The sequence below is a fragment of the Leucobacter chromiiresistens genome (assembly GCF_001477055.1).
Taxonomy (GTDB): Bacteria; Actinomycetota; Actinomycetes; order Actinomycetales; family Microbacteriaceae; genus Leucobacter; species Leucobacter chromiiresistens_A.
The window spans coordinates 57672-113998 of record NZ_LDRK01000013.1 but is presented as its reverse complement, the minus strand read 5'-3'; the positions used below and the strand labels follow the sequence as shown (position 1 = coordinate 113998).

Annotated in this window: 53 protein-coding genes (1 of these 53 only partly in view); 40 read left to right on the top strand and 13 right to left on the bottom strand. The window is 70.4% G+C overall.

Annotated elements, in window-relative coordinates:
* The first annotated feature begins 75 nt into the window (after window positions 1-75).
* From NS354_RS02975 to NS354_RS02945, 7 genes are all read left to right on the top strand, one after another.
* Complete coding sequence (locus NS354_RS02975; RefSeq protein ID WP_193750690.1) at window positions 76-1128, top strand: TerC family protein; 1053 nt, start codon at window positions 76-78, stop codon at window positions 1126-1128.
* 261 nt (window positions 1129-1389) lie between these two features.
* On the top strand, window positions 1390-2928 hold the full coding sequence (gene leuC / locus NS354_RS02970) for a 3-isopropylmalate dehydratase large subunit (RefSeq protein ID WP_058593126.1): 1539 nt from the start codon (window positions 1390-1392) through the stop codon (window positions 2926-2928).
* A gap of 3 nt (window positions 2929-2931) precedes the next feature.
* Window positions 2932-3534 carry a 3-isopropylmalate dehydratase small subunit gene (gene leuD, locus NS354_RS02965; RefSeq protein WP_058593125.1) on the top strand — a complete coding sequence of 201 codons (603 nt, stop codon included), beginning with the start codon at window positions 2932-2934 and terminating at the stop codon, window positions 3532-3534.
* Window positions 3531-4988 (top strand): UDP-N-acetylglucosamine 1-carboxyvinyltransferase, encoded by a 1458-nt coding sequence (murA, locus tag NS354_RS02960; RefSeq protein ID WP_241490314.1) that lies wholly within the window; start codon window positions 3531-3533, stop codon window positions 4986-4988. Before leuD ends, murA begins: the two co-directional genes overlap by 4 nt.
* An 80-nt stretch (window positions 4989-5068) precedes the next feature.
* Window positions 5069-5845, top strand: coding sequence for a lysophospholipid acyltransferase family protein (locus tag NS354_RS02955; RefSeq protein ID WP_058593124.1), 777 nt, complete (start codon window positions 5069-5071; stop codon window positions 5843-5845).
* Window positions 5842-6963 (top strand): NAD(P)H-dependent glycerol-3-phosphate dehydrogenase, encoded by a 1122-nt coding sequence (locus NS354_RS02950; RefSeq protein ID WP_058593123.1) that lies wholly within the window; start codon window positions 5842-5844, stop codon window positions 6961-6963. The genes NS354_RS02955 and NS354_RS02950 overlap by 4 nt, the downstream gene beginning before the upstream one ends.
* Complete coding sequence (locus NS354_RS02945; RefSeq protein WP_058593122.1) at window positions 6960-8093, top strand: D-alanine--D-alanine ligase family protein; 1134 nt, start codon at window positions 6960-6962, stop codon at window positions 8091-8093. The genes NS354_RS02950 and NS354_RS02945 overlap by 4 nt, the downstream gene beginning before the upstream one ends.
* Window positions 8094-8180: 87 nt before the next feature.
* Here the strand turns inward: NS354_RS02945 and NS354_RS02940 are convergent, their stop codons facing one another.
* Window positions 8181-8675 (bottom strand): DUF3515 family protein, encoded by a 495-nt coding sequence (locus NS354_RS02940; protein ID WP_058593121.1) that lies wholly within the window; start codon window positions 8673-8675, stop codon window positions 8181-8183.
* 88 nt (window positions 8676-8763) lie between these two features.
* Between NS354_RS02940 and thiL the strand changes: the two genes are divergently transcribed.
* Window positions 8764-9849, top strand: coding sequence for a thiamine-phosphate kinase (thiL, locus tag NS354_RS02935; protein WP_058593120.1), 1086 nt, complete (start codon window positions 8764-8766; stop codon window positions 9847-9849).
* A gap of 45 nt (window positions 9850-9894) precedes the next feature.
* Here thiL and NS354_RS02930 read toward each other — a convergent pair whose 3' ends face one another.
* Together NS354_RS02930 and NS354_RS02925 are read right to left on the bottom strand one after the other, a co-directional pair.
* On the bottom strand, window positions 9895-10398 hold the full coding sequence (locus NS354_RS02930) for a hypothetical protein (protein WP_241490312.1): 504 nt from the start codon (window positions 10396-10398) through the stop codon (window positions 9895-9897).
* Window positions 10399-10516: 118 nt separating this feature from the next.
* Window positions 10517-12073, bottom strand: a complete 1557-nt coding sequence (locus NS354_RS02925; protein ID WP_058593118.1) for a PucR family transcriptional regulator — start codon at window positions 12071-12073, stop codon at window positions 10517-10519.
* A 156-nt stretch (window positions 12074-12229) separates the two neighbouring features.
* On the opposite strand from NS354_RS02925, the gene gabT reads away from it, so the two are divergent.
* A complete protein-coding gene (gene gabT, locus NS354_RS02920; protein ID WP_058593117.1) occupies window positions 12230-13567 on the top strand; it encodes a 4-aminobutyrate--2-oxoglutarate transaminase in 1338 nt (445 codons plus the stop codon).
* Window positions 13568-13609: 42 nt separating this feature from the next.
* A complete protein-coding gene (locus NS354_RS02915; protein WP_058593116.1) occupies window positions 13610-15079 on the top strand; it encodes an NAD-dependent succinate-semialdehyde dehydrogenase in 1470 nt (489 codons plus the stop codon).
* 184 nt (window positions 15080-15263) lie between these two features.
* Here the strand turns inward: NS354_RS02915 and rsmD are convergent, their stop codons facing one another.
* Complete coding sequence (rsmD, locus tag NS354_RS02910) at window positions 15264-15854, bottom strand: 16S rRNA (guanine(966)-N(2))-methyltransferase RsmD (protein WP_058593115.1); 591 nt, start codon at window positions 15852-15854, stop codon at window positions 15264-15266.
* 43 nt (window positions 15855-15897) lie between these two features.
* On the opposite strand from rsmD, the gene NS354_RS02905 reads away from it, so the two are divergent.
* The 11 genes from NS354_RS02905 (at window position 15898) to mutM (ending at window position 26518) form a co-directional block, all read left to right on the top strand.
* Window positions 15898-18117, top strand: a complete 2220-nt coding sequence (locus NS354_RS02905; RefSeq protein WP_058593114.1) for an ATP-dependent DNA helicase RecG — start codon at window positions 15898-15900, stop codon at window positions 18115-18117.
* 156 nt (window positions 18118-18273) lie between these two features.
* A complete protein-coding gene (locus NS354_RS02900) occupies window positions 18274-19185 on the top strand; it encodes an ABC transporter ATP-binding protein (RefSeq protein ID WP_058593113.1) in 912 nt (303 codons plus the stop codon).
* 64 nt (window positions 19186-19249) lie between these two features.
* Window positions 19250-20131, top strand: a complete 882-nt coding sequence (locus NS354_RS02895) for an ABC transporter permease (protein WP_058593112.1) — start codon at window positions 19250-19252, stop codon at window positions 20129-20131.
* Between the two features lie 41 nt (window positions 20132-20172).
* Window positions 20173-21582 carry a sensor histidine kinase gene (locus NS354_RS02890; protein ID WP_058593111.1) on the top strand — a complete coding sequence of 470 codons (1410 nt, stop codon included), beginning with the start codon at window positions 20173-20175 and terminating at the stop codon, window positions 21580-21582.
* Window positions 21569-22258 (top strand): response regulator, encoded by a 690-nt coding sequence (locus tag NS354_RS02885; RefSeq protein WP_058593110.1) that lies wholly within the window; start codon window positions 21569-21571, stop codon window positions 22256-22258. Before NS354_RS02890 ends, NS354_RS02885 begins: the two co-directional genes overlap by 14 nt.
* An 85-nt stretch (window positions 22259-22343) precedes the next feature.
* Window positions 22344-23324 (top strand): siderophore-interacting protein, encoded by a 981-nt coding sequence (locus NS354_RS02880; protein WP_058593109.1) that lies wholly within the window; start codon window positions 22344-22346, stop codon window positions 23322-23324.
* Window positions 23325-23402: 78 nt separating this feature from the next.
* A complete protein-coding gene (gene coaD / locus NS354_RS02875; RefSeq protein WP_058593108.1) occupies window positions 23403-23894 on the top strand; it encodes a pantetheine-phosphate adenylyltransferase in 492 nt (163 codons plus the stop codon).
* Between the two features lie 104 nt (window positions 23895-23998).
* The gene (locus NS354_RS02870) at window positions 23999-24619 is read left to right on the top strand and encodes a YceD family protein (RefSeq protein ID WP_058593107.1); all 621 of its coding nucleotides are present in this window, start codon (window positions 23999-24001) and stop codon (window positions 24617-24619) included.
* Between the two features lie 13 nt (window positions 24620-24632).
* Window positions 24633-24836, top strand: a complete 204-nt coding sequence (gene rpmF / locus NS354_RS02865) for a 50S ribosomal protein L32 (RefSeq protein WP_058593106.1) — start codon at window positions 24633-24635, stop codon at window positions 24834-24836.
* Between the two features lie 73 nt (window positions 24837-24909).
* Window positions 24910-25578 carry a ribonuclease III gene (rnc, locus tag NS354_RS02860; RefSeq protein WP_058593105.1) on the top strand — a complete coding sequence of 223 codons (669 nt, stop codon included), beginning with the start codon at window positions 24910-24912 and terminating at the stop codon, window positions 25576-25578.
* A complete protein-coding gene (mutM, locus tag NS354_RS02855; RefSeq protein WP_058593134.1) occupies window positions 25571-26518 on the top strand; it encodes a bifunctional DNA-formamidopyrimidine glycosylase/DNA-(apurinic or apyrimidinic site) lyase in 948 nt (315 codons plus the stop codon). The genes rnc and mutM overlap by 8 nt, the downstream gene beginning before the upstream one ends.
* A 49-nt stretch (window positions 26519-26567) precedes the next feature.
* On the opposite strand, the gene NS354_RS02850 is transcribed toward mutM, so the two are convergent.
* Window positions 26568-27095: a GNAT family N-acetyltransferase gene (locus tag NS354_RS02850; RefSeq protein WP_058593133.1), complete on the bottom strand. Its 528-nt coding sequence runs from the start codon at window positions 27093-27095 to the stop codon at window positions 26568-26570.
* Between the two features lie 58 nt (window positions 27096-27153).
* On the opposite strand from NS354_RS02850, the gene NS354_RS02845 reads away from it, so the two are divergent.
* The gene (locus NS354_RS02845; RefSeq protein WP_058593104.1) at window positions 27154-27414 is read left to right on the top strand and encodes a hypothetical protein; all 261 of its coding nucleotides are present in this window, start codon (window positions 27154-27156) and stop codon (window positions 27412-27414) included.
* On the opposite strand, the gene NS354_RS13085 is transcribed toward NS354_RS02845, so the two are convergent.
* Window positions 27411-28031, bottom strand: coding sequence for a chorismate mutase (locus NS354_RS13085; protein WP_082677866.1), 621 nt, complete (start codon window positions 28029-28031; stop codon window positions 27411-27413). The genes NS354_RS02845 and NS354_RS13085 overlap by 4 nt on opposite strands.
* 70 nt (window positions 28032-28101) lie before the next feature.
* On the opposite strand from NS354_RS13085, the gene NS354_RS02835 reads away from it, so the two are divergent.
* From NS354_RS02835 to NS354_RS02820, 4 genes are all read left to right on the top strand, one after another.
* Window positions 28102-28497, top strand: a complete 396-nt coding sequence (locus NS354_RS02835) for a DUF4260 family protein (protein ID WP_241490311.1) — start codon at window positions 28102-28104, stop codon at window positions 28495-28497.
* A 107-nt stretch (window positions 28498-28604) separates the two neighbouring features.
* The gene (locus NS354_RS02830; protein ID WP_058593102.1) at window positions 28605-32384 is read left to right on the top strand and encodes a chromosome segregation SMC family protein; all 3780 of its coding nucleotides are present in this window, start codon (window positions 28605-28607) and stop codon (window positions 32382-32384) included.
* Between the two features lie 28 nt (window positions 32385-32412).
* On the top strand, window positions 32413-33630 hold the full coding sequence (locus tag NS354_RS02825; RefSeq protein WP_153002091.1) for a hypothetical protein: 1218 nt from the start codon (window positions 32413-32415) through the stop codon (window positions 33628-33630).
* A 102-nt stretch (window positions 33631-33732) separates the two neighbouring features.
* Window positions 33733-35028: an ABC transporter substrate-binding protein gene (locus NS354_RS02820; RefSeq protein ID WP_058593100.1), complete on the top strand. Its 1296-nt coding sequence runs from the start codon at window positions 33733-33735 to the stop codon at window positions 35026-35028.
* A 72-nt stretch (window positions 35029-35100) separates the two neighbouring features.
* Here the strand turns inward: NS354_RS02820 and NS354_RS02815 are convergent, their stop codons facing one another.
* Genes NS354_RS02815 through NS354_RS02800 form a run of 4 tightly spaced genes read right to left on the bottom strand, consistent with a single transcriptional unit; the run spans window position 35101 to window position 39129 of the window.
* On the bottom strand, window positions 35101-35862 hold the full coding sequence (locus tag NS354_RS02815; RefSeq protein WP_058593099.1) for an ABC transporter ATP-binding protein: 762 nt from the start codon (window positions 35860-35862) through the stop codon (window positions 35101-35103).
* Window positions 35859-36815, bottom strand: a complete 957-nt coding sequence (locus NS354_RS02810) for an ABC transporter ATP-binding protein (protein WP_058593098.1) — start codon at window positions 36813-36815, stop codon at window positions 35859-35861. The genes NS354_RS02815 and NS354_RS02810 overlap by 4 nt, the downstream gene beginning before the upstream one ends.
* Entirely contained in the window at window positions 36808-37794 is a 987-nt protein-coding gene (locus NS354_RS02805; RefSeq protein WP_058593097.1) for a branched-chain amino acid ABC transporter permease, read from the bottom strand. Before NS354_RS02805 ends, NS354_RS02810 begins: the two co-directional genes overlap by 8 nt.
* A 6-nt stretch (window positions 37795-37800) precedes the next feature.
* Window positions 37801-39129, bottom strand: a complete 1329-nt coding sequence (locus NS354_RS02800; RefSeq protein WP_193750689.1) for a branched-chain amino acid ABC transporter permease — start codon at window positions 39127-39129, stop codon at window positions 37801-37803.
* A gap of 219 nt (window positions 39130-39348) precedes the next feature.
* Here NS354_RS02800 and ftsY point away from each other — a divergent pair, with 219 nt between their 5' ends.
* From ftsY to NS354_RS02750, 10 genes are all read left to right on the top strand, one after another.
* On the top strand, window positions 39349-40224 hold the full coding sequence (gene ftsY, locus NS354_RS02795) for a signal recognition particle-docking protein FtsY (protein WP_058593095.1): 876 nt from the start codon (window positions 39349-39351) through the stop codon (window positions 40222-40224).
* A 162-nt stretch (window positions 40225-40386) separates the two neighbouring features.
* Window positions 40387-41235, top strand: coding sequence for a 3-hydroxyacyl-CoA dehydrogenase (locus tag NS354_RS02790; protein ID WP_058593094.1), 849 nt, complete (start codon window positions 40387-40389; stop codon window positions 41233-41235).
* A 113-nt stretch (window positions 41236-41348) separates the two neighbouring features.
* The gene (gene ffh / locus NS354_RS02785; RefSeq protein ID WP_058593093.1) at window positions 41349-42914 is read left to right on the top strand and encodes a signal recognition particle protein; all 1566 of its coding nucleotides are present in this window, start codon (window positions 41349-41351) and stop codon (window positions 42912-42914) included.
* Window positions 42915-43055: 141 nt separating this feature from the next.
* Complete coding sequence (gene rpsP / locus NS354_RS02780) at window positions 43056-43472, top strand: 30S ribosomal protein S16 (RefSeq protein WP_058593092.1); 417 nt, start codon at window positions 43056-43058, stop codon at window positions 43470-43472.
* Window positions 43473-43477: 5 nt separating this feature from the next.
* Window positions 43478-43750: an RNA-binding protein gene (locus tag NS354_RS02775; RefSeq protein WP_058593091.1), complete on the top strand. Its 273-nt coding sequence runs from the start codon at window positions 43478-43480 to the stop codon at window positions 43748-43750.
* On the top strand, window positions 43750-44454 hold the full coding sequence (rimM, locus tag NS354_RS02770; RefSeq protein WP_058593090.1) for a ribosome maturation factor RimM: 705 nt from the start codon (window positions 43750-43752) through the stop codon (window positions 44452-44454). Before NS354_RS02775 ends, rimM begins: the two co-directional genes overlap by 1 nt.
* Window positions 44451-45188 carry a tRNA (guanosine(37)-N1)-methyltransferase TrmD gene (gene trmD, locus NS354_RS02765; RefSeq protein WP_058593089.1) on the top strand — a complete coding sequence of 246 codons (738 nt, stop codon included), beginning with the start codon at window positions 44451-44453 and terminating at the stop codon, window positions 45186-45188. Before rimM ends, trmD begins: the two co-directional genes overlap by 4 nt.
* 63 nt (window positions 45189-45251) lie before the next feature.
* Window positions 45252-46604 (top strand): Mur ligase family protein, encoded by a 1353-nt coding sequence (locus NS354_RS02760; RefSeq protein WP_058593088.1) that lies wholly within the window; start codon window positions 45252-45254, stop codon window positions 46602-46604.
* Entirely contained in the window at window positions 46601-47329 is a 729-nt protein-coding gene (locus NS354_RS02755; protein WP_058593087.1) for a type 1 glutamine amidotransferase, read from the top strand. Before NS354_RS02760 ends, NS354_RS02755 begins: the two co-directional genes overlap by 4 nt.
* A 93-nt stretch (window positions 47330-47422) precedes the next feature.
* Window positions 47423-47980, top strand: a complete 558-nt coding sequence (locus tag NS354_RS02750; protein WP_058593086.1) for a YceI family protein — start codon at window positions 47423-47425, stop codon at window positions 47978-47980.
* A gap of 56 nt (window positions 47981-48036) precedes the next feature.
* On the opposite strand, the gene NS354_RS02745 is transcribed toward NS354_RS02750, so the two are convergent.
* From NS354_RS02745 to NS354_RS02735, 3 genes are read right to left on the bottom strand one after another with little or no spacing between them, the layout of a single operon-like run.
* On the bottom strand, window positions 48037-49104 hold the full coding sequence (locus NS354_RS02745; RefSeq protein WP_058593085.1) for an FUSC family protein: 1068 nt from the start codon (window positions 49102-49104) through the stop codon (window positions 48037-48039).
* Window positions 49101-50150: an App1 family protein gene (locus tag NS354_RS02740; RefSeq protein WP_058593084.1), complete on the bottom strand. Its 1050-nt coding sequence runs from the start codon at window positions 50148-50150 to the stop codon at window positions 49101-49103. The genes NS354_RS02745 and NS354_RS02740 overlap by 4 nt, the downstream gene beginning before the upstream one ends.
* A gap of 9 nt (window positions 50151-50159) precedes the next feature.
* Window positions 50160-50843: a DedA family protein gene (locus NS354_RS02735; protein WP_058593083.1), complete on the bottom strand. Its 684-nt coding sequence runs from the start codon at window positions 50841-50843 to the stop codon at window positions 50160-50162.
* A gap of 261 nt (window positions 50844-51104) precedes the next feature.
* On the opposite strand from NS354_RS02735, the gene NS354_RS02730 reads away from it, so the two are divergent.
* From NS354_RS02730 to cydC, 4 genes are all read left to right on the top strand, one after another.
* Entirely contained in the window at window positions 51105-52559 is a 1455-nt protein-coding gene (locus NS354_RS02730; RefSeq protein ID WP_058593132.1) for a cytochrome ubiquinol oxidase subunit I, read from the top strand.
* A gap of 9 nt (window positions 52560-52568) precedes the next feature.
* Window positions 52569-53597, top strand: coding sequence for a cytochrome d ubiquinol oxidase subunit II (gene cydB, locus NS354_RS02725; RefSeq protein ID WP_058593082.1), 1029 nt, complete (start codon window positions 52569-52571; stop codon window positions 53595-53597).
* Window positions 53598-53703: 106 nt separating this feature from the next.
* Window positions 53704-55419: a thiol reductant ABC exporter subunit CydD gene (gene cydD / locus NS354_RS02720; RefSeq protein WP_058593081.1), complete on the top strand. Its 1716-nt coding sequence runs from the start codon at window positions 53704-53706 to the stop codon at window positions 55417-55419.
* A protein-coding gene (gene cydC / locus NS354_RS02715; protein WP_058593080.1) for a thiol reductant ABC exporter subunit CydC crosses the window boundary here: on the top strand, window positions 55416-56327 show its 5' portion. 810 nt of this gene lie beyond the right edge of the window; the window shows 912 of its 1722 coding nt (coding positions 1-912); it begins with the start codon at window positions 55416-55418; the stop codon falls past the right edge of the window. The genes cydD and cydC overlap by 4 nt, the downstream gene beginning before the upstream one ends.

Sequence of the window (56327 nt, the reverse complement as noted above, 5' to 3'; positions counted from 1 at the left end):
GGGCCGAGAGTGAACGGCGGATGAGCGGCTCCGGCGGCGAGTAGGATGGCCGGAGCGAAAAGGAAGGTCGTGCCGTTGACTTCAGTGCTCCCGCTCTGGTTCGAGATCGGATCGATGGTCGCCCTCGTGGTGATCCTCGTCATCGATCTCGCCCTGATCATCCGTCGCCCGCACGTGCCGTCCATGCGCGAGGCGAGTCTCTGGGTCGGCTTCTACGTGCTGCTGGCGCTCGTCTTCGCCGGGGCGATCTTCCTGCTGGGCGACGTGCAGCACGGCACCGAGTTCCTGGCGGGTTGGTTGACGGAGTACAGCCTCTCGATCGACAACCTGTTCGTGTTCGTGCTGATCCTGGCCAGCTTCAAGGTGCCGAGCGCGTACCAGCAGCGGGCGCTGATGATCGGCATCGTGCTCGCCCTCGTGTTCCGCGGCGCGTTCATCCTGGTCGGCGCCGCGATCATCGAGCGCTTCATCGCGATCTTCTTCGTGTTCGGCGCCTGGCTGATCTGGACGGCCTGGCAGCAGGTGAAGCCGGGCGGCGACGACGAGCACGGCGAGAACTGGATCATCCGGCAGATCAAGAAGGTGCTGCCGTTCAGCGACCACTACGACGGGGGCAGGCTCCGCACGACGGTCGACGGCAAGCGCATGTTCACGCCGTTCCTCCTCGTACTCATCTCGCTCGGCGTCACCGATCTGCTCTTCGCGCTCGACTCGATCCCCGCCATCTTCGGCATCACGCAGAGCGCGTTCATCGTGTTCACGGCGAACGTGTTCGCGCTCATGGGCCTGCGGCAGCTGTACTTCCTGCTCGGCGGTCTGCTCGAGCGCCTCGAGTACCTGAAGTACGGCATCGCCGCGATCCTCGCATTCATCGGCGTGAAGCTCATTCTGCATGCGCTGCACGAGAACGAGCTCCCCTTCATCAACGGCGGCGAGCACGTGCCCGTGCCCGAGATCAACACGTGGGTGTCGCTCGGTTTCATCGTCGTCTCGATGCTGATCGCCACGGTCGCGAGCCTCGTGAAGGCGAACCGCGAGGCCCGGGCCCGCGGCGAGCACCTGCATCTGGGCGCCGCGGAGGGGCCCGATCAGCAGGGGCAGGATCACCAGCGCGCCAACCGGCACTAGCGTCCCGAATCGTTGCGGCGGGCGGTGCGACGCCCCGCCCGGGTGCCGTTGCGGGCACTCTTCGCGACGCGATGGTAGACTCGCGCCATGCGTTCGCGGGCTCTGCTTCTTCACAGCCGCGACGGGGTCTAGTCCATCGGCCGCCCGTCGCGGAGTTCTCGCATGGTCGATCCGCCGCGTCGATGCTCGCGAAATACTTTCGCGCCGCGCGGTGTTGAACAGCACAGTGCTGAGTGCACGGAACCGGGAAGAGAAGCACACATGAGCGAGCAGTTTGCGTCGGAGGCGGCCGCACGGCCCCGCACCCTGGCGGAGAAACTCTGGGACGACCACGTCGTCGTCAAGGGCGAGGACGGGCAGCCGGATCTCATCTACATCGACCTCCACCTCATCCACGAGGTGACGAGCCCGCAGGCGTTCGACGGGCTGCGCGTCGCCGGACGCCCGCTGCGCCGCGTCGATCTCATGATCGCGACTGAGGATCACAACACGCCGACGGTCAACATCACGCGACAGATCGAGGACCCGACGAGCCGCCTGCAGATCGAGACGCTGCGGCAGAACGTCGCCGAGTTCGGCGTGCGCGCCCACCCGCTGGGAGACCGCGAGCAGGGCATCGTGCACGTCGTCGGCCCGCAGCTCGGACTCTCGATGCCGGGCATCACGGTGGTGTGCGGCGACAGCCACACCTCCACCCACGGCGCCTTCGGCGCGCTCGCGTTCGGCATCGGCACGAGCGAGGTCGAGCACGTGATGGCGACTCAGACGCTGCCGCTGAAGCCGTTCAAGACGATGGCGATCAACGTCGAGGGCGAGCTCCGCCCGGGCGTCACGGCGAAGGACATCATTCTGGCGGTCATCGCGAAGATCGGCACGGGCGGGGGTCAGGGCTATGTGCTCGAGTACCGCGGCTCGGCGATCCGCAGCCTGTCCATGGACGGGCGCATGACGATGTGCAACATGTCCATCGAAGCGGGTGCGCGGGCCGGCATGGTCGCCCCCGACGAGACGACGTTCGAGTACGTGAAGGGCCGCCCGCACGCTCCCCGGGGCGCCGACTGGGATGCGGCCGTGGAGTACTGGAAGACGCTGCCCACCGACGAGGGCGCCGTCTTCGACGAGGAGGTGTTCATCGACGCGAATGCGCTGGAGCCCTTCGTCACGTGGGGCACGAACCCCGGCCAGGGCGTGCTGCTCAGCGAGACCGTGCCCGATCCGGCCGCCATCGCCGACGCCGACGAGCGCGCCGCGGCGGAGCGCGCGCTCGAGTACATGGATCTCACCGCAGGCACTCCGATGAAGGAGATCCCGGTCGACGCCGTCTTCATGGGGTCGTGCACGAACAGCCGCCTCGACGACCTGCGCACCTTCGCCGAGCTCATCAAGGGCAAGCAGAAGGCCGAGGGCGTGCGCCTGATGGTGGTACCGGGTTCGGCGCGTGTGCGCGCGGAGGCGGAGGCGGAGGGTATCGACCGCATCGTCGAGGCCTTCGGCGGCGAATGGCGGTTCGCGGGCTGCTCGATGTGCCTCGGCATGAACCCGGATCAGCTGGCTCCGGGGGAGCGCTGCGCGTCGACCTCGAACCGCAACTTCGAGGGCCGCCAGGGCAAGGGCGGCCGTACGCACCTCGTCTCGCCGCTCGTCGCCGCTGCGACCGCGATCCGCGGAACGCTGTCGAGCCCGTGGGATCTGCAGGCCGACCTGGAGCGGGGCATCACGCACGATGCGCCGGAGGGTGCCGAACTCCCCGTGCGCCGGCGCATTCCGATCATGCCCGTCAGCGAGAAGGCGGGAGCCTGAGCCATGCAGAAGTTCACGACCTTCACGGGCGTCGCCGCTCCGCTGCAGCGGACCAACGTCGACACCGACCAGATCATCCCGGCCGTCTTCCTGAAGCGCGTCACGAAGACCGGCTTCGACGACGCGCTGTTCTCGCACTGGCGCCAGGATGAGAGCTTCGTGTTGAACCAGCCCGCCTTCCAGGGCGCCGAGATCCTCGTCGCCGGTGCCGACTTCGGAACCGGATCCTCGCGCGAGCACGCGGTGTGGGCGCTCCGGGACTACGGGTTCCGCGTCGTCATCTCGCCGCGCTTCGCCGATATCTTCCGCGGCAACTCGGGCAAGCAGGGGCTGCTCGCGGCCCAGGTGACCGAGGACGACGTGAAGCGGATCTGGGCCGCGATCGACGCGGACCCGGGCATGGCGCTCACCGTCAGCCTGGAGGATCGCACCATCACCGCCGGCGACCTCGTGATTCCCTTCGAGGTCGACGACTACACGCGTTGGCGCCTGATGGAGGGGCACGACGATATCTCTTTGACGCTCCGCAACGCGGACGCCATCACCAGGTTCGAGGCGAATCGCCCGAGCTGGATGCCGACAACGACCCCCGTGGAGGCCGAATGACCAAGCACACCGTGACCGAGGCCGAGTTGGAGTCGAACGCGCAGACGCCGGTGGAGACCGGCGCTTCGGCCGAGGACTCCGAGGCGGCGGGCCGCAAGCTCGACGCGCAGAAGGCGGGCGCCCGAGTCGGGTTGACCTCCGACGAGATCATCATCAACGGCGGCCGCCCGCTGCGCGGACGCATCGAGGTGCGCGGCGCGAAGAACCTCGCGACCAAGGCCATGGTGGCGGCGCTGCTCGGCAAGACGCCGAGCGTGCTGCGCAACGTGCCGAACATCTCCGACGTGCGCGTGGTCGCCGGGCTGCTCGCCCTCCACGGCGTGCTCATCACCCGCGGCGAGCAGGCCGGGGAGTGGCGTCTCGACCCGTCGAACGTCGAGGTCGCGCATCAGGCCGACATCGACGCGCACGCGGGCTCCTCGCGCATCCCGATCCTCTTCTGCGGCCCGCTGCTGCACCGTCTCGGCGAGGCCTTCATCCCCGACCTCGGCGGGTGCCGGATCGGCGACCGCCCGATCGACTTCCACCTCGACGCGCTCCGCAACTTCGGCGCCATCATCGAGAAGCTGCCGAGCGGCATCAGTCTCACGGCGCCGAACGGCCTCCGCGGCGCGAACATCGAGCTGCCGTACCCGTCGGTGGGCGCCACGGAGCAGGTGCTGCTCACCGCCGTGCTAGCCGAGGGGCAGACCGAGCTGCGGAACGCCGCAATCGAGCCCGAGATCGTCGACCTCATCTGCATCCTGCAGAAGATGGGCGCGATCATCTCGATGGAGCCCAACCGCGTCATCTTCATCGAGGGCGTGCCCGAGCTGCGCGGCTACGACCACCGGGCGATCTTCGATCGCAACGAGGCCGCCAGCTGGGCGGCGGCGGCGCTCGCGACGAAGGGCGACGTGTTCGTGGGCGGCGTGGAGCAGGAGGAGATGATGACCTTCCTCAACGTCTTCCGCAAGGTCGGCGGCGACTTCGACGTGCACGACGACGGCATCCGCTTCTGGCATCCGGGCGGCGCGCTGAAGCCCGTCACCATCGAGACCGATGTGCATCCCGGATTCATGACGGACTGGCAGCAGCCGCTCGTCGTGGCGCTCACCCAGGCCGAGGGGCAGTCGACCATCCACGAGACGGTCTACGAGAACCGCTTCGGGTTCACCGACGCACTGGTGAAGATGGGCGCCGATATCGTCGTCTACAAGGATGGGCTGCACGACGAGACCCGCCGCGTGAAGCGCCGCGAGTTCGAGCAGGCCGCCGTCATCACGGGGCCGACCCCGCTGCACGGCGCCGACATCGAGGTGCCCGACCTGCGCGGCGGCTTCAGCCACCTCATCGCGGCGCTGACCGCGGAGGGGCAGTCGAAGGTCACGAACCTGGGGATCATCTCGCGCGGCTACGAGAACTTCATCGAGAAGCTGCGGCTGCTCGGGGCCGATTTCGTCTACGAGAGCTGAACCGGCGACTCGCCTGCGAATGCGGCGGATGCGCGCGGCGTATGCCGTCGGGCAGCCGCCGCATTCGAGATAATGGACCTATGACTGACACCGTGAAGTTCCGCAGCAGATTGTCTCCGGAGAAGCGTCGGCCGTCGGTGTTCTGGGTGCTGGCCGCGCTGATCCTGCCGATCTGGTCGCTCATGGTGCGCTACCGCTTCACCCCGCAATCCAAGCTGCCCGAACGCGGTCCGTTCATCCTCGCCCCGAACCACTACAGCGAGGTCGACCCCATCGCGATGGGTGCCGCCGTCTGGCATCTCGGCCGCCTGCCGCGGTTCATGGCGAAGGCGAGCCTGTTCAAGGTTCCCGTGCTCGGCGGGCTCATGCGAGCGTCGGGTCAGGTGCCCGTGCAGCGCGACGGCGTCGCGCGGTCGGCGCACCGCGACGGCAATCCGATGAGCGCGGCAGCCCAGATCATCGAACGGCAGGACGGCGTGATCGTGTACCCCGAGGGCACGCTCACCCGCGATCCCGATCTGTGGCCGATGCGGGGCAAGAGCGGGGCCGTGCGCCTCGCCCTCGAATCGGGCATCCCGCTCATCCCGGTCGCGCACTGGGGCACGCACCGCCTCATGCCGCGGTATGCGAAGCGCCTGCACCCGTTCCCGAGGAAGACCATCGAGGTCGCCATCGGCGAACCGATCGATCTGAGCCGCTTCGACGGCAAGCCCGTCGATCAGCGAGTCATCAACGAGGCGACCCGCGAGCTCATGGACGCCATCACCGCGCTCCTCTCGGAGCTCCGCGGGGAGGCGGCTCCGGCCGAGCGCTGGGATCCGAGCAAGCATCAGCAGAGCGAAACGGGGCGCTTTTGAGCATCCGAGCCGGGGCGGCCGCAGCACCGCACGCCGAACGCAACCGGGGGCGCGCCGTCGCCGTCATCGGCGCCGGGAGCTGGGGGACGACGTTCGCCAAGGTGCTCGCCGACGCTGGGTGCGATGTCACCATCTGGGCGCGGCGGCCCGAGATCGCGCACGAGATCCGAGTGGCCCGGCGCAACAGTCAGTACCTGCCCGGCGTCAACCTGCCGAAAACGCTCTCCGCGACCGACGACCTCGCCACGGCCGTGAACGGTGCCCGCCTGGTGTTCCTCGCCGTGCCCAGCCAGACGCTGCGGCAGAACCTCATCGACCTCGAACCGTTCCTCGATCGGCGCTCGGTGCTCGTGAGTCTGGTGAAGGGGGTCGAGAAGACCACCACCATGCGCATGTCTGAGGTGATCGCCGACACCCTCGACCTCGAGCCCGACCGCATCGCCGTGGTCTCGGGCCCGAACATCGCCCTCGAGATCGCGAAGGAGCAGCCGACCGGCGCCGTCGCCTCGTGCGCCGACCTCGGCGTCGCCCAGGAAGTCGCAATGGCGGCGAACGCGCCGTATTTCAGGACGTACGTGAACACCGACGTGATCGGGACCGAACTCGGCGGAGTGCTGAAGAACCTCATCGCCCTCGCCATCGGCATCGTCGACGGCGTCGGCTACGGCGAGAACACGAAGGCCGCGATCATCACGCGCGGGCTCGCCGAGATGACGGAGTTCTCGGTCGCCTCGGGCGCCGATCCGGCGACGCTTTCGGGCCTCGCGGGGCTCGGCGACCTCATCGCCACCTGCCAGTCGCCGCTCTCGCGCAACAACACCGCGGGCCGGCTCATCGGGCAGGGGTACACGCAGGAGGAGACCCGCGAGCAGATGCAGCAGGTCGCCGAGGGCATCACCTCGGTGCCCCCCGTGCTCGAGCTCGCGCGCGAGCGTGGCGTCGGCATGCCGATCGTGGAGCAGGTGCAGATGGTGCTCACGGGCAGGATGCAGCCCAAGCACCTCGGCCCGCATCTCGCCACCGAAGACGAAGTGCCGCAGGCGGAGCTCAGCCTCGGCGCGCCCCCGATCGGTCGACTGAAGCGACTGTTCGACCGGATGAAGGGAACCCGCGCGTGACCGAGACCTCAGCCCGCCAGGACGCCCCCGCGAAGCGCACGGTCGTGCTGCTGTTCGGCGGGCGCTCGAGCGAGCACGGCATCAGCTGCGTCACCGCGGCGGGCGTGCTCCGAGCCATCGATCGCGCGAAGTTCGACGTGATCCCGGTGGGCATCACGAAGCAGGGCGCCACGGTGCTCATGCGCGAGGCGGATCTCGCCGAGTACCGGCTCGATGCCGACGCGCTTCCCGAGGTCGCCGACAACGGCACGCGCGTGCTGTGGCCCGCCTCGACGGCGACTCGCGAGCTCCGCGTGATCGAGGAGGGCGGCGTGCTGCGCGGTCTCGGACGCGCCGAGGCGGTGCTGCCGATGCTGCACGGCCCCTACGGCGAAGACGGAACCGTGCAGGGCATGCTCGACCTCATCGACCTGCCGTACGTCGGCAGCGGCGTACTCGGCTCGGCGCTGTGCATGGACAAGCACGCGGTGAAGACCGTGCTCGCCGACGCCGGGATCGCGGTGGCGCCGTGGAACACCGTGACGCGGTCGCAGCTGGATGCCGATCCCTCGCTCGCGTCGCGCCTCGACGCGGGGCTGCAGTACCCGCTCTTCGTGAAGCCGGCCCGGGCGGGGTCGAGCGTCGGCGTCACCAAGGTGACTGCCGCAGCGGAACTGCCCGAGGCGCTCGACATCGCTTTCGCCGAGGATCGCACGGTGCTCGTCGAGTCGGGCGTCATCGGCAGAGAGGTGGAGATCGCGGTGCTCGAAGGGCGCGGCGACGCGCGCCCGCGCACGAGCAGCGTCATCGGGGAGATCGTGATCTCGGGAGGCGGGTTCTACGACTTCGCATCGAAGTACCTGGACGGGTCGGGGGTGCGCCTCGATCTGCCGGCCGAGGTGACCGCCGACGAGTTCGCCGCGCTGCAGCGGGACGCCGTGCTGGCCTTCGAGATCGCGCAGTGCGCGGGGCTGGCCCGCGTCGACTTCTTCCTGACCGACGACGGCCCGGTGCTGAACGAGATCAATACTTTGCCGGGGTTCACGCCGATCTCGATGTACCCGCGCCTCTGGGAGGCGTCGGGCATGAGCTACACGGACCTCATCACGGAGCTCGTCGAGCTCGCCGTGGAGCGGCGCCCCGCGTACTGAGGGAGCGGCTCCTGCTGCGCGGGGCTTCTGCTCCGCGGGGCTCGTGCTCCGCGAGCTCCTGCTGCGCGGGGTTACTGCTGCGCGGGGTTACTGCTGTGCGTCGGGCACGTCGAACGTGTCTGACAGGGTGGTGCACTGGCGCTCCTGCGGCAGCTGCTGCACGACCGCGCCGAGGTCGACCGCGGTCTCGGTGCCGCTGACCTGATCGGAGTCGACGTAGACGGCGAGACCGGGGGAGCGGCCGTAGGGCTCGAACCGGTAGATGGGCGCAGCCGATTCGTCGATCACCCAGTCGACGCCGTTGACGTTGACGCAGGTGTCGGTGGTGGGGCCGGTCGGCTCCACGCCGCACACGAGCTGCACGGCGCCATCCCCCCAGGCGCCCGTCGCCTGCGCGTTCGTGTAGCGCCGCTCCTCGCCGGCGACGACGTCGGGCAGGCGAACGATCACGTTCGCGCACGCGGGGTCGTTCGCGTTCTCCGCAGCCTCCATCGGTTCGATGGGCGTGCACGCGGAGAGGAGGGTCGCCGTGCTCGCGAGTGCTGCGGACAGTGCGACGATCTTCAGGGCGCGAGACTTCACCGCTCCAGCCTACTCGTCGGCGGCTGGTCGCGTGCTGCGGGCGGGCGGGCGACTGCGGCGGTAGCGTGGGGATGTGAACGCACGAGAGATGCCCGGAGTCACCGTCGGCGAGCTGGGGGAGCCGGGCGTGCTCGCCCGCGTGCTCGCGCAGCTCTCGGGCGCGCGCGGCGCCCTGATCGGGCCGGGGGACGACTGCGCGGTGCTCCGTCACACGGGCGACGTGGTGGTGACGACGGACACGATGATCGAGGGCCCCGACTTCCGACTCCCGTGGCACGACGGGTTCGAGCTGGGGTGGAAGCTCGCGGCCACGAACCTCTCCGACGTCGCGGCGATGGGCGCGCGCCCGACCGCGCTGACCGTGGCGCTCGCCGTGCCTCGAGAGACGCCCGTGATGCTGCTCGAGCGCATCGCGGAGGGCCTCGACGCCGCGTGCCGGGCGCTGGCCCCGGGCTGCGGGGTCGTCGGCGGCGACCTCGGTCGCGCACCGGTGGTCGTCGCCGCGGTGACGGCGCTGGGCGACCTGGAGGGGCGCCCACCCGTGGTGCGCTCCGGCGCTCGCGCGGGCGACGTCGTGGCGTACGCGGGTGACCTGGGGCTGGCCGGGCTCGGGCTGTCGCTGCTCTTCAGCGAGGCTGTCGATGCGGAGGGGAACGCGAGCGCGCACGAGGTGCCGCGACTGCGCGCGAGCCACCCCGACGCCATCGCCGCGCAGCTCGCTCCCGCTCCGCCCATTCCGCTGGGGGTCGAGGCCGCCGAGGCGGGGGCGACCGCGATGATGGACGTCTCCGATTCGCTCTCCATCGATGCCGAGCGGTTGGCGCGTGCGAGCGGCGTGCGCGTCGATTTCTCCGCCGAACTGCTGGTGTCGGGCTTCGGGCGCCGGGGATCCGGCGTGCGCGGCGGCGGACTTGAACCCGCGGAGCCCGGCGCTCAGGGGCAGCCCGCGGTCGAGGTGCCGATCGACGCCATGCTGTTCGGCGGCGAGGATCACGGTCTGCTCGCGACGTTCCCGGCCGGCGCTGCGCTGCCCGACGGGTTCCGTCCGATCGGTGCGGTGCTGGCCGGGGAAGCGGCTTCCGGGACGGGCGAAGCGCTCGTGGCGCTCGACGGTGCGCCGCTCACGGTTCGCGGGTGGGATCCATACACGGTGCAGGTGTCGGGCGCCGTGTAGCGACCGCCGCGTCCGTCGTCGCCCTCGAGCTCCGGCTCCTCGCGGTCAGAGCTGCGCCTTCGGCACCTTCCCGTCGGGGCCGAAGCCGAGCTGCAGGTCGCGCAGCAGGAGGGTTTCGGGCGGGCGGTCGTGCCCGAAGTAGTGGAGGAAGACGTCTGCGGCTTCCGCGTACGTGAAGACTTCGTGCTCGTGCACGGAGATGCGGTTCTCGCCGAGGCGGATCTCCCGGTTCGCCGAGCTCGCCTGCGATCCGTCATGGGGACGCCCGAGCGCGTACTGGCGGTACGTGCCGTCGCGGTCCGTCTTCCATTCGATGGCCATCGCGTCTCGGGTACCGCCGGCCTGCAGAAACGTGAGCGGATACCGCGTCGTGTCGACGTCCCAGAAATCTACCGCGTCTGGTCCGCGCCACAGTACCAATGCGCGATGATCGCCGCTGTCCAGCAAAGACAACAATCTCGTCAGCTGCTCAAGCGCAGGTATGACGATCTCATTGAGCTCTGAACGGCACGCGTATTTTCCGATTTTTGTCAGGTAGTACACGGTCATCTACAGCACTGTCTCCTGATGTATGAAGCGGGCCAACGTGCCTCCAACGGCTCAACCGGCCCCCCAGCTGCTGCCCACGTTAGCAGAAATGTCGACGATCAGTCACATCGGGCTGCGCTCAGGAGTGCGCACGCGGCGCGGCGAGTCGCAACGCGGCCCAGAGGTCGGCACGCACATCGGGGGAGTCGAGGTCGACCTCCAGCAGCTGCGCGGCCGTCTGCACGCGCGACTTCAGCGTGTGGCGGTGCAGGGCGAGCTCGGTCGCGGCGGCACTGGTTTGCCCGTGGTGGGCGAGCCACGCGGTCAGGGCCTCCTCGATGCGGTCGCCGTGACGCTCATCATGGTGCCGCACGGGGGCCAGCAGCAGTTCGGCACGGCGCCTGGCCTCGGGCTGGCCGTCGAGCAGGTGGATGACCCCCTCGTGGGTCGCGGGCGAGTACTCGACGGGGGCGTGCACGGCGGTCGAGATCGCCCGGTGCAGTGCGAGGTCCGCCTGCATCGCGGCCTCCTGCAGGTCGGCGAGCGGCACGCGGTCGGAGATCCCGGCGGCGAGTCCGTGAGTGGCGAAGAGGCGCCGGATCGCCGGCAGGTGGCGCGACTCGGCGACGATGGTCGGGGTCGCGCTCGCGGCGGCGGTGAAGAGGCCCGGGCTGCCCGCGTCGAGTGACTGCAGATCTTCGGCGAAGGTCGGGTCGAGGTGATCCGGCACCGGGTAGCGCACCAGCACGACCTGCCCCTGCGGAAACCGGGCGAGCACCCCCGCGGAGAGGCGCTCGGCGAGGGGGAGCTGCCCCGCGAGCAGCAGTTCGAGAATGGCGTCGCGCAGCACCGCCTGAGCCGACCTGATGCCACTGCGGTGCTCCAGCTGCACCGTGGCGAGGGCGCCGACCAGCCCGTGCAGTGCGCGCTCAGCCGTATCGGGCACCCCACGCTCTTCGACCGCGAGCACGCCCAGCACGTGCTCGCGGCGGCCGAGCGCCTGCAGGTGCATCCCCGTGCCGGTCTCCGTCTCGATGCGCCCGGCGCTCACGCCGCGCTCGATGAGCCGCCGCGCCTCGCGCCGCACCCAGTCGACCGGGAAGTCGGGTCGGGCGTGCTCGGGCGCGAATTCGACGATGCGGCCGAACCGGTCGGTGATGCAGACCCAGTGGCCGAGGCGCGACGCCGCCTCCCGAACCGCGGCGCCGAGACCGTCGCGGTGCAGAGATGCGTTCGCCACGGCGCGCTGCGACTCCAGCGACCAGATGTCGCGATCCCGCGTCTTGGCTTCGAGCAGCCGGGCGGCGGTCTGCACGATCTCGATGAACGCCGTGTCGTAGGGCACTCGGAAGAGCGGGAAGTCGAGCCGGTCGCAGGCTGCGACGACGAGCGCGGGCACCCGGTCCCAGTGCAGCCCGACGGCGACGCCGAGGGCGGTCACCCCGGCGTCGATGAGCCGCTGAATGTAATCGGCGGCATCGGCGTCCGAGTGCAGGGAGCCGAACCGGGCTCCCGTGGTGAGGAGCACGGTGCGGGGGGTGAGGAACGGTGCCGGATCCTCGAGCTCGCTCACGTGCACCCACTGCACGGGCCGCCGCGACGCTGCGCGGCTCGCGCCGGCGATTAGCGCGAGCTCGAGCTGGTACTGGTGCAGCAGCTCGCCGAGCTCGATCGTGGGGCCGGTCGAGGCGTCCATCGATCCTCCGCTTCCACTCCTGCCAGATTGGTGAAAGTGAGCGGGAGCAAACTCCATTCTGGCACAGCGCAATCCGTTGGTCAGGCCGTAGGCTGAAGCCGCACCCAACGGAGCCCGCGACCGCGGGTTCCCCGAGACTCACAAGGAGAATCAGTCATGACAGCAGTCACCGGCGGTCCCTCGCTCCCGCAGGAGCGCAAGCTCGTCACCAGCATCCCCGGCCCGAAGTCGCAGGAGATGCTCGCGCGCAAGAACGCCGCGGTCGCCTCGGGCGTGGGCGTCGCGCTCCCCGTCTCGATCGTCGCTGCGGGCGGAGGCGTCATGGTCGACGTCGACGGCAACTCCCTCATCGACCTGGGCTCGGGCATCGCCGTCACCGGCGTCGGCAACGCCGCCCCCGCAGTCGTCGAAGCCGTGACCAACCAGGTGCAGCAGTTCACGCACACCTGCTTCACCGTCACCCCCTACGAGGGCTACGTCGCCGTCGCCGAGAAGCTCAACGAGCTCACCCCGGGCGATCACGAGAAGCGCTCGGCGCTCTTCAACTCGGGCGCCGAGGCCGTGGAGAACGCGATCAAGATCGCACGCCACTACACGAAGAAGAACGCCGTCGTCGTCTTCGACCACGCCTACCACGGCCGCACCAACCTCACCATGGGCATGACCGCGAAGAACATCCCCTACAAGGACGGCTTCGGCCCCTTCGCCCCCGAGGTCTACCGCGTTCCCACGTCGTACCCGTTCCGCGACGGCCTCTCGGGCGCCGATGCCGCAGCGGTCGCGCTGAGCCAGATCGAGAAGCAGGTCGGCGCGGGCAACCTCGCAGCGATCATCATCGAGCCCATCCAGGGCGAGGGCGGCTTCATCGCTCCCGCCGAGGGCTTCCTCCCCGCTCTGCAGGAGTGGGCCACCGCGAACAACGTCGTCTTCATCCTCGATGAGGTGCAGACCGGCTTCGCGCGCACCGGCGACCTCTTCGCCGCGAACCACGAGGGCGTCGTGCCCGACCTGGTCACCACCGCGAAGGGCATCGCGGGCGGTCTGCCGCTGTCGGCCGTCACCGGCCGCGCCGAGATCATGGACTCCGCTCACGCGGGCGGCCTCGGCGGCACCTACGCGGGCAGCCCCATCGCCTGCGCCGCGGCACTCGCGACGATCGACACCTACGAGCGCGAGAACCTCACCGAGCGGGCCCGCGAGATCGGCGCGATCATCGACGAGTTCTTCGGCGAGCTGCAGAAGTCCGACGACCGCATCGGCGATATCCGCGGACGCGGTGCCATGAAGGCCATCGAGCTGGTCGAGTCGGGTTCGCAGAAGCCCGCCGCCGCGCTCACCGGGGCGATCGCCAAGGCTGCCGGCGAGCAGGCCGTCGTCGTGCTCACCTGCGGCACCTACGGAAACGTCATCCGCTTCCTCCCGCCGCTCTCGATCTCGGACGAGCTGCTGCGCGAGGGCCTGCAGGTCGTCGCAGACGCGCTCGCAGCGAACTGACCCGCGTCCCCCGATCCAGAGTTCTCTGAAAGGACACGAAACATGGCATTGAAGCCCAACGAGCAGGAGCTGCTCGACCGCGTCGCCTCCGGCCTCGGCATCGGCGGCACCTGGGAGCCGTCGACCTCCGGCGCCACCCTCGACGTGCACGACCCCGCGACCGGTGAGGTCATCAAGTCGATCGCCGACGCGACCGTCGAGGACGCCGTGCGCGCACTCGACGCCGCCGTCGACGCGCAGGAGCAGTGGGCGGCGACCTCGAGTCGCGAGCGCTCGAACATCCTGCGCCGCGCCTTCGACCTGCTGATGGAGCGCAAAGAGGAGTTCGCGCTCCTCATGAGCATGGAGATGGGCAAGCCCATCGCCGAGGCCCGTGGAGAGGTCGTCTACGGCGGCGAGTTCCTCCGCTGGTTCTCGGAGGAGGCCGTGCGGGTTCCCGGCGACTACCGCCAGAACCCCGAGGGCACCGGCACCATGATCGTCTCGCAGATGCCGGTCGGGCCGTGCTACTTCATCACGCCCTGGAACTTCCCGCTCGCGATGGCCACCCGCAAGATCGCACCCGCGCTCGCCGCGGGCTGCACGGTCGTCATCAAGCCGGCGGCGCTCACCCCGCTGACCACGATCTTCTTCGCGCAGCTGCTCGAAGAGGCCGGCCTGCCCGCCGGCGTGGTCAACGTCGTCGCCACCTCGAAGTCGAGCGCACAGTCGAGCGCACTGCTCTCCGATCCGCGCCTGCGCAAGCTCTCCTTCACCGGTTCGACGCCCGTCGGCGTCAAGCTGCTGCAGGCCGCAGCGCAGAACGTGCTCCGCACCTCGATGGAGCTGGGCGGCAACGCCCCGTTCATCGTGTTCGAGGACGCGGATCTCGATAAGGCCGTCGAAGGCGCGATGCTCGCGAAGTTCCGCAACATCGGCCAGGCCTGCACCGCTGCGAACCGCATCATCGTGCACGAGTCGGTCGCCGACGAGTTCGCGCGTCGCGTCGGCGAGAAGGTCGCCGCCATGACGATCGGGCGCGGCGCCGACGAGGGCAACGACATCGGAGCGCTCGTCGAGGAGAAGGCCGTGACGAACACGGCGCGTCTCGTCGCCGACGCCGTCGAGACCGGCGCGAAGATCGTGACGGGCGGCGAAGCCGTCGACGGGCCGGGGCACTTCTTCCAGCCCACCGTCATCGATCACATCAGCCCGCAGGCTGCGATCATGCGCGAGGAGATCTTCGGGCCCGTGCTCGGCATCATCCGCTTCTCGACCGAGGAGGAGGCGGTCGAGATCGCCAACAACACCGAGTACGGCCTCGTGAGCTACGTGTTCACCGAGAACATCGGTCGCGGCCACCGCATGATCGAGAAGCTCGAGACCGGCATGATGGGCCTGAACACCGGCCTCGTCTCGAACGCCGCGGCGCCCTTCGGCGGCGTGAAGCAGTCGGGCATCGGCCGCGAGGGCGGCTTCGAGGGGATCCACGAGTTCCTCTCGTCGAAGTACACCCTGCTGCCGCGCTCCTGAGCATCGCAGTGAGCTGATCGGGCTCGGGATCGCAAGATCCCGGGCCCGTTCTCATTTGTGACACCCCGGCATCGTGCAGTGGATTCGGCGTTGTGCAGTGCCGGATGCGCGATGTCATCCGTCTTCAGCCGGATCTCCTGCGCGAGCATCACGCGGAGTTCGGCGATGGCTCCGTGATCCGCGGTTACTCGGCGGGCTCGGCCCACCACAGCGCGGTCTCGCCGTAGCGCTTCTCGCGCACCGGCTGCAGCCCGGCCGGCCATGTCGGCTCGGGCGAACGCGTGCTGCGCTCGACGAGCACCGCGCCGCCGTCGGCGACCATCGGCGCCAGCATCTCGAGCACCTCCGCGATCTCCGCCTCGGAGTGGTCGTAGGGCGGATCGATCATCACGACGTCCCACTGCGGCGCGACCGATCGTTCGCGCTCAGCCGCGAGGAACGTCTGGACCGACTGCCGCACGACCTCGATCCGTGGAGCCTCGGCCGACGAGCGGCCGAACGCGCCGAGCACCGTGCGCGTGTTGCGCTTCGCGACCTCCGCGGCCTGCGGGTGCTTCTCGACGAGCGCGATGCTCGCAGCGCCCCGGCTCGCCGCTTCGAGGCCGAGCGCGCCCGATCCGGCGTACAGATCGAGCACGCGCACGTCGTCGATCAGGTCCCACGACGTGAGTGTGGAGAACACCGCCTCGCGCACCCGATCGCTCGTCGGGCGCGTGCCCGACTTCGGAACGTCGAGCCGCAGTGAACCGGCTGCTCCGGCGATGATTCTCGTCACGGTTCGAGCGTAGCGCGTCGGCGGTCGGCGATACGCTGGAGGCATGACCCGGGCGACCCTCGACACCCCCCTCGCCGGAGTGGTCGGCGATCGCACCGCGAAGCCGCTCGAGCGCGCCTTCGAGATGCGCACGGTCGGCGATCTGCTGCACCACTTCCCCCGTCGCTACTCGCGTCGCGGTGAGCTGACCCCGTTGAACGATCTGCCCGTGGGGGAGCAGATCGCAGTGGTCGCCCAGGTGCTCGACGTGCGCGAGCGCCAGATGCAGCGGCGCAACGGGAAGCTGCTGGAGGCCCGCATCACCGACGGCACCGGCACGCTCACGCTCACGTTCTTCAACCAGCAGTGGCGCGTCCGCGAGCTGCTGCCCGGCAAGCGCGGTCTCTTCGCGGGCAAGGTCAGCGAGTACCGCGGCCAGCTGCAACTGCAGCATCCCGAGTACGAGCTCTTCGAGCACCGCGATGACGCGCCCGGCGGCGACCGACTCGATGAGGCGGCGGCGAAGGCGTGGTCGGAGACGCCGGTGCCCATCTATCCGGCGACGGCGCAGGTGCCCACCTGGACGCTGCAGCGTGCGGTCGAGCTCGCACTCGACGCCCTCGGCGACGTGCCCGATCCGTTGCCCGAAGAGATTCGAACGGCAGAGGGGATCGAGCGGCTCGGCCGCGCCCTCGAGCACATCCATCGACCGCAGACCGACGCCGACTGGCGCGCCGCCCGCGACAGCTTCCGCTTCCGCGAGGCGTTCGAGCTGCAGCTGGCGCTGCTCGACCGGCGGCGCCGTGCCGGTCTGCAGTCGAGCACCCCGCGGCCGGGCAAGGACGAAGGGTTCGCCGCGCGGTTCGACGCGGCGCTGCCGTTCGAGTTGACCGGCGATCAGCGGCGATCCGGGGCCACCATCTCGGCGGAGCTCAGGGAGCCGCACCCCATGCACCGCCTGCTGCAGGGAGAGGTCGGATCGGGCAAGACGCTCGTAGCCCTGCGCGCCATGCTGCAGGTCGCCGACAGCGAGGGGCAGAGCGCCCTGCTCGCGCCCACGGAGGTGCTCGCCGCGCAGCACTACCGCTCCATCGTCGACGCGCTCGGCCCCGAGCTCACGGAGGAGCTGCGGCCGGTACTGCTCACCGGCCGCATGCCGGTCGCCGAGCGCAAGCGCGTGCTGCTCGCGCTCGTATCGGGCGCCTCCCGCATCGCCGTCGGCACGCACGCGCTGATCAGCGAGGGGGTGTCGTTCCTCGACCTCGGCCTGATCGTGGTCGACGAGCAGCACCGATTCGGCGTCGAGCAGCGGGAGGCGCTGCGGCAGAAGGGCAACCAGCCGCACGTGCTCGCGATGACCGCGACGCCGATTCCGAGAACGGTTGCCCTTACGGCCTTCGGCGACCTCGAGGTGTCGACGATCCGGGAGCTGCCCCCCGGTCGCCAGGGGATCTCGACGTTCGCCGTGCCCGAGATCGAGATGCCGAACCGAGCGGCCCGGGTCTGGGCGCGGGCGGGGGAGGATCTCGCGGCGGGCCGGCAGGTGTACGTGGTCTGCCCGGCGATCGCGCCCGGCGAGATCGAGGACGGGTTCGAGAGCCCGGAAGAGGCGGCAGACCCCGCCGCGCGCCGGGGGTCCGGCGCCGCAGCCGATGCGGCGGCGGCACGTCGGCTCGCGAACGTCGAGGAGACCGTCGAGGAGCTGCGCCGCCATCCGGCGTTCGCCGGCGCGGAGATCGCCGGCCTGCACGGCGGCATGCCGTCGGACGAGAAGGATCGGGTGATGCGCGGCTTCGCGTCGGGCGCCATCGGCGTGCTCGTGGCGACGACGGTCATCGAGGTGGGCGTCAACGTGCCGAATGCGTCCATCATGATCGTGCGCGACGCCGACCGCTTCGGCATCTCCCAACTGCATCAGCTCCGGGGCCGCGTCGGTCGCGGGGAGCATGCGGGTCTCTGCCTGCTGATGACGACGGCGGCCGCGGGCACCGTGGCCCGGGAGCGCATCGAAGCGGTCGCCGCGACATCGGACGGATTCGCGCTCGCCGAGATCGATCTCGAGCTGCGGCGCGAGGGCGACATCCTGGGAACGGCGCAGTCGGGCGGTCGTTCCACCCTCCGGCTCCTCCGCGTCGCGGAGCACGGGCCGCTGATCGCGCACGCCCGAGAGGTGGCGGGTGCACTGCTCGATCGGGATCCCGAGCTCGCAGGCGCGCCGGGGCTCGCAGAACTCGTCGCGAAGGATCACGAGGCGGGTCTGCTCGACAACCTCGCGAAGTCGTAGCGCCGGGAGGCGTACGGGCGCCCGTGCGCACCGCGGCACCGCCGCCCGGTACTCGAGTACTACGCGGGTCGGCACTCGCGACCGATGCGCCGTCGGCCGGCCGAATCTACCGTTGAATCATCGTCGCGCACACTGCGGCGCAGAAACGGAGACATCATGATCGAAGCGCGCGGGCTCACCAAGCACTACGGCAGCAAGACGGCGGTCGACGACGTCACCTTCAGCATCAAGCCCGGACAGGTGACCGGGTTCCTCGGCCCGAACGGCGCCGGCAAGTCGACGAGTATGCGGTTGATGCTCGGTCTCGACCGGCCGACCTCGGGCACGGTGACGGTGAACGGGGCGCGCTACGCCGACGCGGCGGCGCCGCTCTCCGAGGTCGGGGCGCTGCTCGACGCGAAGGGCGTGCACCCGGGCCGCAGCGCTCGCAGCCACCTGCGGGCGCTCGCGGCGACGCACGGCATCCCGGATCGCAGGGTCTCGGAGGTGCTCGAGCAGACGGGCCTGTCGGCCGTCGCGAATCGGCGCGTCGGCGGGTTCTCGCTCGGCATGGGGCAGCGTCTCGGCATCGCGGCGGCGATGCTCGGCGATCCGCGGATCCTCATCCTGGACGAGCCCGTGAACGGGCTCGATCCCGACGGAGTGCTGTGGGTGCGCCAGCTGCTGCGCCACCTCGCATCGGAGGGGCGCACGGTGCTGCTGTCGAGCCACCTCATGAGCGAGATGGCGCAGACCGCCGATCACGTCATCGTGCTCGGGCGCGGGCGCGTGGTCGCCGACGCGCCCATCGGCGAGTTCATCGGGGGCGGGCGCACCTCGAGCGTCGCCGTGCGCAGCCCGCAGGCGACGAAGCTCGCGTCGCTGCTGATGAGCGCGCAGCGCGAGGGCGTCACCCTCGAACCGCGGGGCGACGAGGGGTTCACCGTGCGCGGTCTCGCCGCTGCCGACATCGGCGCCGTCGCTGCGGCCCATCAGATCGTGCTGCACGAGCTGAGCCCGCAGCAGGCGAGCCTCGAAGACGCGTACCTCGAGCTCACCCGGGGCGAGGTCGAGTACTCGACCTCGTGACCCCGCGGCGCATCATCGCGCCCACCTCGTCCGCTGTGACCTTCGACTGAGAAAAGAGAATCCCATGACCTCCACCATCGTGATCGACGCCGGCTCGGCGCCGACGCCACCCACGACCCCGCAGCGCTCCTCGACCGGCGCCGCCCGCGGCCGCGTGACCTTCGGCGGCGTCCTCCGTTCGGAGCGCATCAAGCTCACGTCGCTCCGGAGCATCAAGCTCACGCTGCTGATCACCGTGATCGTCGGGATCGGTCTGAGCGCCGCCATCGCGCTGCTCTTCAGCAACGAGATGCGCGATGCGGGCAGCGTCGCGGGCGCCGGCGATCTGCAGTTCTACCTGCTGGTCGTCTCGACATTCGCATCGCCGTTCCTCGCACTCATCTTCGGGGTGCTCGGCGTGTTCGCCATCTCGAGCGAGTACTCGAGCGGCATGATCCTCTCGACGCTCACCGCGGTGCCGAAGCGCACTCCGGTGTTCCTCGGGAAGGCGCTCGTGCTCGCCGCGGTGTCTGCGCTCACCGCTCTCGTGCTCGTCGCGGGCGGCCTCGCTGCGGCCGTGATCTGTTACCCGCAGAGTGCTGCGGAGATCGGTAGCTCCATGGTGATCACCGGAGTGCTCGGCACGATCGCCTACCTCGTGCTGATCTCGCTCTTCGCGTTCGGCGTCTCGGTGCTGCTGCGGTCGACCGCGGGCGGCATCGCCGTGGTTGCGGGAGTGACCTTCGTGCTGCCGATCGCCTTCCAGATGCTGACCATGACCGGCTGGGAGTGGGTGACCACGGTCAGCGCGTATCTTCCGGCGCAGCTCGGGTCGGTGCTTTCGGCCGGTGCGGTGGAGGTCGCGAGCGGCCCGACCTTCGCGGTCGCGATGCTCGCGATGGCGGTCTGGGTCGTCGCGGTGATGCTCCCGGCGGCGGCGGCGTTCAAGCGTCGGGACGCCCGCTGACGCACATCTCGACAGGGAGGCGTGCCAGTACAGTGAACGGTATGACGCCGGATGCCGAGGTGCGCCTCCCTCGCCCGCCCGGAGTAATCCGGAGGGCCTTCGCCGCGCATCCCCGAGCCGTCGACATCACGATCGTCGTCTGGTACTTCCTCGGCAGCGCCCTGGGGTTCACGCTCGACATCGCGACGTCGACGACGTGGGACGAGGCGACCGGGTCGAGCACCTGGGAGGGCGTGCCCGCGCACCTGATGTGGCCCTGGGTGCTCATCGCGATCCTGCGCGTGCTGATCATCGCGGCGGCCCTGCTCTTCCGCCGTCGCTTCCCGCTGGTCGGGCTCATCGTCATCGTGGTGGTGACGTTCGGCGAGCAGGGCATCCAGGCGCTCGCCAACGGCGTGGCGCTCATGTTCCTGCTGTACGCCGTGCCGGTGTATCGCAGCGTCGCGGCGGGATGGGTCGCCTACGGAATCGCGGTGGCGGCGTCCTTGCTGCAGTCCGCACTGTCGTTCTGGCGGGGATCGGCGAATTTCGAGGCGACGAGTCCGGCGAATCTGCTCGCGGCCGAGTCGACCTCGGTGCAGAGCATCGGCGAGCTGGTCACGATCTCGATCATCAGCGCGGTCTGGCTGCTGGCGATCCTCATGCTCGGGATCAACCTCGGGAACCGTCGCCGGTACATCGCCGCCGTGATCGATCGCGCGCACCAGCTGGCGCGTGAGCGCGACCAGCTCGCGCAACTCGCGGTGGCGGAGGAGCGGTCGCGCATCGCCCGGGAGATGCACGACATCGTCGCGCACTCGGTCTCGGTGATGATCGCGCTGTCGGAGGGCGCGGCGCGCGCGTCGGAGCGGGCGCCCGAGGCTGCCGCGGACGCCATGCGCCGGAGCGCCGAGACGGGGCGCACGGCGCTCGCCGAGATGCGGCGCCTGCTCGGTGCCCTCCACTCGAGTGGGGAGGAGGCCGATCTGCTGCCGCAGCCGGGCGTCGAGGATCTGCCGCAGCTGGTCGAGGGCTTCTCGAAGGCGGGCCTGCTCGTCACGCTCGACGTGCAGGGCAGCGCGGCCGGGGATCGCGGGCAGGATCTCGCCGTCTACCGTGTGGTGCAGGAGGGCCTGACCAACGTGCTGCGCTACGCCGGAACGGGGGCGCGGGTGCGCGTGGCGCTCGACCGGGAGGCGGATCGCACGACCGTGCTGGTGCGCGATTACGGCCCGGTACCGGGCGCGCCTCCGCCGGTTGCGGGCCTGGGGTCGGGTCGCGGGCTCGCGGGGCTCGCCGAACGCGCGCGCGTCTTCGGTGGCAAGATCGAGTCGGGCCCCGTGTCGGCCGGCTCCGGCGGCGGGTGGCGCCTGTGGGCGGTGCTCCCGGTGAGCGCCGCGGCCAGCGGTGCCGAAGAGGCCTCGACGCCGCCCCGAGATTCGAGTGAGAGGAGCCCCGATGGCAACCGATGAGATCCGCGTCATGCTGGTCGACGATCAGGAGCTGATCCGCACCGGCTTCAAGCTGGTGCTGCTGGGGGAGCCCGACGTCGACGTCGTCGGCGAGGCCTCGGACGGGTCGGCTGCCCTGCAACGGCTCGAGGAGCTCGGGCCCGGGGGATGCGACCTCGTGCTCATGGACGTGCGCATGCCCGGCATGAACGGCATCGACGCGACCGCCGAGATCGTGCGCCGCTTCCCCGACGTGCGGGTGCTGGTGCTGACCACGTTCGATCTCGACGAGTACGCGACGGGAGCGGTTCGCGCGGGGGCGAGCGGCTTCCTGCTGAAGGACGCGAGGCCGACGGAGCTGGTCGACGCGATCCACCGCGTCGCCTCCGGGGACGCGGCGATGGCGCCGAGCGTCACCCGCCGCATGCTCGAGCAGATGCGCGCCGGCGGCGGCCTGGAGTTCTCGGCGGCGGGTGCCGAGGCCCTTGCCCCGGACGACGCGGCGCTCGACGCGCTCACCGAGCGCGAGCTCGACGTGCTGCGGCTCATCGCCGAGGGCAAGAACAATGCGGAGATCAGCGGCGAGCTGTACCTCTCGGAATCGACGGTGAAGACCCATGTGGGGCGGGTGCTCGCCAAGCTGCAGCTGCGCGACCGCGTGCACGCGGTCATCTTCGCCAAGCAGCACGGACTCTGACCGGTCCGAACGCCCACGCCCGGCCCGCGCACCGCCTGGTGCGCGCCACGCCCGCCCACGCCCCAGACCTTTCAGGGAGATCCTCGTGAGTACATCCGCCTACCGCCTGTTCGACGTCGTGGTGACGGAGGTGCATCGGCCGTCGCCCGGCTTCGTGCGCGTGGTGCTCACCGGCCCGGGGCTCGAGCGGTTCCGCTTCATCGGCACGGATCAGCGCGTCAAGATCCTGCTTCCGAACGAGCGGGGCGTCATCCCGCCGCTCGGAGACGGCGACGGTTGGTATCAGGCATGGTGCGCGCTCGCCGACGAGGATCGGCCGCCCATGCGCACCTACACGCCGCGCGCGTTCCAGCGCGATGCGCAGGGCGCGCGGCTGACGGTCGACTTCGCGCGGCACGCGGCCGACCCCGGCCCGGCCTCCGCGTGGGCGGAGCAGGCGGTGGTCGGCGACGCGATGGCGATCCTCGGCCCCGACGCCGAGCACTCGGGCCCGAACACGGCCGTCGGGTGGATCCCGCCGCGCAACGCCCGCCGCTTCCTCATCGTCGGCGACGACACGGCCATCCCGGCGATCGCCGGCATTCTCGCCTCGCTCGATCGGACTGCGTGCGCGCGGGTGATCCTCGAAGTCGGCGATGCCGCGGACGCCGCCCTGCTCGACGCCGACGAGCTGCGCGCCGACGGCCGGCTGGAGCTGACGGTGCTCGAGCGCGACGAGTCGGATCGCGGCGCCGCGCTCGTCTCGGCGGTGCGTGCGCTCGGCGACGTCTTCCCGGGTGATGCCTCGCCCGATGATGCATCGCGTGACGGGGCGCGAGACGCGCCGAGCGCCGAACTGCAGGAGATCGACATCGATCGGGAGATTCTCTGGGAGGTGCCGGGCATGGACGCGGCGACGGGCGCGCCCCTCGCGAGCGATGCGCGGCGTTCGGAGGGGTACGCGTGGCTGGCGGGAGAGGCCGGGGCGATCAGGGCCATACGCCGCCACCTGGTGAGCGAGCGCGGCATCGACCGGCAGTCCGTCGCCTTCATGGGGTACTGGCGCCGCGGGCGCGCCGAGAACTGAGGGTGCCTGCTGCATGCGCCGCGCGCGTCTCGGTGCATTCTCAAGAAATCATCCGGCGGCGAACCCTAGGCTGAAGCCATGACGAAAATCGCTGTGGTTCCCGGCTCCTTCGACCCGGTGACGATGGGGCACCTCGATGTCATCCTCCGCGCCGCGGGCATCTTCGACGAGGTGCACGTGCTGGTGGTGCACAACCCCAACAAGCACGCGATGCTGCCGATCTCGGAGCGGATGACGCTGATCCAGAAGTCGCTCGACGAGGCCGGCGCGCCGCAGAACATCACGGTCGCCTCCTGGTCGGTCGGCCTGCTCGTCGACTACTGCACCGAGGTCGGGGCATCGGTGCTCGTGAAGGGCATCCGATCGCAGATCGACGTGTCGTACGAGACCCCGATGGCGATCATGAACCGGAGCCTCGCCGATGTCGAGACGGTGTTCATGCTCCCGGATCCCGCTCACGCGCACGTGTCGAGCACGCTCGTGCGGCAGGTGTCGGAGATGGGCGGCGATGTGAGCCCGTACGTGCCCGCGGCCGTCGCGCGCTTCCTCGGCGCGCGCCGCCCGGCGTGAGGCTCGACCGCCCCGCGATCGGATCGTGCAGGGGCCGGCGCGCCCCGCGTTTCGCCGCCCGCGAAGGGCGAGGATTCCGCGTCGCGCCGCGGTAGAATGGATCGGTGAGCAACAGCCGAGTCTACGAGGAGAACGTCCGCGACATCATCAACCGCCCGGGGGAGATGCGTGAGCGGAGTCGCACCCTGACCGTGCCGGAGAAGTTCGGCGAGGGCCTCGCCGAGATCAGCGAGGGCGCAGAGCTCGATCTCGACGTGCGACTGGAGTCTGTGCACGAGGGGATTCTGGTCTCCGCGGAGGTGGCGACGACGATGCACGCCGAGTGCGGCCGATGCCTGAAAGCGTTCACCACGCCATTCGAAGTCGAGTTCCAGGAACTTTTCGCGTATACTCCTACGGAGGCCGACGAGTACGAGGTTCACGGTGATCACGTGGATCTTGAACCTCCGCTCCGAGACGCGGTAGTGCTTGCACTGCCGTTCCAGCCTGTGTGTCGTCCGGACTGCCCGGGTCTCGATCCCGAGTCCGGTGAGTTGCGCGACACCGAGGCTGCAGTGCCGAACAGTGCGGATATCGATCCGCGGTGGGCGGCGCTGGCGGGTTTCGCTCCGGAAGGTGCGGCTGCTCCTGAACATGCAGGGGCACCTCACGAGGTGAAGACCAATGCAGTCGAGGCTGAAGTAGACCACGGCTCGGGTGAGACTCCCGAGTCCGCAAGCAAGTAGGAAAGAGAGCATCATGGCTGTTCCCAAGCGGAAGATGTCGCGATCGAACACCCGTCACCGTCGTTCGGCGTGGAAGGCTTCGGCACCCACCCTGGTGAAGACCGAAGAGAACGGTCGCACCGTGTACAGCCTGCCGCACCGCGCCCGCGTGGTCGAGGACTCGCAGGGCAACGCCCTCTTCCTCGAGTACAAGGGCCGCAAGGTCGCCGACGTCTGAGTTGACCCAGAGCGTTGCAGAGCCGTCGGGCTCCCCGGAAGGGGACCCCGGCGGCTTTCTCCATGCATTCGGCGTGCAGGCCGACCCCGAACTGGTGCAGCTCGCGCTGACGCATCGCTCGTGGGCGTACGAGCACGGCGGTGCGCCGCACAACGAGCGTCTCGAGTTCCTCGGCGACGCGGTGCTCGGCCAGGCCGTCACCGTCGAGCTCTTCACGACGTTCCCCGACCTCAGCGAGGGCGAGCTCGCGAAGCGACGCGCCGCACTCGTCTCCACCGTCGCGCTGGCCTCGGTCGCCCGCCGGCTCGGCCTGGGCGACCTGCTGCGCCTCGGCAAGGGCGAGGAGCTGACGGGAGGGCGCGACAAGGACTCGCTGCTGGCGGACGCCGTCGAGGCGATCATCGGCGCCGTGTACCTGTCGACCGGGCCGGAGACCACCACTGCGTTCGTGCTCGATCTCGTCGCGCCGCTGCTCGACGACGCCGACCGCTTCCTCGACGCGCTCGAAGCGCTCGATCCGAAGACCTCGCTGCAGCAGGAGGCGTCGCGCCGCGGACTGGCACACCCGCCCTACGAGACCACGGGGACGGGCCCCGATCATGACCGCCGGTACACCTCCCGCGTGACGCTCGACGGTGTGACGGGTCGTGGCGAGGGCACGAGCAAGAAGGCGGCCGAACTCGCCGCCGCCCGCGATGCGGTGGTCCGGCTGCGCACGCCGGCGAAGCGCCGACGTGCCTGAGCTCCCCGAAGTCGAGGTCGTGCGCGCCGGGCTCGCCCCGGCGGTGACGGGGGCGCGCGTCGCCGCCGTCGAGGTGCGCGATGCGCGCGCCCTCAAGCGGCACCTCCCCACGAGCGGGGACGATGGGCTCGGCGGGCACGGCGTCACCCTCAGCGAGGCCGCCGCCGCAGCCCGGAGCGCCGACTTCGAGCGGCGCACCGCCGGGATCCGACTCGGCGCGCCCGAGCGGCGCGGCAAGTTCCTGTGGATACCGACGTCGGGTGCGTCGGCGGACGGCTCGCCGCTCGCGCTGCTCGCCCACCTGGGCATGAGCGGGCAGCTGCTCCTGCGCGCGCACGACGCCGTCGATGACCGCCACGTGCGGATCCGCATGTGGATCGAGCACGCGCAGCACGGCGAGCTGCGCGTGGACTTCGCCGATCAGCGACTGTTCGGCTCGCTGGCCCTCGATGCGCTGCGGGCCGCGCCCGACGGCGTGGGCGCGGTGCCGGCGCAGGCTGCGCACATCGCGCGGGATCCGCTCGATCCGGCCTTCGACGACGCCCGGTTCATCGCCGCGCTGCGCAGCCGCGCGACGGGCGTGAAGAAGCTGCTGCTCGATCAGACCCTCATCAGCGGGGTCGGCAACATCTATGCCGATGAGGCCCTGTGGCGCGCGCGGCTGCACCCCGACACCCGTGGCTCTGCGATCGGCCCGCGCAAGGCCGACGAGCTGCTGGCGGTGCTGCGCGCGGTGTTCGCGCAGGCCCTCCGCGAGGGCGGCACCAGCTTCGACGCGCAGTACGTCAACGTCAACGGCCAGGCCGGGTACTTCGCGCACTCGCTGCACGCGTACGGGCGGGCGGGGGAGCCGTGCGCCAGATGCGGCACGCCGATCCGTCGCGTTCCCTTCGGCGGGCGGTCGTCGCACTTCTGCCCGCGGTGCCAGCGCAAGCGCTGATGCCCTGCAGCGCTGCCGCCGTCGCGGCGCGAAGCGGGCCCGCGCGCCCTCAGTGCGGCTCGGCGTCGCCGCGATCCACCGCGAACGCGAGGTGCGGCATGTCGACGCCCCGATAGTGCTTCGTGAAGCGCCCGCGGACGGTCATGCCGAGCCGGATCGCGACGTTCATCGAAGCGATGTTGGTGTCGCGCACCTGGGCCCAGAGGCGGTCGGCGCCGAGCTCCGCGAAGGCGTACCGCTGCGCCGCTCGTGCGGCTTCGACGGCGTACCCCCGGTGCCAGTGCGCACGATTGAAGAGGTAGCCGACCTCGAGCACCTCCGCGTCCATGATGCGCTGCGTCGTGAGCCCGCACTGGCCGATCATCGCGCCGGTGCTGCGCAGGTCGACGGCCCAGAGCCCGAAGCCGTCCTCCCGATAGCGTCTCTGCATCCCGTCGAGCCAGCTCAGCGTCATCGCCTCATCGAAAGCGCCTTCGTACGCGCTCATCGCCTCGTCGTCCTGCAGGATGGCGCGGAGGGGCGGCAGGTCGGCGGTGGTCATCTCACGGAGGCGGAGGCGGGATGTCTCGAGGTGCACCAGACCATTCTCCAGCACCAATTACTTCGTGCACGAACTAATCTGTTAGGCTGAGGCCGTGCGTGAACGAAAGCGGCGACTCTGGCATGCGACTCCCTGGGACGGCCAGCCCGGATTCTGGGCGGCCTGGCGTCGCTTCTTCTACCAGTTCGAAGGCACGGCGCAGCTCGGCGACCCGAACGAGCCCGCGTACATCGCGCCGGCCGACCCGTCGTGCCCGATCTGCGGGCAGCCGATGAGCGACCACCGCATCGACCGCGGCGGCCCGGGCAAGCCGACCTACCTGCAGTGCCCCAAGGAGGCAGCCCCGACCGGCTAGCGGCGGACGTGGTCCAGCAGATCGCGCACGCGCTCCAGCTCGGCCGCGTCCACGTCGTCGAGATCCTCCGCGGCTTCCGCGCCGCTCGCAGCGGTGGCGAGCACCAGCTCGGCCTCCGCAGATCGATTCGAGGCGATCAGCAGCTCGCCGAGCACGACCGCGGCGCGCAGCCGCAGGGACAGGTCGGAGGCGGTGTCGAGCAGGCGGATGAGCTCGCTCGTCGCGAGAGCCGCCTCACCCCGCTCCGCCGAGGAGAGCGCGCGCTGCAGCAGGAGCTCGGGATTCTCCGCAGCAACCGTCGCCGCACCGGAGCCCGCTGCGCCCGTCTCCGCGGCCGCCCCGCGGTGCACATCGAGCTCTAGCGAGATGAACGCACCGATCAGTGCGCGGTACGTCGCCTCGACCACGTCGGGCGACGCCCCCTGCTCGACGGCGAGCGCGCGCACCCGCGCGATCACCTGCTCGACGCGGGCGGGCGCTCGCACGGCCGCCGCATCGGCCTTCAGCGATCCCGCTTGCACCACGCACGCCTGCCGCTCCGCGATCAGTGCGACCATGCGCCGGTCGATCGCGTCGATACGGCGGCGAACGTCGGCGAGGGCATCGGGTGCGGTCATGCCTCCAGGGTACTGGGCCAAGCCCCGGCCGTGAACGGGGCGGGCGCGGCGGGGCCGTAGACTCGGGGGCATGAACTTCATGCGTCTGAGCTGGGGAATGGGCGCCGCCGTCTGGTTCGCGGTGATCGTGCTCGTGTGCATCGCGCTCGGCCCCGCCGCAGTGATCGTCGCGCTCGTCTTCGGGCTCGGCCCCGATCTCTCGCTCGTCGGCGCGTTCGCGGAGCGGGGTCGACTGAAGCCGTCGCGCGTGCGCCTGTACAACACCGTGCACACGATGACGGTGCCGATCGCGCTCCTCGTGATCGGCGTGGCGACGTTCTTCATCACCGGCGGGGTCGATGGCGGGTTCGTGTACGTCGCGCTCGCCGGAGCCGCCTGGTTCGTGCACATCGCGGCGGATCGGGCCTTCGGCTTCGGGTTCCGCGATGCCGACGGCACGATCATCCCGGTCGGCTTCGTCGTCTAGACGCCCGACGCGAATCCTCAGCTCGGGGGAGTGCCACGCTCCCCGCACCGCGGCGGTGCCATACAGTAGGCCTCAGCACTCGCGCGGGTGAACGGGAGGGAGACGGCGTGCATCTGAAGAGCCTCACGCTCAAGGGCTTCAAATCGTTCGCGCAGCCGACCACCTTCCAGTTCGAGCCCGGCGTCACCGCGATCGTCGGGCCGAACGGCTCGGGCAAGTCGAACGTCGTCGACGCGCTCGCCTGGGTCATGGGGGAGCAGGGCGCGAAGACGCTGCGCGGCGGCAAGATGGAGGACGTCATCTTCGCGGGCACGTCGACGCGCGGCCCCCTCGGTCGCGCGGAGGTGCGCCTCACGATCGACAACTCCGACGGGGCGCTGCCCATCGAGTACACCGAGGTGACGATCAGTCGCACGCTGTTCCGCAACGGATCGAGCGAGTACGCGATCAACGGGGAGTCGTGCCGGCTGCTCGACGTGCAGGAGCTGCTGAGCGACTCGGGCCTCGGCCGGGAGATGCACGTGATCGTCGGCCAGGGTCAGCTCGATGCGGTGCTCCGCGCGACGGCCGAGGATCGCCGCGGCTTCATCGAGGAGGCCGCCGGGATTCTGAAGCACCGACGCCGCAAGGAGCGCACGCTGCGCAAGCTCGAGGCGATGGAGACGAACCTCACGCGGCTCGGCGACCTCGCCGGTGAGATCCGTCGCCAGCTGAAGCCGCTGGGGCGGCAGGCCGAGGTCGCGCGCGCCGCGCAGGGCATCGCGGCGGAGGTGCGGGATGCGAAGGCGCGGCTGCTCGCCGACGACGTGCACCGTCTGCGCACGGAGCTCGACGCCCTCGCACGCGACGAGTCGGAGCAGCACTCCGAGCGCATCGTGCTGCAGGAGCAGATCGAGCAGAAGCAGCTGCGCATCCAGCGGCTGGAGCAGGATCAGCAGAGCGACGAGCTCGATGCGGCGCGACGCGTCACGATCGGCCTCGAATCGGTGCAGTCGAAGCTGCGCGGGCTCTCGGCTCAGGCCCAGCAGCGGCTCGCGTTCCTCGCGACACAGGCGGAGGCCCCGGAGCAGATGCATCGGGTGACACGATCCTCGGTGGACGAGGCGGGGGCGGAGGCGATGCGCCTCGAAGCCCTCATCCCGGAGGCCGAACTCGCATGGCAGCGTTCTGGCGAGACGACGCGGGCGGCGCAGCGGGCGCTCGACGCGATCGACGACCACATCGCTGCGCAGAGCGCGCTCGTCTCGAAGCACGACCTGCAGCTCTCGCAGCTCCGCGGGCGCGCCGAGGCGGCGGAGCAGAAGCGCGCCACCGTGGCGCAGGAGGTCGAGCGGCGGGAGCAGGCCCTCGCCCAGGCGGAGGCGCGCGCCGAGGAGGCGCGTCTCGCGCTCGATGCGTTCGCGGAGCGCGAGGAGCTCGGCGATGCGGGCGACGGCGAGGGCGGGGTCTCGGGCGAGGATCAGGATCTGGCGTACCGCGTCGCGCGCGAGCGGCAGGCCTCTGCCGAGCAGCGTCGCGACGAGGTGCGCGAGCGGGTGCACGAGCTCGCGCAGGAGCTGGCCGGTCTCGAAGCGCGTGTCAGTGCGCTGACGCGGTCGCTCGACCAGCGGGACGCGTCGGCCGCGCTGCTCTCCGAGGCGCCTCCGGGCATCGACGGTCGCGTGGCGGACCACGTGCGTGTCGCAGAAGGATCGGAGGCCGCGATCGCGGCCGCGCTCGGCGCGTTCGCCGATGCCCTGCTCGCGGAGCACGCCGCGGCTGCGGGCGCCACCGTCGAGCGGGCGCGCGCGGAGGACCTCGGCCGGCTGCGGGCGGTGATCGCCGGTGCCGGGGACCAGGGGACCGGCGCGGGCGCGCAGGCGGCACCGCCCGTGATCACCGGGGCGACCCGAGCGCTCGACGTCGTGCTCGAGGCGCCGCCGGGGGTACAGGCGCTGCTCGAGCGCAGCTACATCGCACCCGATCTCGACGCCGCCCTCGCGGCCGCCGCCGAACTGGGCCGGCACTGGCCGGGTGAGAGCTTCACGGTGGTGACGCACGACGGCGACGTCGCGACGTCGCACACCGTGAGCGGCGGGTCGAGCCTCGCACCCTCCCGCATCGAGCTGACGGCGGAGCTCGAGCAGGCCGAGCAGCGCCGCATCGAGGTCGCCACCGCCGTGGCCGAGCACGAGGCGGAGCTCGCCGACCTGCGCACGGCCTCGGCCACGGCGAAGGCGGATGCCGAGCGCGCCCTCGCCGAGCTGCGCGCGGCGGACGCCCGACTCGCCGAGGTCGCCCAGGAGCGCAACCGGCTGTCGACGCGCGCGGAGGCGGCGACTGCCGAGGCCGAGCGCGCCCGGCAGGCGTTGACGGCCGTCTCCGCGTCGGCGGTGGAGGCGGCGAACGACGCCGACCGCGCAGCGCAGGCGTTCGAGGAGGCGTCGTCGCAGCCGCGCCCCATCCTCGACGCGAGCCAGCGCGACGGCCTCGCGAGCGAGGTGGAGCAGGCCCGAGCAGCCGAACTGGAGGCCCGCCTCGCGCTCGAGACCGCGCGCGAGCGCGCACGAGCCGCCGCAGCCCATCGCACGATGCTCGGCGAGCAGTTCGAGGCAGAGCGCCGCGCCGCAGAGGAGGCGGCCCGGCGCGCGGTGCTGCGCGCGCGGCAGGTGGCGCAGGCAGAGCGCGTGGGCGGCATGCTCCCCGCGATCCTCGACGCCTGCGACCGTTCGCTCGTCGAGGCCCGACTCGCCCAGCAGCAGGCCGAGCGCGAGCGCGCCAAGCACAGCCAGGAGCTCACGCTGCTGCGCTCCGAGGAATCGGGCCTGCGGCAGCAGCTGCAGGCGCTCGCCGAGCGGGTGCACGGCGCCGAGCTCAAGAGCTACGAGCGCAAGCTGCAGCTCTCGGCGCTGCTGGAGCGCTCGGGCAACGAGCTCGGGCTCGTCGAAGACGTGCTGATCGCCGAGTACGGGCCGCACGTGCCGATTCCGGAGTCCGGTTCCGACGGCGCCGCGGCAGCACCGCGCGGACGCCGAGTGCCCGGCGCGGCAGATGACACGGCCGCCGAGGACGGCGAGCCCGAGGCGCCGCAGTACGCGAACGACCTCGAAGCGCAGCTCGCGGCCGAGCTCGGGCTCGACACACGCGCCACCGGTGCCGCCGACCGCGGGGAGGCGTCCGATGCCGATGCCGACGCCGGCACCGAGGCCGCGGATGCCGCCGCCGCAGACGCCCCGGGGCGCCCCTTCGTGCGCGCCGAGCAGGAGCGTCGACTCGCGAAGGCCGAGCGGCGGCTCGCCGAGCTCGGGCGCATCAACCCGCTCGCCCTCGAGGAGTTCGCCGCGCTCGAGCAGCGGCACGCCTTCCTCAGCGAGCAGTTGCAGGACCTCACCCGCACCCGAGCCGATCTCCTCTCGATCATCGAGGAGCTCGACCAGAAGATGCAGGGCATCTTCGCGGCCGCCTTCGACGACACGCGGGCGGCGTTCGCCGAGGTCTTCCCGATCCTCTTCCCGGGCGGCTCGGGGGAGATCGCACTGAGCGACCCCGACGACCTGCTGCGCACCGGCATCGACATCGCGGTGCGGCCCGCCGGCAAGAAGGTGGAGCGCATGTCGCTCCTCTCCGGCGGCGAGCGCTCGCTCGCGGCGGTCGCGTGGCTCATGGCGATCTTCCAGGCGCGGCCGAGCCCGTTCTACATCGTCGACGAGGTGGAGGCCGCCCTCGACGACGCCAACCTCGGGCGGCTGCTGCAGGTGTTCGAGCGCCTGCGCGAGAACTCGCAGCTCATCATCATCACCCACCAGAAGCGCACGATGGAGATCGCCGACGCGCTCTACGGCGTGTCGATGCGCCACGACGGCATCTCGGCGGTCGTCGGGCAGCGCGTCGGCCGAGAGGTGGCCTGAGCGCACCGCATCGCGGCATGATGGAGCGATGACACCGGGAGAATTGCTGGAGGGGCCGCGCGGGCGGCGCTTGTGCCTCGAACTCGCGCGAGCGTCGATCGCAGCGCTCCCGGAGGGCCACCCCGACGTCGAGCGCTGGCAGTACGGCCTGTTCATGGCGCCGATGCGGCTCGCGGACGACGCAAGCGCCTCGCGCGTCGTCTGGTACTCCTCGGATGCGGACGCGGCCTCGACCGCTCCGCCGCAGCCGTACGGGCCGGGTCGACCCGGAGCCGTGTCCTCTGCGATCGACGCGTTCGAGCGGGTGCCCCTACCCGACCTCACTGCTGCGCTGCTGCTGGAGGCCCTGGTCGCCACCGTCGACGGTGCGCGGTACTGGCAGCCGCCCGAGGGCTACGATGCGCTCGCCTCGCTTCCGGAGGCCCGGCGCGGACTGCTGCGCTTCGCCGAAGTCGTCGCTCGGTCGCCGCACGCGGCATGGTGGTCGCGCGACGATCCCGCCGCGGCGCAGTACGCCGTGATTCCGGATGACGACTCCGAGGGCGATCCGGATGGCGACCCGAACGCGGCGCGCGGCGACACTGTCGCGGGCCCGCCCGAGCTGCACCTGGAAGACGTGAGCTCGCGGTACGCGGGCGCCACGATGGGCGCGTGGAGGGCCGATCGGCGCATCGTCGAACAGCGCAGCCTCCGCGATCTCGAGGAGTACCCGGGGGGCGGCTCGGGCGAATGGTGGTCGTTCCCGCCCCACGGCGTGCTCGCGACGACGGGCGCGATTCCGGGGTTCGGGCCCGTCGCACTGCACCTGGAGGAGGACGGGCGCGGCCCGGAGGGGGCGACGGTCGTGCCGATCGGAGCCGCAGCGCACGCCCGGATCTGCACCATCAGGAAAGCGTCGGACTGGGCGGCGCTCTGCGCAGCGCACCCGCTCGACGTCTCCGCGCAGATGCTGTACGACTGGGGCGAGACGACCGGGCGGTCTGGCGCGTGGGTGATGCCCGACTGGTCGCGGGTCGCGGAGCACTGGGACGGGGTGCACCTCGGTACGAGCGCGTACCTGCGGCTCGCAGGCCGGGCGATCGACTGCGGCAGCGATCGGGCCGGCGTGATCGCCGGGTGGTCTCCCGACACGACCTTCTGGCTCCACGATGTCGTCGGGCCCGTCGGCGCCGCCGAGCGCTGGGTCCGCTCCGAACCGAACACCCACGTCAACGTCCACGCCTGGAGCCGCGGTATTACGAGTTGATGACGCCTCGGCGGCCCCGTGCTCGCCGGGCGCACCGGCAGACTATGCTCGGAGCAACGCCCCAGCGTCGGGGCGTCATTTCTGCTTCAGAAAGGTGCACCAATGAAGGTTCACTCCAAGACATCAGTGGGCGTGCTCGCGCTGGTCGCCAGCGCCGCGCTCGTGCTCTCGGGCTGCTCGTCGAGCGGCGAGAGCGAGCCGACGGAGTCGGGCGGCGACGGCGGAGGGGGCAGCAGCGAGGCGCTGCAGATCGCCACGCTCCTCCCGCAGACCGGCTCGCTCGGCTTCCTCATGCCGCCCGTGCAGGCCGGCATCGCGCAGGCGCTCGCCGACATCAACGGGGCGGGAGGCGTGCTCGGGCAGGACGTCGAGGTCGTCGCCGAGGCGAACGAGGGCGACGCGAGCGATCTCACGGTCGTGGAATCGGGAGCCGACGACGTGATCGCGAGCGGTGCGTCGTTCGTGCTCGGCGCGATGGGCTCGGGCCGCAGCCAGCACGTGGTGGACCGGATCGCGGAGGCGGGCATCCTGATGGGATCCCCGTCGAACACCTCGGCCGACCTGAGCGGCATCAGCCCCAACTACTTCCGCACCGCGCCGCCCGACACGGTGCAGGGCGACGCGCTCGGCAACCAGATCGTCTCCGACGGCGTCACGAGCGTCGCGTTCCTCACGTTCAACGACCCGTACGGTCTCGGCCTCCGCGACGTGATCCAGGAGACGGTCGAGGCGGCGGGCGCCGAGGTGGTCTACGGCGGCAAGGGCGACGGCAACGAGTTCCCGGTCGAGCAGACCTCGTTCGCGTCCGAGATCACGGCCGCGAAGGATTCGGGCGCCGAGGCGATCGTCGTCGTGACGTACGACCAGTTCAAGCAGATCGTGCCCGAGGCCGTGAACCAGGGCCTCGACCTCTCCACGTTCTACCTGGTCGACGGCAACGCCAACGGCTACGAGAGCGACTTCGAGGCCGGCACGCTGGAGGGCGCGCAGGCGTCGATCCCGGGCGCCCAGTCGAATGAGGAGTTCCAGCAGCAGCTGCAAGACATCTACGCGGCCGAGTACGACGGCGAGCTGGAGAGCTTCACGTACGCCCCCGAGGCGTACGACCTCGTGACGCTGGTGGCGCTCGCCGCCGAGAAGGCCGAATCGACCGACTCCGCGGCGATCCAGGAGAACCTGGCAGCGGTCTCGGGAGCCGACGGCGGCGAGGAGTGCTCGACGTTCGAGGAGTGCGCGAAGCTCATCCAGGACGGTTCCGACATCCAGTACGTCGGCAAGGCCGGCACGGGCCCGTTGAACGAGAACAACGACCCCTCGTCGGCGTTCATCGGCATCTACCAGTACGACGATGCGAACAACCCGGTCTTCCAGAAGGCCGTGGAGGGGGAGACCGAGTAACCCCACCGGGGCGGATCGCATCGCAGAGCCCCCGGCGCACGTTTCGGCGCCGGGGGCTCTGTCGTGCCTCGACTACTCGCGGCGGGCGGATTTCTGCTCCACATCGGCCGCGAGCGTGCCGAGGTAGAGCTCGATCACCTTGGGATCGTTCGCGAGCTCCCTGCCCGGGCCCTCGTAGGAGTTGCGCCCCTGGTCGAGCACGTACGCGCGGTCGCAGATCTGGAGGCACCGGCGGGCGTTCTGCTCCACCATGATGATGGTGACGCCGGTCTTGTTGATCTGGCGGGTGCGGATGAACGTCTCGTCCTGGCGCACCGGGGAGAGCCCGGCGCTCGGCTCGTCGAGCAGCAGCACCTTCGGCTGCATCATGAGCGCCCGCGCCATGGCCACGGACTGCCGCTCGCCGCCCGACAGGGACCCCGCGCGCTGCTTGCGGCGATCCGCCAGCATCGGGAAGAGCTCCCACATCTCCGCGGCCCTGGCGGCGAACTCCCGGGGCTTGAGGAAGAGGCCCATCTGCAGGTTCTCCTCGATGCTCAGCGACGGGAAGACGTTGTTCGTCTGCGGTACAAAGCCGATGCCCTTGCGCACGAGGTGGTTCGTCGACGTCGTCGTGATGTCCTCGCCCTCGAGGGTGACGGCGCCCTCGCGGATGTTGACGAGGCCGAACAGGGCTTTGAGCAGCGTCGACTTGCCGGCGCCGTTCGGGCCGATGATGCCGATGAGCTCGCCCGCGTACGCCTCGAGCGTGCACCCGTTCAGGATGTTGACGCCGGGCAGGTACCCTGCGGTGAGGGTGTCGGCCTTGATCACGAGCGGCGGCTGGGCGTTCATCGAGTCTCCTCCTCGACCTCGGTGGCGATGGCGCGGATCACTCCGGTGGTGAGCACGTCGTCGTCGCCGAGATCGCGATCGTGGTGGGCTCCCAGGTAGGCGTCGACGACGGCCTCGCTCGCCATGACGCGCTCGGGCTCGCCCTCGGCGATGATGGTGCCCTGGGCCATCACGACGACCCAGTCGGAGATGTGGCGCACCATGTGCATGTCGTGCTCCACGAACAGCACGGTGGTGCCCTCGTCGCGCAGCGCCTGGATGTGGTCGAGCAGGCTCTGCGTGAGCGCGGGGTTCACCCCCGCCATCGGCTCGTCGAGCATGATCATCGCGGGGTTCGACATGAGCGCCCGCGCCATCTCGAGCAGTTTTTTCTGCCCGCCGGAGAGGTCGCCCGCCATGTCGTCGCGCTTGGCGTCGAGCTTGAACCGGGCGAGCAGCTCGTCGGCCCGGGCGATGTTCTCGCGCTCCCGCTTCGCCCACAGCGGGCCGATGAGCCCGACGAACAGGTTCTCGCCCGGCTGGTCGTTGGCGCCGATGAGCATGTTCTCGAGCACGGTCATGCGCGAGAGGGCCTTGGTGAGCTGGAAGGTGCGCACCATTCCGGATCGCGCGACCTGCGAGGCGCCGGTGCGGTTCAGCGCCTTCCCGTCGAACGTCCACCGCGCATCGCCGCCGCCGAGGAGCCGCTTGCCGTTCGAGGGGCGGTCGAAGCCGGTGATGAGGTTGAAGAACGTGGTCTTGCCGGCGCCGTTCGGGCCGATGAGTGCGGTGATGGCGCCGCGCTGCACTTCGAGGTGCTCGACGTTCACCGCCTGCAGCCCGCCGAACTGCCGTTCGATGCGGTCGACCGTCAGAATCGGGTCGGGCTTCGGCACGCCGGGGGTCTGGTCGAGGCCGGCGAGCGCTGCCCGGAGCGCGGCGCGGTCGGTGGGGTAGCTCTGCGCGTCAGACATTGAACGACAGCTCCTTCTTGTTGCCGAGTATGCCCTGCGGTCTGAAGACCACCAGCAGGATGAGCGAGATGCCGATGAGGATCCAGGCGAGCTGCTCGGTCTGCTGGGCGCTGAGCACCGACGCGGGCACGAATTCGCCGGCGAGGCTGGTGAGCAGGAGGCGGATGACGAAGAACAGGATGCTGCCGAGCAGCGGGCCGAAGATGGTGGCGGCCCCGCCGAGCAGCATGATCATCCAGAGGTTGAAGGTGGTGGGGCGGCCCATCGAATCGGGCTGCATGGCGGCGGGGAGCGCCATCACGATGCCGCCGAACGCGCCCATGACGCCGCCGAGGATCAGGGCCTGCAGCTTGTACGAGAACGAGCTCTTGCCGAGGCTCCGCACCGCGTCCTCGTCCTCGCGGATCCCCTTGAGCACGCGACCCCACGGGCTCCGGACCAGCGCCCACGTGATGAGGATGAACACCGCGACGAGGCCCCACGCGACGAGGCGCGTCCACCAGTCGTCGACACCGGTGTTCGCGTAGGTCAGGCCGAGGATCGTGGTCTTGCCCTCGGGGAGCGGGGAGAGCTCCGTGAAGACGTGGCGGTACTTCTGGCCGGGGATCCCGGTCGGGCCGCCCGTCACGTCCTGCAGCGCGGCGAGCTTCACGACCATGCGGATGATCTCGGCCGCGCTGATGGTGACGATCGCCAGGTAGTCTCCGCGCAGCTTCAGCGTGGGGATGCCGAGGATCAGGGCGAAGAGCACGGCGGCGAGGATCGCGATCAGCATCGCCGTCCAGAACCCCGCCCCCAGCACCACCGATACGCCGAAGCCGTAGGCGCCGACGAGCATGAAGCCCGCCTGGCCCATGTTCATGAGGCCGGTGAAGCCGAAGTGCACGTTCAGGCCGATCGCGGCGAGCACGAAGGCGGCCGTCGTGGGGGAGAGCGCGGTCTGCAGGATGCTCTGCAGGAGTCCAGTCCAGAATTCCATGGTGTCCTAGCCGATCCGCTCTTTGCGTCCGAAAATGCCCTGCGGTCGCACCAGCAGGATCAGGATGAGGAGGAGCAATGCGCTCGCGTACTTGAGGTCGCCGGGCAGCCAGATGTTCGTGAGCTCGACGATCATGCCGATGATCATCGAGCCGACGAAGGCCCCGAAGGCGGTGCCGAGACCGCCGAGCGTGACCGCGGCGAAGAACATGAGCAGCATGGTGCCGCCCGTAAACCAGTTGAGGCCGTTGAAGATGAGCCCGAAGAACACTCCGGCGAGGCCGGCGAGCCCGCCGCCGACGATCCACACGATGTTGATGACGCGGTCCACGTCGATGCCGGAGGCTCGGGCGAGCGCGGGGTTGTCGGAGATGGCCCGGGTCGCGCGGCCGAAGCGGGTGTACATGAGGCCGAGCCCCACCGCGATGATCGCGAGCAGCGAGACGCCCATGGCGATGTAGGACTGCACGGTGAGCGTCACGCCCGCGAGCGTGAGCGTCGCGGCGGTGCTCGTGTCGATGCGCACGACCCCCGAGCCGAAGAAGAACTGGAAGGTGTACTGCAGCGTGATCGACAGGCCGATCGAGACGATCATGAGCTGCATGAGGCTCAGCCGGCGTTTGCGCAGCGGTTTCCAGAGCACCTTGTCCTGCACCCACCCGAAGCCGGCGCACGCGATCACGGCGCACAGGCCGGCGAGCCACAGATTGCCGGTGACCCCCATGAACGCCGCCGCGAGCAGCCCGCCCATCGTGACCATCTCGCCCTGGGCGAAGTTGCTGAGGCCGGTCGTGCCGAAGACGAGCGAGAGCCCGAGCGATGCCAGAGCGATGAGGAGGCCCATGCGGATGCCCGAGACGAACTGCTGCCAGAACCGGGGCCAGGAGAACGAGTCGCCGGGCGAGGCCGACGATGCCGGCTTCGCCTCGCTCGTGTCGCCGCCGGTCTCGGGGGTGGTCGTCGCCGCTTCGGGATCATCGGTCAGCGGGAACAGTGCGCTCGCGGTGCTGTGGAGCTCGACCTCGACCTCGCGCTCGCCGGCGGACTTGAAGTACTGCCCCTCCGGCAGGGTCTCCTCGTCGACGGCCACGGTGTAGGCCCCGGCCTCCGTCGCGCTGAACACCCAGCGCCCGGCCTCGTCCGTCTCCGTCGTGCTCTCGGCGCCCGCGCCGCTGAGCGTCACGGCGATGCCCGGCGCCGGCTCCCCGCTGCTCAGCTTGATCACGCCCTGCACGCAGCCCGTGGCGGGACCGGGCTCGCAGGGCTCGGCGGCGCGGGCGGGCGCTGCGGAGAAGGCAGCGGCGAAGATTGCGAGCAGGGCGACGATCACCAGCATCAGGATCCCCCTGATGGGCACTCGTCTGCGGTGCAGAGTCGGGTTCACCGGACCTCCATTGGTCGTTGAACAGTCGAGACGTCGGGTGCGCCCGGACAACAGTGTCGCCCAAATATATACCGACAATCCGTCTGCGCGTGCGCATCGGGCGGTCGGATCGCGAATCCCGACCGGCGCCGCACTCCGGGGCGGGCCCTCGGGCGGCGGTAGTCTGGGAGCATGGCAGAGCGATCCTGGTCTTTCTCGAAAGCATTCCGCACTCTCTTCAGCGGGCCCGAGCTCATCACCGAGGAGACCTGGGACGATCTCGAGACCGCGCTCATCACGGCCGATTTCGGCCCCGACGTGACCGAGTCGATCCTCGATGCGCTGCGCGCCGATGTCGAGCGCCACCGCGTCACGGAGGTCGCCGAGATGCGCCGCATGCTCCGCGACGCCATCGAGGAGCGGCTCGCCGCGTACGATCCGACTCTCCGTCTCTCGGAGCGGCCTGCGGTCATCCTCGTGGTGGGGGTGAACGGCGTCGGCAAGACGACGACGATCGGCAAGTTCGCGAAGTACCTCACCGCGTTCGACAAGCGCGTGCTCGTGGGCGCCGCCGACACGTTCCGCGCGGCGGCGGTCGAGCAGCTCGCGACGTGGGCGGAGCGCGCGGGCGTCGACATCGTGAAGCCGCAGCAGGCCGGGCAGGATCCGGCATCCGTGGCGTTTCAGACGGTGCAGCGCGCCATCGACGCCGAGTACGAGATCGCCATCATCGACACCGCCGGTCGGCTGCAGACGAAGGGCGGCCTCATGGACGAGCTCGGCAAGGTGCGGCGCGTCATCGAGAAGCAGGCCCCGGTCTCCGAGGTGCTGCTCGTGCTCGACGCGACGACCGGTCAGAACGGGCTCGCGCAGGCCGAGGCGTTCATCCAGCACGCCGGCGTGACCGGGCTCGTGCTCACGAAGCTCGACGGGTCGGCGAAGGGCGGGTTCGTGCTCTCCGTGCAGGAGAAGACCGGCCTCCCCGTGAAGCTCGTCGGGCAGGGCGAGGGCATCGGCGACCTCACCGGCTTCACGCCGCACGTGTTCGCCCAGCAGCTCATCGGCTGAGCCCCGCCGCCCGCTCCGCAGCCCCTTCCGGATGCGCCCGGACCGCCGTCCGGGCGGGTCGCTGATCGCCGTGCGCGTAATCCGCAGCACGATCGCGCGAGGAGGAGTAGACCGGTGATGGAGCGGACCCCACCCGGGTCCGCACATCGAGAAAGGGTCATCATGCAGCGTCTCACCGTACTCGGCACCGGAGTGCTCGGCTCCCAGATCGCCTTCCAAGCGGCGTACTTCGGCAAGGACGTCGTCGCCTACGACATCGACGACGCGGCGATCGGCAAGCTCGCCGAGCGCTGGGCGTACCTGAAGCCGCTCTACCTGCGCGACCTGCCCGACGCGACCCCCGAGAAGCTCGACGCGGCGGTCGGCCGCATCCGCGCCACCACCGACCTCGGCGAGGCGCTCGCGCAGGCGCAGCTCGTCATCGAGGCCGTGCCCGAGAATCTCGAGATCAAGCGCGACACGTGGCGCCGCGTCGGCGAACTCGCCCCGGCCGAGACGATCTTCGCCACGAACTCCTCCACCCTGCTGCCGAGCGACATCGCGCCCGCGTCGGGCCACCCCGAGCGGTTCCTCGCGCTGCACTTCGCGAACGAGGTGTGGAAGAACAACACCGGAGAGGTGATGGGTCACGCGGGCACCGACCCGCGTGCGTTCGAAGCCGTGGCGCAGTTCGCCGAGGAGATCGGGATGGTGCCGATCCGCGTGCTGAAGGAGCAGCCGGGCTACGTGCTGAACTCCCTGCTCGTGCCGCTGCTCGACGCGGCGAGCGGGCTGCTGATGGGCGGCGTCGCCACCCCCGAGGACATCGATCGCACGTGGCGCATCGGCACCGGCGCCCCGCTCGGCCCGTTCCAGATCTTCGACGTGATCGGCATGATGACGCCGTACATGCTCAACAAGGACAGCGAGAAGCCCGGCGCGCGCGCCTTCGCGGAGTACCTGAAGCGCGAGTACATCGACAAGGGGTACCTCGGCAAGGGGAGCGGCCGCGGCTTCTACACCTACGAGTAACCGTCGCGCACCGGTTCCCGTTCGGGTCGGTGCACGGTCCCCGTGAGTTCCCGGCCAGGGGATCCGCTCACGGGGGCCGATCCCAGCCCGATGCGAGCTAGAATGAACCCGCTATGGCTACTTTCGGAAACCTCTCGGCGCGACTGACCGACACCCTCAAGAACCTCCGGTCGAAGGGCAAGCTCTCCGCGTCCGACGTCGACAGCACGGTTCGCGAGATCCGGCGCGCCCTGCTCGAGGCCGACGTCGCACTCGACGTCGTCAAGGAGTTCACCGCGAAGGTGCGGGAGCGCGCGCTCGGCGACGAGGTGAATCAGGCGCTCAACCCGGCGCAGCAGGTCGTGCAGATCGTCAACGAGGAGCTCGTCGCCATCCTGGGCGGGGAGCAGCGTCGTCTGCAGTTCGCGAAGAATCCGCCCACCGTCATCATGCTCGCGGGTCTGCAGGGCGCCGGCAAGACGACGCTCGCGGGCAAGCTCGCGAAGTGGCTCCGCGACCAGGGGCACACGCCGCTGCTCGTCGCCTGCGACCTGCAGCGGCCCAACGCGGTGACGCAGCTCGGCGTGGTGGCCGAGCAGGCCGGCGCAGAGATCTTCGCGCCCGAGCCGGGCAACGGCGTCGGCGATCCCGTGCAGGTCGCGAAACGGGGTGTCGCGGAGGCGCGGTCCAAGCACTACGACTTCGTCATCATCGACACCGCGGGGCGCCTCGGCGTCGACGCCGAGCTCATGCGGCAGGCATCCGATATTCGCAAGGCCACCGATCCCGACGAGGTGCTCTTCGTCATCGACGCGATGATCGGCCAGGACGCGGTCGCCACGGCCCAGGCCTTCCAGGAGGGCGTCGACTTCACGGGCGTCGTGCTCACGAAGCTCGACGGCGATGCGCGCGGCGGCGCCGCGCTCTCCATCCGCAGCGTCACCGGCCGGCCGATCCTCTTCGCCTCCACCGGCGAGGGGTTGAAGGACTTCGAGCCGTTCCACCCCGACCGCATGGCGAGCCGCATCCTCGACCTCGGCGACATCCTCACCCTCATCGAGCAGGCGCAGTCCGCGTTCGACGAGGAGGAGGCGCGCAAGGTCGCCGAGAAGATCGCGAAGGACGCGTTCACCCTCGACGACTTCCTCGGTCAGATGCAGCAGCTGCGCAAGGCCGGATCGCTGAAGAAGATGATGGGCATGCTGCCCGGCATGGGCAAGATGCAGTCGCAGCTCGACAACTTCGACGAGCGCGAGATTGTGCGCACCGAGGCGATCATCCAGTCGATGACGAAGGCCGAGCGCGAGAACCCGAAGCTGCTCAACGGTTCGCGCCGACTGCGTATCGCCAAGGGCTCGGGCATGACCGTCACCGATGTGAACCAGCTCGTGCAGCGCTTCGAGCAGGCGGCCAAGATGATGAAGACCGTGGCCCGCGGCGGCGTGCCGCAGATCCCCGGCATGGGCCCCGTGCCCGGCATGGGCGGCGGCCGCAAGAAGTCGCAGCCCGCGAAGGGCAAGGGCAAACGGCAGTCGGGCAACCCGGCGAAACGCGCGCAGCAGGCAGCGGGCATCGCGGCGAAGCCGGCCGTCGGCGGTCAGAGCGGCACCGGCTTCGGGCTCGGTGCGGGCGGCGCCGGGCAGCCGAGCGAGGAGGATCTCGCGAAGCTGCAGCAGATGCTCGGCAAGGGCATGCGCTAAAAGGCCTGATCGCAGCAAAAATTGCATTGCCGCCCCGAGTGTGGCAAGATTGACGGGTTCGCGCAATTCGCGCGCCCACGCTTCCGCGATCCGGCCGACCGGCACGAGACGCGGCGTCGTTCATCGATTCAAGGAGTCATCATGGCTGTCAAGATCCGTCTCAAGCGCCTCGGCAAGATCCGCGCGCCCTACTACCGCATCGTCGTCGCCGACTCGCGCACCAAGCGCGACGGCCGCGTCATCGAGGAGATCGGCAAGTACCACCCGACCGAGAACCCCTCGTTCATCGAGGTCGACTCCGACCGTGCGCAGTACTGGCTGAGCGTCGGCGCCCAGCCGACCGAGCAGGTCGCCGCGATCCTCAAGCTCTCGGGCGACTGGGGCAAGTTCACCGGCACCGGCGAGACCGAGTCGAAGATCCTCGCCCCCGAGGCGAAGGTTCCGTTCGAGGCCGACGCCGCGAAGAAGCCCGTGCTGCGCCCCAAGGCCGAGAAGCCCGCCCCCGCAGCAGCAGAGGCCCCGGCCGCGGAATCCGCTGACGAGTCGACCGAGGCCTGACCCCTGTGACTCAGCAGGCTCTCGCGGAGGCGCTCGCGCACCTCGTTCGCGGCATCGTCGATCACCCTGAGCGGGTGCGCGTCGATGCGCGCGACGGGAGCCGCGGAGACGTGCTCGAGGTGCGTGTGCACCCGAGCGACCTCGGCCGCGTCATCGGTCGTGGCGGCCGCACCGCGTCGTCGCTGCGCACGCTCGTGCTGTCGCTCGCCGATGGCGCCCGCGTGCGCGTCGACGTGGTCGACACGGACGCCGCCGAGGAAGCGGAGCCTGAAACCTGATGGCAGAGCCGAATGGGCGCGTGCACGCTCCCCGTCCCGCGAGCGGGGCGGGGAGTTTGCGCGTCGGGCGCCTCACGAAACCGCACGGGCTGAAGGGCGGGCTCAAGGTCGAGCTCTTCACCGACAATCCGGAGCTCCGGTTCGTGCCCGGAGCCGAGTTCCACCTGCAGGTGCCCGAGGGCTCGCCCTGGTTCGGTCGCACGATCACGATGCGCGAGCTCCGGTGGTTCAACGAGTCGCCCGTCGCGTTCTTCGCCGAGGTCGCCGATCGCACGGCGGCCGAGAGCATCGTGCGCGCGATCCTCTGGATCGACGAGCAGGCCGTCGCCGAGGGCGAGGAGGAGGACGCGTGGTACCACCACCAGCTCGTGGGGCTGGACGTGGTGCGCGACGCGGAGGAACCGGGCGGGGCCCCCGTGAAGCTCGGGGTCGTCGCCGAGGTGCAGCACCTCCCGGCGCAGGACCTGCTGGTCGTCTCGACCGACTCCGGTCCGGTGCTGGTGCCGTTCGTCACGGCGATCGTGCCGAGCGTCGATGTCGAGGCGGGTATCGTGCGCGTCACGCCGCCTGCGGGTCTCTTCGACGCGTCGGAGGCCGAATCCGACGGCACGGACGGCTCCGCGGGCGCTGCTGAGCCCCGCGGCTCCGAGCAGGGCGACACGACCGAACCGGAGTCCGGCAGGGTGTCTGGGCCGTCGGCATGAGGATCGACGTCGTCTCGATCTTCCCCGGCTACTTCGATGCGCTCGAGCTCTCGCTGCTCGGCAAGGCGCGCCAGCGCGGCCTCATCGACGTGCACGTGCACGACCTGCGCGACTCGGCGCACGACAAGCACCGCACCGTCGACGACACTCCCGCGGGCGGCGGCGCCGGCATGGTGATGAAGCCGGAGCCGTGGGGCGAGGCCCTCGACGGCATCCTGGACGATGCCGATGCGGACGCCGAGCCGCTCATCATCTTCCCGTCGCCGGCCGGCGAGGTCTTCACGCAGGCGATGGCGCGCGAGCTGGCATCGGAGCGCCACCTCGTGTTCGGCTGCGGCCGCTACGAGGGCATCGACCAGCGGGTGTTCGACGAGTACGCGAGCCGGGGTCGCGTGCGGCTCGTGAGCATCGGCGACTACGTGCTCAACGGGGGAGAGGTCGCCGCGATCGCGATGATCGAGGCGATCGGGAGGCTGGTGCCCGGGGTGGTCGGCAACCCGGAGAGTCTCGTCGAGGAGTCGCATGAGGCGGACGGGCTGCTGGAGTACCCGAGCTTCACGAAGCCCGCGAGCTGGCGCGAGCGCGCGATTCCCGAGGTGCTGCTGAGCGGCAATCACGCGGCGATCGACGCGTGGCGCCGCGAGCAGCGCATCGAGCGGACGGGCCGCGTCCGACCGGAGCTGCTCACCCGCGAGCTCCTGGGTCGGCCTCCGGGGCGGCACGCCGCCGAGTGACGGGGGCCGCCGGGCCCGGCGCGCGCGTTCGGCGGCGCCGGGCGCTGCCTCTAGGCTGGACGCATGCGTGATGTGCTTTCGGCCGTCGTCGGCAAGACGGTTCGCCAGGTCGCCCGGCTCCGCGGCGGCGGTTCGGCCCTGCCCGGTCTCGTCATCGAGAAGCTCGACCCCGGGTTCCTCGGGCGTGTGCTGGGGCGGTTGCCCTACGGCGTGGTCGCCGTCAGCGGAACGAACGGCAAGACGACCACCACGAAGATGGTCGTCGAGCTGCTCGAGGCGCGGGGCCTGCGGGTCTTCACCAACCGCACCGGATCCAACTTCTCCCGCGGAGTCGTCGCTGCGGCGATTCAGGAGAGCGACGCGCGCGGCCGCCTCGACGCCGATATCGCCGTGCTCGAACTCGACGAGGCGCACGCGATGTACTTCATCGATCGCGTGCCGCCGCGCTTCACGCTGCTGCTGAACGTGCTCCGCGACCAGCTCGACCGCTTCGGCGAGATCGACACGACGGCGAAGCTGCTGCAGCGCATCGCCGATGCCACGACCGAGGGGCTCGTCGTGAACCGGGAGGACCGGTTGATCGCCGCGATCGGCGAGCTGACGCGCGCCCGCGCAGGCGACCGGGTCGACGTGCGCGAGTTCGGTCTGTCGAACGCCCTGCTGGCGACCTTCCCGAGCGACGACGACTTCCATCTCTCCGCGGAACCCGGCGTGACGGTGGAGACCGGGGAGGAGCCGCGCGACGTGCGGCCCGCCGCCGATGTGATGCTGCTCGAGATCGGCGACCACGAGGCGCGGTTCGGCATCGACGGCGAGGAGCACCGGACCACGCTGAAGCTCGAGGGGCTCTACAACACGTTCAACGCGGCGGCGGCGCTCGCGCTCGTGCGCCAGATCCTCGAGGCCGGCCCGCTCGCGTCGGGAGGCGGCGCGGCGCGCGCGGCCGCGACGAACGCCGAGCTCATCGAAGCGCTCGCACAGATCCGCCCGGCGTTCGGGAGGGGGGAGCAGCTCGTGCTCGACGGCGAGCCGCTCGAACTCGTGCTCGTGAAGAACCCGGCCGGCTTCCGGCTCGGTCTCGCCTCGTTCGCAGCGGACGGCGTCGCAGCCATGATCGGCATCAACGACCAGTACGCCGACGGGCGCGACATGTCGTGGCTCTGGGACGTCGATTTCACGTCGCTCTCCGCTGCGGGGGTCGACACCGTCGCGGGCACGCGCGCCTGGGACATGGCGCTCCGCCTCGAGCACGACGACGTGGCCGTCGGGCACGTCGAGGAGGACCTGCGGCGGGCGCTCTCGGCGTTCCGCGAGCGGACCGTCGGCCGCCCGCGGCGCATCTACTGCACCTACACCGCGATGCTCGAGCTGAGGCGGGCGCTCGCGGACCTGACCGATGTGGAGGACGTCTGGTGAACGACATCGAGCGCGAACTCGTCATCGTCTCGCTCTACCCGCGAGACATGAACATCTACGGCGACCGCGGCAACGTGCTCTCCCTGGCCCGCCGTACCGCGGCGCACGGCTTCTCGCCGCGCATCGTCGACGTGAACCCGGGCGACGCGCTCCCCGAGACCGTCGACATCGTGATCGGCGGCGGGGGGCAGGATTCGGGGCAGGGCCGCGTCGCGCTCGACCTGGCGCAGCGGGCCGACCGCATCCGCGCGCTCGCCGAGGACGGTGTGCCCATGCTGATGATCTGCGGGCTCTACCAGCTGTTCGGCCACCGCTTCGTCACGCACGCGGGCGACGAGCTCACCGGCATCGGGGTGCTCGACGTCGAGACGCTCGGCGGCACGGAGCGGATGATCGGCAACGTCGTGCTCGACACGGACGCGTTCGGCGAGGTGATCGGGTACGAGAACCACAGCGGCAGCACCCGTCTCGGGTCGGGATCGACCCCGCTCGGCCGGGTGGTGCAGGGCGCCGGCAACGCCCCCGACGCGGGGGTCGAGGGCGCGCGCACGGCGAACGTGATCGGCAGCTACCTGCACGGGTCGCTGCTCCCGAAGAATCCGGCGATCAGCGACTTCCTCATCGGGGAGGCCGCTCGGCGCCGCTACGGCTCGTTCGAGCCCGCCGCAGAGACGCACGAGGCCGTGCACCGCGCCCGGGAGAGTGCGAAGCGGCGACCGCGGTAGGGGATCCGAAACTTTTTCTCGGAGCCGGGAATATTCGTTTGCATGTAATAGTTGTGCTCACCAGACCCAGCACCGTTACATGAAAGGCACGATATGTCCATCACTGCAGAGCAGATCCCCGGGTACCGCGTCGGAACCTGGACCATCGACCCCACGCACTCCGAGGTCGGCTTCTCGGTTCGCCACCTCGCCATCAGCAAGGTCAAGGGCAAGTTCGAGAGCTTCGAGGCAACCTTCACGACCGCTGAGAACCCGCTCGAGTCGAGCGTCACCGCGAGCGCCGACGTCGCCTCGGTGAACACGAACGAGAAGAACCGCGACGGCCACCTCGCCACCGGCGACTTCTTCGCCGCCGACGAGTTCCCGAAGCTCACCTTCGTGTCGACCGGCGTGCGCGAGGAGAACGGCTCGTTCTTCGTCGACGGCGATCTCACGCTCCGCGGGGTCACGAAGCCCGTCACGTTCGATTTCGAGTTCGGCGGCTTCGGCGAAGACGCCTACGGCAACTACAAGGCCGGCTTCACCGCGACGACGCAGATCAAGCGCGAGGACTTCGGCCTCACGTGGAACGCCCCGCTCGAGAAGGGCGGCCTGCTGCTCGGCTCCGACGTGACGATCACGCTCGACGTGCAGGCGGCGCTCCAGCAGTAGTCCGCTCGCCGATCGCCCGAAACCGCCGTCCCGCATCGGGGCGGCGGTTTCGCGTATCAGTCGAGTTCGCCCGTGATGCGGCCGCGCACGCGGCGCAGATCCTCCATGAGCGACCCGATGAGCACCCAGTGCCGCTCGTTCGGCCGGGGAATGGTGAGCGGCGTCGTCAGCGCCAGCGGCTCCGGCACTGCCTCGGCGCCGGGCTCGGACTGCACGAGGAGCTCGAGATCGTGCGCCGCCCGTCGCATCTCCTCGGCCATGCCGATGACGAACGGATCCTCGGTCAATTCGGGATCGTAGAGGTCCGCGAGTGCGCGCGCCATGCCGATGATCTGCGTCACGATGCGTTGCAGACGCTGGAACTGCGCGTCGTCGTCGGCGAGCCCCTCCCGGTAGCGCCGGCTGCGCGGGTTGAAGCGGAGGCTCTCGCGCGCCTCGCGCAGCAGCGCGTGCACCCGGGTGCGCTCGTCTTGCAGCCCCCGGGCGTCGGCGAGCATCTCCGCGAGCCACGGCCGATCGCGGGGCTCGTCGAGGGCGTCCGCGATGCGGCGCAGCACCTCCGCCGAGTGCTCGGTGAGGTCGACGATGGCGAGGTGCACCGAGGAGGTGCGCACGGGCGCCACGATCAGGGCGTTCAGCAGCACGCCGATCGCCGCCCCGATCGCGGTCTCGATGAGCCGCTCCGCACCGTAGTGCAGCTGCAGGCCCCCGAGTGCGATCATCAGCAGCGCGCTGATCGCGACCTGGTTCGCTGCGGAGGGGGTCATGCGCAGCAGCCAGCCCACGCCCATCGCGACGATGATCGCCGCGATGAAGAGCCACGACTGCGGGCCGAAGAGCGCCCCGGCGCCGATCGCGACGCCCACGCCCACGAGCACGCCGACGACGCGCTCGATGCCGCGGGTGAGCGACTGGTCGACGTTGTCCTGCATCACGATCAGCGCCGCGATGGCGCCGAAGATCGGCAGCTGCTCGGGGAAGATCGCGAGGCAGATGAACCACGTCAGGATCGCCGCCGCCGCTCCTTTGGCGAGCTGCCACCAGGCGGGGCGCACGGACACGGTGAAGCGGCCGGTGAGGTCGCGCTCGAACCGGCGCCAAGGCCGGGTCACCGGACCGGTCACAGCAGTCCCAGCTTGCGCAGCTCCTCGCGCAGCGTGGCGCCGTCGGGGCCGTACACCCAGGGCACGCCGCTCGTGCTCCGGTGCAGGCGCGCCTTCGACCGGCCGCCGGCCAGCACCGCCTCTCCGACGGAGAGCTGACGGATGAGTACGGCGGCGACGTTCTCGGGGTGGACCGTCGCGAACTCGTGGTACAGCGCCTCGTCGTGCTGGCCGTCGTCGCCGATGAGGATCCAGCGGACCCCCGGGAACTCCCGAACGATGCGGCGCAGCTCGCGGCGCTTGTGCTCCCGGCCGCTCCGGAACCAGCGATCGTGGGTCGGGCCCCAGTCGGTGAGCAGCAGCGGCCCCATCGGGTAGAGGTTGCGGGCGAGGAAGCGGCTGAGCGCGGGGGCGGCGTTCCAGGCCCCCGTCGAGAGGTAGATCACGGGGGAGCCGGGGTGCTCCGCCATCAGGTGGTCGAGCATGACCGCCATGCCCGGGGTGGCGGAGCGGGCGTGCTCGTCGAGCACGAAGCTGTTCCACGCCGCGACGAACGGCCGGGGGAGGGCGGTGAGCAGGATCGTGTCGTCGATGTCGGAGATGACGCCGAACTCCACCTCGGGATCGACGATGTTGACGGGGGCGTCGGCCGCTTCGCTGTCGCCCGCCTGGAGCGTGACGGTGTGCCACCCGGGCTCGAGCTGCACGGGCACCATGGCGTCGATCACGCCGCCGCGGTCAGCGGTCACCTCGGTGACCGGTTCGCCGTCGATGAGCACGCGCACGGTCTGATGCGGCACGGAGAGGCTGGTGAAGGTGCGCCACCCGCGGACCCGGGACACTTCGGCCACGTCGGGCCGGAATCGTGTGTGCTCACGACTCTCGGGGCGCAGGTAGAGCACGCGGCCCAGCACCCGCACCCACTCGGTCGTGCCGTACCCGATATAGGGGATCACGGAGGGCTTCTTGCCGTGCGCGATCGCCCGGCGCGCGCGACGGCTGTGCAGCCAATCCTCCAGGCGAGCCGCGAAGCGGGGTCGGGGGTCTGGTGCAGCCGGCGAAGTCACCCGCCCAGTCTAGGGCGTCGGCGGGTGCGGATCCTCAGGTGATGCACTGGTTGCCGCCAGGTCGAGATGACGCTGCTCGCGTCGCAGGAACCACTTCTTCGCCCCCCAGATCGCGAGTGCGACGAGCGCGGCGAATCCGGCGAATACGAAGCCGGCGCCCTTCACCCGGTCGGCCAACTGGTCGAATCCGGCGGCGGCGCCGAACCCGAGGGTCACGACGATCAGCGCCCACACCACGCTCGCCGAGGCCGTCCAGCCGAGGAATCTCAGATACCGCATCCCCGCCATCCCGGCCGAGAGCGGCACGAGCGAGTGCAGCACCGGCAGGAACCGGGAGAGGAACACCGCGATCCCGCCGCGTTCGCCGAGATAGTGCTCGGCGATGCGCCAGTTGCGCTCGCCGAGCCTCCTCCCGGCGCGGCTCGCGCGGATGCGGGGGCCCGCCCAGCGGCCGAGGAGGAAGCCGAGGCTCTCGCCCGCGACGGCTCCGAGCACCAGCGCGATCACGAGCCAGACGAACTCGGCGGCCGAGGTCACTCCGATCGCGGAGACGAGGGCGATGGTGTCGCCGGGCACGATGAGGCCGACGAAGACGGACGTCTCGAGCATCATGCCGATCCCCGCGAGCAGCGTCCGCAGCACCGGGTCCAGGTCGCGGAGCCATTCGATCACTGCGCTCAGGAAGTCGGTCACCCACCCGAGTGTAACGACGGCGTCGGGGCGACTCCTCCGCGCCCCCGTCGGCCGACCGTTCGACGTCGAGAGATATTCCGTTCGGCGTCGAGTGAAATATGCTTCGAAGCCGAAGCGCATTCGCAGGAGATTCACAGAAACGCTAAAATTGAGCCAGTCGGCATCCAGCCGATGGCTCCGGCGAGAATGACATCTCGTGGCGGATCTCACTAAGGGAGTGCACCCTCGGTGGGGTGCGCGACCTTCGTTCGGGAGCAGTACATGAACGAGTTCTTCGATCCTCTGACGTTGTCGCGGTGGCAGTTCGGGCTGACGACTCTCTACCACTTCATCTTCGTCCCGCTGACGATCGGCATGTGCCTGCTGGTCGCCATTCTGCAGACCGCATGGGTGAAGACCGGCAAGGCCAAATACCTGCGTCTCACGCGCCTCTTCGGCAAGATCTTCCTCATCAACTTCGCGATGGGTGTCGTGACCGGCATCGTGCAGGAGTTCCAGTTCGGCATGAACTGGTCGAACTACTCGCGCTTCGTCGGCGACATCTTCGGCGCACCGCTCGCGATGGAGGGTCTCATCGCGTTCTTCTTCGAGGCGACCTTCATCGGCCTGTGGATCTTCGGGTGGGACAAACTGCCGAAGAAGATCCACCTCATGACCATCTGGTTCGTCTGGCTCGGCACTGTGGCCTCCGCCTACTTCATCCTCGCGGCGAACGCCTTCATGCAGAACCCCGACGGGTTCACCATCAACGAGGAGCGCGGCCGCGCCGAGCTCGAGAGCATCGGCGCGGTGCTCACCAATCCGGTCGCCGTGACGCAGTTCCCGCACACCATCTTCGCCGCGGTGATGTTCGCCGGGGTCGTCGTCGTCTCGACGGCCGCCTGGCACCTGCGCCGCGGTCAGTACCTCGACGAGATGCGCACGGCGCTGCGCTTCGGCGCCTGGACCAACCTCATCGCCTTCATGGGTGTCGGCCTCACCGGCCACTCCCTCGGCATGGTGATGACCCAGACCCAGCCGATGAAGATGGCCGCCGCCGAGGCGCACTACGAGACCTCGTCCGGAGCCGACGCCTCGTTCTCGCTCTTCAGCCTCGGCACCCCCGACGGAGCGCACGAGATCTTCTCGATCCGCATCCCGTACCTCCTGTCGTTCCTCTCGAACGGCACGTTCGACGGGTCCGTCGAGGGCATCCGCGACCTCCAGGCGGAGTACACCGCGCGCTACTGCGGTGCCGACTCGCTCCTGACGTGCCCGACCGACGGGCAGTTCGCGCCCATCATCTGGGTCACGTACTGGGCGTTCCGCTGGATGATCGGCCTCGGCGCGCTCGCCGCGCTCGTCTCGGCCGTCGGGCTCTGGATCACCCGCAAGAAGATGGACCTGCCCGACTGGGCGTGGAAGGTCGCCATCTGGACCGCCCCGCTCCCGATGCTCGCGTCGCTCGTCGGCTGGATCTTCACCGAGATGGGCCGCCAGCCGTGGATCGTATTCGGAGTGATGACGACTGAGCAGGGAGTCTCACCCGGCGTGCCGGGCTGGGCGGTGCTGATCTCGATGCTCGTCTTCACCATCGTCTACGGGGCACTGGCGGTCGTCGAGTTCAAGCTCATCACGAAAGCCGCGAAGGAGGGCCCGCCCGAGATCGCCCGCAGCACGGACGCCGACGGCAAGCCGGGCGACGTCGACCACCAGCAGCTCGCCACGGTCTACTAGGAGACGGACATGGAACTCACCACACTCTGGTTCTTCATCGTCGGGGCCATGCTCATCGGCTACTTCGTGCTCGACGGATTCGACTTCGGCGTCGGCATGGCACTGCCGTTCCTCGGCCGCGACAACACGGATCGCCGCCTCATCATCAACACCATCGGGCCCGTCTGGGACCTGAACGAGACCTGGCTGATCGTCGCCGGCGCCTCGCTCTTCGCGGCCTTCCCCGAGTGGTACGCGACGATGTTCTCGGGCTTCTACCTCGCGCTCCTCGTGATCCTCGTCGCGCTCATCCTGCGCGGCGTCTCCTTCGAGTACCGGCATCAGGGGAAGGGGCGCGCCTGGACCCGCTGGTTCGACCACTTCATCTTCTGGGGATCGGTCGTGCCGCCCCTGCTCTGGGGCGTCGCGTTCGCGAACCTCGCCCAGGGGCTGCCGATCGAGCCCATGGAGAACGGCGGCTGGATCTACCAGGGCACGCTCCTCACGCTGCTCAACCCCTACGGATTGCTGGGCGGGATCACGATGCTGCTCATCACCTGCACGCACGGCCTCGTGTTCATCTCGCTGAAGACCGCGGGCGACATGCGCGAGCGCGCTCGCGACCTCGCCAAGAAGGTCGGCGCAGTCGCCATCCTCGCGGGCGCGGTCTTCCTCGGGTGGACGATCATGCAGCACACGACCAGCCCCACGCTCTGGGTTGTGGTGCTCTGCTCGGCGGTGGCCGCCGTCGCGCTCATCGTCGCCTGGGTGGCGAACGTCCTCGGCCGCGAGGGCTGGGCCTTCACCGGCAACGCCATCGCGATCGCGTTCGCGCTGCTGGCGATCTTCATGGCGATGTTCCCGAACCTCATGCCGTCGAGCATCGACCCCTCGTACTCGATGTCGGTGGCGGGTGCGGCGAGCTCCGAGAAGACGCTCGAACTCATGACGTGGGTCGCCGTCTTCACGCTGCCGCTCGTGCTCGCCTATCAGGCCTGGACGTACTGGGTGTTCCGGAGGCGCCTCACACGGGACGCGATTCCCGTGGGCGCGCACTAGGCCCGCTCCGCGCGGCCCGGGGTTTCATCTGATGTGAAGCCCCGGGCTCCCGTAGACTGCCTCGGGCGGAGGAGACGCCCGCCGCCCACCGACCCTCAGGAACCTCGTGAAACCCTTCGACCCGAGACTGCTCCGCTATGCGCGCGCCGCGCGGGGCGTGCTGCTGATCGGCGCCGGGCTCGGGCTGCTGCGCACCTGCGCGGTGCTCGCCTGGTCCTGGTGCCTCGCGAACGCCATCACCGCGCTCGCGCTCCCCGTGATGGACGGCATCCCCGGGGTGCGGGGGCGCATCGACGAGGGCGCGTACGGCGCGGCGCAGCTCACCTGGCTCCTCCTGGGCGCCCTCGCCGCCGTGCTCGTGCGCTCGCTCGCCGGCTGGGGGATGGACGTCGTCGCCGCGCGCGGTGCGGTCCGCGTGAAGGCGCAGCTGCGATCCGCCGCGCTCGACGCACTCGATGCCCGCTCGCCGCAGCGCGACTCCGGCCCCGGAGACGCTGAGCTGGCCACGTCGCTCGGTCGCGGGCTCGACGCGCTCGACGGGTACTTCTCCGGCTACATCCCGCAGCTGCTGCTCACGGGCGTCGCAACGCCCATCCTCGTGCTCGCGGTGCTGCTCGCCGATCCGCTGAGCGGGCTCATCGTGATCGTGGTGTTCCCGATCATTCCCGTCTTCATGATCCTCATCGGTCTCGCCACGCAGGCCGTGCAGGATCGGCAGTGGAGCCAGCTGCAGCGGCTCTCGTCATCGTTCCTCGATGTCGTGGGCGGGCTCGCGACCCTCCGCATCTTCGGCCGGCAGGACCGGCAGATCGCCCGCATCTCGCGCGAGACCGAGGAGTACCGCTCGCGCACGATGAGCGTGCTGCGCGTCACGTTCCTCTCGGGGTTCGTGCTCGATCTGGCCGGCACGTTCTCGATCGCGCTCGTGGCGGTGACCGTCGGCACGCGGCTCGTGAGCGGCGAGTTCCCCCTCGGGCTCGGGCTCTTCGTGCTGCTGCTGCTCCCGGAGACCTTCGTGCCGATCCGGCAGGTCGGCGCCGCATTCCACGCGTCGACGGAGGGGCTCGCGGCCGCCGGACGGGTCTTCGCGATCATCGAGTCCGAGGATGAGCTGCGCGGTGCCGCGAGCACGTCGCGGCGGACGGAGCTCGAGAGCGGAGCAGCGGCCGGCGCAACGGCCCCTGCGGCGCAATCGGTTCTCCGGTTCGACGAGGTGAGCGTCGCCCGCAGCGGGCGCCGCGTCGTCGGACCCACGTCATTCGCGGTGGATCGCGGCGAACTCGTCGCGATGGCCGGTCCATCGGGAGCGGGCAAATCCACGCTCGTCGCGGCCCTGCTCGGCTTCGTCGCGCCCATTCGAGGCCGCATCGTCGCGCCCGAACCCATCTCCTGGGCCGGCCAGAGACCGGGACTGCTGCACGGCAGCATCTCCGCCAACGTCGCTCTCGGAGACGACGCGCCCAATGGCGGGCTCGTGCGTCGCGCGCTCGACGCCGTCGGTCTCCAGCACCTCGACGGCGCCGCGGAGCTGGGCGTCGCGGGCGCCGGGGTCTCGGGAGGGCAGGCGCAGCGCATCGCCGTCGCGCGGGCGCTCTACCGGGCGTGGAACCTCGACTGCGCGGTGCTGGTGCTCGACGAGCCGACCTCCGCCCTCGACGCGGAGAGCGAGGCCGTCGTCTGCGCGGCGCTCCGCCGCGAGGCCGACGCCGGGCGAGCGGTGCTCGTGGTGAGCCACCGGGAGGCCGTGCATCGCGCCGCCGATCGGGTGGTGCGCGTCGTGGCGGCGCGCCCCGAACCGACCACCGCGGGGGTGGGCGCATGACCCGCACGGGCGCGTTGGCCGACCGGGAGCAGCGGGCGCGGCATCGGAGCGCGGTGCTCGCACGGGCCCTCCCGAGCCGAGCCCGCCGCATGCCGGGCATCGCGCTCGGCGTGCTCGCCGACGCCAGCATCGTGGGTCTGCTCGGCCTGAGCATGTGGCTCATCGTGCGGGCCGGAGAGCAGCCGCCGATCCTCCACCTCACGTTCGCGATCGTGGGCGTGCGCGCCCTCGCGATCGGGCGCGCGGCCTTCCGCTACGCGGAGCGGCTCGCAAGCCACGACGCGGCGCTCGCCCAACTCGCGGTGCTGCGCTCGCGCACCTTCGCGGCGCTCGTGCCGCGCGTACCGGGTGCACTCGAATCGCATCGCCGCGGCGAGGTGCTCGCCGCATTCGTCGACGACGTCGACCAGCTGCAGGACGAGGCGCTCCGCGTGCGCCAGCCGCTGCTCGTGAGCGGCATCGTCACCGCGCTGAGCGTCGTCGTCGTCGCGTTGATCTCGGTGCCCGCCGCGCTCGTGCTGCTCGGCGCGCTGGCGCTCGGCGGCGGGGCGGCGATCGTGCTCTCCCGCCGCATCTCGGGCGCGCAGGACCGCGAGGTGAGCGCGGCGCGGGCGGCCGTGGTCGACGCGCTGCTCGAACGGTTCGCCGCGGGCGAGGTGCTGGCGGCCTTCGGCGCGATCGAGATGCAGCGCGACCGGATCGCCGTCGCCGAGCGCCGGCTCGCGTCCCTGCAGCTGCGGCGCGCGCGCTCTGCGGGCCTCACCGCGGCGGTGCTGGGCTGCGCCGCCGGAGCCGCCTCCCTGCTCGCGATCCTCGTGATGATCCCGAGTCTCGGGGACGGGCTGTCGGCGCCGCTCTTCGCAGCGGCGGCGGTGGTGCCCGCGGCGGTGTTCGAGGTCTTCGCGCAG

Bases quoted from the DNA above. Each gene is read 5' to 3' on its own strand.
- leuC (WP_058593126.1), top strand. From the start codon at position 1,390: ATGAGCGAGCAGTTTGCGTCGGAGGCGGCCGCACGGCCCCGCACCCTG.
- leuD (WP_058593125.1), top strand. From the start codon at position 2,932: ATGCAGAAGTTCACGACCTTCACGGGCGTCGCCGCTCCGCTGCAGCGG.
- murA (WP_241490314.1), top strand. From the start codon at position 3,531: ATGACCAAGCACACCGTGACCGAGGCCGAGTTGGAGTCGAACGCGCAG.
- NS354_RS02955 (WP_058593124.1), top strand. From the start codon at position 5,069: ATGACTGACACCGTGAAGTTCCGCAGCAGATTGTCTCCGGAGAAGCGT.
- thiL (WP_058593120.1), top strand. From the start codon at position 8,764: ATGCCCGGAGTCACCGTCGGCGAGCTGGGGGAGCCGGGCGTGCTCGCC.
- NS354_RS02930 (WP_241490312.1), bottom strand. From the start codon at position 10,398: ATGACCGTGTACTACCTGACAAAAATCGGAAAATACGCGTGCCGTTCA.
- NS354_RS02925 (WP_058593118.1), bottom strand. From the start codon at position 12,073: ATGGACGCCTCGACCGGCCCCACGATCGAGCTCGGCGAGCTGCTGCAC.
- gabT (WP_058593117.1), top strand. From the start codon at position 12,230: ATGACAGCAGTCACCGGCGGTCCCTCGCTCCCGCAGGAGCGCAAGCTC.
- NS354_RS02915 (WP_058593116.1), top strand. From the start codon at position 13,610: ATGGCATTGAAGCCCAACGAGCAGGAGCTGCTCGACCGCGTCGCCTCC.
- NS354_RS02905 (WP_058593114.1), top strand. From the start codon at position 15,898: ATGACCCGGGCGACCCTCGACACCCCCCTCGCCGGAGTGGTCGGCGAT.
- NS354_RS02900 (WP_058593113.1), top strand. From the start codon at position 18,274: ATGATCGAAGCGCGCGGGCTCACCAAGCACTACGGCAGCAAGACGGCG.
- NS354_RS02895 (WP_058593112.1), top strand. From the start codon at position 19,250: ATGACCTCCACCATCGTGATCGACGCCGGCTCGGCGCCGACGCCACCC.
- NS354_RS02890 (WP_058593111.1), top strand. From the start codon at position 20,173: ATGACGCCGGATGCCGAGGTGCGCCTCCCTCGCCCGCCCGGAGTAATC.
- NS354_RS02885 (WP_058593110.1), top strand. From the start codon at position 21,569: ATGGCAACCGATGAGATCCGCGTCATGCTGGTCGACGATCAGGAGCTG.
- coaD (WP_058593108.1), top strand. From the start codon at position 23,403: ATGACGAAAATCGCTGTGGTTCCCGGCTCCTTCGACCCGGTGACGATG.
- rpmF (WP_058593106.1), top strand. From the start codon at position 24,633: ATGGCTGTTCCCAAGCGGAAGATGTCGCGATCGAACACCCGTCACCGT.
- NS354_RS13085 (WP_082677866.1), bottom strand. From the start codon at position 28,031: ATGACCGCACCCGATGCCCTCGCCGACGTTCGCCGCCGTATCGACGCG.
- NS354_RS02835 (WP_241490311.1), top strand. From the start codon at position 28,102: ATGAACTTCATGCGTCTGAGCTGGGGAATGGGCGCCGCCGTCTGGTTC.
- NS354_RS02825 (WP_153002091.1), top strand. From the start codon at position 32,413: ATGACACCGGGAGAATTGCTGGAGGGGCCGCGCGGGCGGCGCTTGTGC.
- NS354_RS02820 (WP_058593100.1), top strand. From the start codon at position 33,733: ATGAAGGTTCACTCCAAGACATCAGTGGGCGTGCTCGCGCTGGTCGCC.
- NS354_RS02815 (WP_058593099.1), bottom strand. From the start codon at position 35,862: ATGAACGCCCAGCCGCCGCTCGTGATCAAGGCCGACACCCTCACCGCA.
- NS354_RS02810 (WP_058593098.1), bottom strand. From the start codon at position 36,815: ATGTCTGACGCGCAGAGCTACCCCACCGACCGCGCCGCGCTCCGGGCA.
- NS354_RS02805 (WP_058593097.1), bottom strand. From the start codon at position 37,794: ATGGAATTCTGGACTGGACTCCTGCAGAGCATCCTGCAGACCGCGCTC.
- NS354_RS02800 (WP_193750689.1), bottom strand. From the start codon at position 39,129: ATGCTGGTGATCGTCGCCCTGCTCGCAATCTTCGCCGCTGCCTTCTCC.
- ftsY (WP_058593095.1), top strand. From the start codon at position 39,349: ATGGCAGAGCGATCCTGGTCTTTCTCGAAAGCATTCCGCACTCTCTTC.
- NS354_RS02790 (WP_058593094.1), top strand. From the start codon at position 40,387: ATGCAGCGTCTCACCGTACTCGGCACCGGAGTGCTCGGCTCCCAGATC.
- ffh (WP_058593093.1), top strand. From the start codon at position 41,349: ATGGCTACTTTCGGAAACCTCTCGGCGCGACTGACCGACACCCTCAAG.
- rpsP (WP_058593092.1), top strand. From the start codon at position 43,056: ATGGCTGTCAAGATCCGTCTCAAGCGCCTCGGCAAGATCCGCGCGCCC.
- rimM (WP_058593090.1), top strand. From the start codon at position 43,750: ATGGCAGAGCCGAATGGGCGCGTGCACGCTCCCCGTCCCGCGAGCGGG.
- trmD (WP_058593089.1), top strand. From the start codon at position 44,451: ATGAGGATCGACGTCGTCTCGATCTTCCCCGGCTACTTCGATGCGCTC.
- NS354_RS02760 (WP_058593088.1), top strand. From the start codon at position 45,252: ATGCGTGATGTGCTTTCGGCCGTCGTCGGCAAGACGGTTCGCCAGGTC.
- NS354_RS02750 (WP_058593086.1), top strand. From the start codon at position 47,423: ATGTCCATCACTGCAGAGCAGATCCCCGGGTACCGCGTCGGAACCTGG.
- NS354_RS02730 (WP_058593132.1), top strand. From the start codon at position 51,105: ATGAACGAGTTCTTCGATCCTCTGACGTTGTCGCGGTGGCAGTTCGGG.
- cydB (WP_058593082.1), top strand. From the start codon at position 52,569: ATGGAACTCACCACACTCTGGTTCTTCATCGTCGGGGCCATGCTCATC.